General features: G+C 66.5%; 30 protein-coding genes. 16 read left to right on the top strand and 14 right to left on the bottom strand.

The window, feature by feature from the left end; translation table 11 throughout:
• Window positions 1-55: 55 nt before the first annotated feature.
• Both AC3WOS_RS13775 and AC3WOS_RS13770 read right to left on the bottom strand, forming a co-directional pair.
• Complete coding sequence (locus AC3WOS_RS13775; RefSeq protein ID WP_492716567.1) at window positions 56-1,930, bottom strand: glucokinase; 1,875 nt, start codon at window positions 1,928-1,930, stop codon at window positions 56-58.
• 153 nt (window positions 1,931-2,083) lie between these two features.
• The gene (locus AC3WOS_RS13770; RefSeq protein WP_492716566.1) at window positions 2,084-3,721 is read right to left on the bottom strand and encodes an alpha-amylase family glycosyl hydrolase; all 1,638 of its coding nucleotides are present in this window, start codon (window positions 3,719-3,721) and stop codon (window positions 2,084-2,086) included.
• 203 nt (window positions 3,722-3,924) lie between these two features.
• Between AC3WOS_RS13770 and AC3WOS_RS13765 the strand changes: the two genes are divergently transcribed.
• The 8 genes from AC3WOS_RS13765 (at window position 3,925) to AC3WOS_RS13730 (ending at window position 15,243) form a co-directional block, all read left to right on the top strand.
• Window positions 3,925-5,445, top strand: coding sequence for a POT-type proton-dependent oligopeptide transporter (locus AC3WOS_RS13765; protein ID WP_492716565.1), 1,521 nt, complete (start codon window positions 3,925-3,927; stop codon window positions 5,443-5,445).
• Between the two features lie 201 nt (window positions 5,446-5,646).
• Window positions 5,647-6,612 carry an ABC transporter substrate-binding protein gene (locus AC3WOS_RS13760; protein ID WP_492716563.1) on the top strand — a complete coding sequence of 322 codons (966 nt, stop codon included), beginning with the start codon at window positions 5,647-5,649 and terminating at the stop codon, window positions 6,610-6,612.
• Between the two features lie 11 nt (window positions 6,613-6,623).
• The gene (locus AC3WOS_RS13755; RefSeq protein WP_492716562.1) at window positions 6,624-7,445 is read left to right on the top strand and encodes an ABC transporter permease; all 822 of its coding nucleotides are present in this window, start codon (window positions 6,624-6,626) and stop codon (window positions 7,443-7,445) included.
• Between the two features lies 1 nt (window position 7,446).
• Window positions 7,447-8,244, top strand: a complete 798-nt coding sequence (locus tag AC3WOS_RS13750) for an ABC transporter ATP-binding protein (RefSeq protein WP_492716560.1) — start codon at window positions 7,447-7,449, stop codon at window positions 8,242-8,244.
• Between the two features lie 207 nt (window positions 8,245-8,451).
• Window positions 8,452-10,233, top strand: coding sequence for an ATP-binding protein (locus AC3WOS_RS13745; protein WP_492716559.1), 1,782 nt, complete (start codon window positions 8,452-8,454; stop codon window positions 10,231-10,233).
• A 1-nt stretch (window position 10,234) separates the two neighbouring features.
• Window positions 10,235-11,611, top strand: coding sequence for a sigma-54-dependent transcriptional regulator (locus AC3WOS_RS13740; RefSeq protein ID WP_492716557.1), 1,377 nt, complete (start codon window positions 10,235-10,237; stop codon window positions 11,609-11,611).
• 129 nt (window positions 11,612-11,740) lie between these two features.
• Window positions 11,741-14,497 (top strand): pullulanase-type alpha-1,6-glucosidase, encoded by a 2,757-nt coding sequence (pulA, locus tag AC3WOS_RS13735; RefSeq protein ID WP_492716556.1) that lies wholly within the window; start codon window positions 11,741-11,743, stop codon window positions 14,495-14,497.
• Between the two features lie 56 nt (window positions 14,498-14,553).
• The gene (locus AC3WOS_RS13730) at window positions 14,554-15,243 is read left to right on the top strand and encodes a PKD domain-containing protein (RefSeq protein ID WP_492716555.1); all 690 of its coding nucleotides are present in this window, start codon (window positions 14,554-14,556) and stop codon (window positions 15,241-15,243) included.
• A gap of 63 nt (window positions 15,244-15,306) precedes the next feature.
• On the opposite strand, the gene AC3WOS_RS13725 is transcribed toward AC3WOS_RS13730, so the two are convergent.
• The 3 genes from AC3WOS_RS13725 to AC3WOS_RS13715 form a co-directional block, all read right to left on the bottom strand.
• On the bottom strand, window positions 15,307-17,028 hold the full coding sequence (locus AC3WOS_RS13725) for an alpha-amylase family glycosyl hydrolase (protein ID WP_492716554.1): 1,722 nt from the start codon (window positions 17,026-17,028) through the stop codon (window positions 15,307-15,309).
• A gap of 25 nt (window positions 17,029-17,053) precedes the next feature.
• On the bottom strand, window positions 17,054-18,685 hold the full coding sequence (locus tag AC3WOS_RS13720) for an alpha-D-glucose phosphate-specific phosphoglucomutase (protein ID WP_492716553.1): 1,632 nt from the start codon (window positions 18,683-18,685) through the stop codon (window positions 17,054-17,056).
• A gap of 122 nt (window positions 18,686-18,807) precedes the next feature.
• Window positions 18,808-20,160: an MFS transporter gene (locus AC3WOS_RS13715; RefSeq protein WP_492716552.1), complete on the bottom strand. Its 1,353-nt coding sequence runs from the start codon at window positions 20,158-20,160 to the stop codon at window positions 18,808-18,810.
• Window positions 20,161-20,377: 217 nt separating this feature from the next.
• Between AC3WOS_RS13715 and AC3WOS_RS13710 the strand changes: the two genes are divergently transcribed.
• Both AC3WOS_RS13710 and AC3WOS_RS13705 read left to right on the top strand, forming a co-directional pair.
• Window positions 20,378-22,786, top strand: coding sequence for a glycoside hydrolase family 31 protein (locus tag AC3WOS_RS13710; protein WP_492716551.1), 2,409 nt, complete (start codon window positions 20,378-20,380; stop codon window positions 22,784-22,786).
• 110 nt (window positions 22,787-22,896) lie between these two features.
• Window positions 22,897-24,759 (top strand): M2 family metallopeptidase, encoded by a 1,863-nt coding sequence (locus AC3WOS_RS13705; RefSeq protein WP_492716549.1) that lies wholly within the window; start codon window positions 22,897-22,899, stop codon window positions 24,757-24,759.
• 141 nt (window positions 24,760-24,900) lie between these two features.
• Here AC3WOS_RS13705 and AC3WOS_RS13700 read toward each other — a convergent pair whose 3' ends face one another.
• On the bottom strand, window positions 24,901-27,588 hold the full coding sequence (locus AC3WOS_RS13700; protein WP_492716548.1) for a TonB-dependent receptor: 2,688 nt from the start codon (window positions 27,586-27,588) through the stop codon (window positions 24,901-24,903).
• Window positions 27,589-28,276: 688 nt separating this feature from the next.
• Here AC3WOS_RS13700 and AC3WOS_RS13695 point away from each other — a divergent pair.
• Window positions 28,277-30,139: a glycoside hydrolase family 13 protein gene (locus AC3WOS_RS13695; RefSeq protein WP_492716547.1), complete on the top strand. Its 1,863-nt coding sequence runs from the start codon at window positions 28,277-28,279 to the stop codon at window positions 30,137-30,139.
• Window positions 30,140-30,311: 172 nt separating this feature from the next.
• Here the strand turns inward: AC3WOS_RS13695 and AC3WOS_RS13690 are convergent, their stop codons facing one another.
• From AC3WOS_RS13690 to AC3WOS_RS13670, 5 genes are all read right to left on the bottom strand, one after another.
• The gene (locus tag AC3WOS_RS13690) at window positions 30,312-31,946 is read right to left on the bottom strand and encodes a methyl-accepting chemotaxis protein (protein WP_492716546.1); all 1,635 of its coding nucleotides are present in this window, start codon (window positions 31,944-31,946) and stop codon (window positions 30,312-30,314) included.
• A 116-nt stretch (window positions 31,947-32,062) separates the two neighbouring features.
• The gene (locus AC3WOS_RS13685; protein WP_492716545.1) at window positions 32,063-32,584 is read right to left on the bottom strand and encodes a GNAT family N-acetyltransferase; all 522 of its coding nucleotides are present in this window, start codon (window positions 32,582-32,584) and stop codon (window positions 32,063-32,065) included.
• A gap of 4 nt (window positions 32,585-32,588) precedes the next feature.
• Window positions 32,589-33,107, bottom strand: a complete 519-nt coding sequence (locus AC3WOS_RS13680; RefSeq protein WP_492716544.1) for a GNAT family N-acetyltransferase — start codon at window positions 33,105-33,107, stop codon at window positions 32,589-32,591.
• Window positions 33,108-33,152: 45 nt separating this feature from the next.
• Window positions 33,153-34,454, bottom strand: a complete 1,302-nt coding sequence (locus AC3WOS_RS13675; RefSeq protein WP_492716543.1) for an amidohydrolase family protein — start codon at window positions 34,452-34,454, stop codon at window positions 33,153-33,155.
• An 18-nt stretch (window positions 34,455-34,472) separates the two neighbouring features.
• Window positions 34,473-34,721, bottom strand: coding sequence for a DUF2164 domain-containing protein (locus tag AC3WOS_RS13670; protein WP_492716542.1), 249 nt, complete (start codon window positions 34,719-34,721; stop codon window positions 34,473-34,475).
• 205 nt (window positions 34,722-34,926) lie between these two features.
• Between AC3WOS_RS13670 and AC3WOS_RS13665 the strand changes: the two genes are divergently transcribed.
• The 4 genes from AC3WOS_RS13665 (at window position 34,927) to AC3WOS_RS13650 (ending at window position 41,828) form a co-directional block, all read left to right on the top strand.
• On the top strand, window positions 34,927-35,565 hold the full coding sequence (locus AC3WOS_RS13665) for a phasin family protein (RefSeq protein WP_492716541.1): 639 nt from the start codon (window positions 34,927-34,929) through the stop codon (window positions 35,563-35,565).
• 376 nt (window positions 35,566-35,941) lie between these two features.
• Complete coding sequence (locus AC3WOS_RS13660) at window positions 35,942-37,693, top strand: ABC transporter ATP-binding protein (RefSeq protein WP_492716540.1); 1,752 nt, start codon at window positions 35,942-35,944, stop codon at window positions 37,691-37,693.
• Window positions 37,683-39,485: an ABC transporter ATP-binding protein gene (locus tag AC3WOS_RS13655; protein WP_492716539.1), complete on the top strand. Its 1,803-nt coding sequence runs from the start codon at window positions 37,683-37,685 to the stop codon at window positions 39,483-39,485. The genes AC3WOS_RS13660 and AC3WOS_RS13655 overlap by 11 nt, the downstream gene beginning before the upstream one ends.
• A gap of 222 nt (window positions 39,486-39,707) precedes the next feature.
• Window positions 39,708-41,828, top strand: coding sequence for a GGDEF domain-containing protein (locus AC3WOS_RS13650; protein ID WP_492716538.1), 2,121 nt, complete (start codon window positions 39,708-39,710; stop codon window positions 41,826-41,828).
• 136 nt (window positions 41,829-41,964) lie between these two features.
• Here the strand turns inward: AC3WOS_RS13650 and AC3WOS_RS13645 are convergent, their stop codons facing one another.
• Complete coding sequence (locus AC3WOS_RS13645; RefSeq protein WP_492716537.1) at window positions 41,965-42,258, bottom strand: apolipophorin; 294 nt, start codon at window positions 42,256-42,258, stop codon at window positions 41,965-41,967.
• 156 nt (window positions 42,259-42,414) lie between these two features.
• On the opposite strand from AC3WOS_RS13645, the gene AC3WOS_RS13640 reads away from it, so the two are divergent.
• The gene (locus AC3WOS_RS13640; protein ID WP_492716536.1) at window positions 42,415-44,637 is read left to right on the top strand and encodes a molybdopterin-dependent oxidoreductase; all 2,223 of its coding nucleotides are present in this window, start codon (window positions 42,415-42,417) and stop codon (window positions 44,635-44,637) included.
• Here AC3WOS_RS13640 and AC3WOS_RS13635 read toward each other — a convergent pair.
• Window positions 44,634-45,335, bottom strand: coding sequence for a response regulator (locus AC3WOS_RS13635; RefSeq protein ID WP_492716535.1), 702 nt, complete (start codon window positions 45,333-45,335; stop codon window positions 44,634-44,636). The genes AC3WOS_RS13640 and AC3WOS_RS13635 overlap by 4 nt on opposite strands.
• Window positions 45,328-46,412 (bottom strand): ATP-binding protein (locus AC3WOS_RS13630; protein WP_492716534.1); only part of this gene is annotated, 1,085 nt, incomplete at its 5' end. The genes AC3WOS_RS13630 and AC3WOS_RS13635, both read right to left, overlap by 8 nt.

Raw genomic sequence — 46,412 nt, 5'->3', positions numbered from 1 at the left:
CGTTTTTGCTAATTCGCAAATCGGGGTACGTCCCCATTTTTGGGAGGTGGCGGGCTTAGCTGTCGAGGTGGGAGATCAGCAGGCGGCGCGTTTCCGATTCAATGCCTTCGCCTTTGCGCTCGAGCACGAGCTCGGCATTCTGGGCGTCGAGCGAGATGCCGACGGACAGGATGTCGATCAGCAGCAGCTGCAATATGCGCGAGATCATCGACAGGAAGGTGGTGCTGTCTTCACTGTGGTCGACCGCCAGGCACACCGTGGCTTTCTTGGCCAGCGGCGAGTTGCTGGCCGTGATGGCGATGACGTCGGCGCCGGCCGCGCGCGCCGTGTCGACCGCGTCGAGCAGGTCGGGCAGCTTGCCGGAATTGGAAATGGCGATCACCACGTCGCCTGCCTTGAGCAACCCCGCCGCCAGCCCGAACAGGTGCGAGTCGCCGTACGAGGAGGTGGGGATGCGGAAGCGGAAGAACTTGTGCTGGCCGTCCAGCGCCACCACGCGCGAGTTGCCCATGGCGTAGAACTCGACCCGCTTGGCCTTGCTGATCAGGGCAATGGCACGGTCCAGCGAGCGCACGTCGAGCTGGTCGCGGAATTTCAGGATGGCCGACACGGTGTTGTCGATCACCTTGGCGCTCAGGTCGTGCGTGCTGTCGCTGACCCGCACCTGGCTGTGGCGCACGGGAATGGCGCCCGTCAGGCTGCTGGCGAACTTGAGCTTGAAGTCGGCCAGGCCCAGGAAGCCCAGCGAACGGCAGAAGCGGATCACGGTCGGCTGGCTCACTTCGGCCAGGCGGGCGATGTCGGCGATCGGTTCGTTCAGCACCAGGCGCGGCTGCTCCAGCACCAGGCTGGCCACGCGCTGCTCGGCCGGCGTCAGTTCGTGCTGCAGGTGCTGCACGCGCTCCATCAGCGTGTTGGCGCCGCTGCGCCCGCGCAGGTGTTCCGACAGGATCGTGGCCACGCCATAGAACGCGGGATTGGGCGTGGTGATGACGTAGGTCGGGATTTCCGACAGGTAGCTGGTGAAGCGGCCCTTGGCTTCAAAGCGCGAGCGGAACGGCGACGTCTTGAACCACTCGCCCATGCGCGGCACGATGCCGCCGCCGATGAAGACGCCGCCGAACGCGCCCAGCGTGACGGCCAGGTTGGCGCTGGCGCCGCCCAGCATGGCGCAGAAGCATTCCAGCACTTCCAGGCACAGCGGGTCCTTGTCGGTCAGGGCGCCGGACATGATTTCCTGGTTCGTCAGGTCGCGCACCTGGCGCCCGTTGCGCTTGGCGATGGCGCGGTAGATGATTTCCATGCCGGGGCCGGAAATGAGGCGCTCGGTCGACACGTGCGACCAGGTCTGCCACGCATATTGGAGGATAGAATATTCGCGCTCGTCGGCCGGGGCGAAGTTGGTGTGGCCGCCTTCACTGCCCAGGGTGACGAAGCCGTCCACGGTGGGGATCACGCCCGACACGCCCAGGCCGGTGCCCGGTCCCAGCACCCCGATCACGGAGTTGCTGGCCGGCGCGCCGCCGCCCACCTGCATCAGGTCGGCCGGCTTGAGGCCGGGCAGCGACATGGCCAGCGCCGTGAAGTCGTTCACCACCAGCAGCGTGTGCAGGCCCAGCGCGCGGCGCACTTCGTCGGTGGAAAATTCCCAGTCGCGGTTGGTCATGCGCACCTGGTCGCCGCTGACGGGGTTGGCCACGGCCAGCGCCGCATGGGTCAGCGTGATGTCGCGGTGGTCGGCCAGATAGGAGCGCAGCATGGCCACGATGTCGGGGAAGTCGTCGCACTTGAGCACGCTAACGGCGCGAAACTCGCCCGGCGCCGTCTGCAGCGCGAACCGGGCATGGGTGGCGCCGATGTCGGCCAGCAGGCGGGGTCCGTCGGCAAACGCGGTGCGATTGAGTTTATGGTCAACTTCAGCTTGTTTCATCGTCGATTCAATCAGAACATTGAGCGGTGCGTTTTGTTTGGAATATAACGCCCCGGAAGGCGGCAAGCATACCCGAAATATGGCCCATAAAGAAGCAAACCCCGCACAAACGACTCGTGCGGGGCTTGCTGTTTGCCGATGGCCGGCGTCCGCTTACCGGACCAGGCCGAACCAGGCGCCGTAGGCCGGCAGGCTGACCTGGTCGCCCTGCACGGTGCCGGGCAGGCCGTAGCCGCTCATCTGCTCGGCGCCCGCCGCCTGCGGCAGGCTGAAGCTGACCGGCGCGGCGCCGAGGTTGAAGATGGCGACAATGCCGCGCTCGCCTTCCAGGTCGCGCCGCAGCGCCAGCACCGGTTCCGGCGCGTCGAGGAAGGTGATGCCGCCGCGGGTCAGCTGGGGCAGCGCGCGGCGCCACGCGATGATCTTGCGGGCGAAGGACAGCGCCGAGTCGGGATCGTTTTCCTGCACGGCGGCAGCGCGCGCCAGCTGCGGCGCCACCACGGGCAGCCACGGCTTGCCGCTGGTGAAGCCGCCATGCTCGCCGCCGGTCCACGCCATCGGCGTGCGGCAGCCGTCGCGGCCCTTGAATTCCGGCCAGAAGGTGATGCCGTACGGGTCTTGCAGCAGTTCGAACGGCACGTCCGCTTCCGGGAAGGCCAGCTCGTCGCCCTGGTACAGGCAAGGCGTGCCCTTGAGCGAGAGCTGCATGGCCAGGATCATCTTGGCGAAGGCGACGGGCGCGTCCGGGCCGCCCCAGCGCGTGGCCACGCGCTGCACGTCGTGGTTGCCCACCGACCAGGAAGCCCAGCCGCCCTGCACGCGCGCTTCGAACTGCTCGACCTGGTTGCGGATGTAGCGGGCCGTCACGGTCGGCACCAGCAGGTTGAAGCTGTAGGCCATGTGCAGCTTGTCGCCGCCGGCCGTGTATTCGGCCATCACGGCCAGCGAATCGTCGGCCCCCACTTCGCCGATGGCGACGGCGCCATATTCATTGAGCAGGCTGCGCAGCTTTTGCAGGAAGGCCAGGTTTTCCGGGCGGCTCTTGTCGTAGACGTGGGCCTGCATGCCGTACGGGTTGACGTCGGACACGGTGGCCGTGTCGCGGTTGACGGCCGGCGGATTGCTGCGCAGCTCGGTGTCGTGGAAGTGGAAGTTGCAGGCGTCCATGCGGATGCCGTCCACGCCCCGCTCCAGCCAGAAGCGCAGGCTGTCCAGGTGGGCTTGCTGCACTTGCGGGTTGTGGAAGTTCAGGTCGGGCTGGCTGACGAGGAAGTTGTGCATGTAGTACTGGCGGCGACGGCTGTCCCACTGCCAGGCCGAACCGCCGAAGACGGACATCCAGTTGTTCGGTGGATTGCCGTCCGGCAGCGGGTCGGCCCACACATACCAGTCGGCCTTGGGATTGTCGCGGCTGCTGCGGCTTTCCTTGAACCAGGCATGGTCTTCGGCCGAGTGCGACATGACCTGGTCGATCATGATCTTCAGGCCCAGGCTGTGGGCGCGGGCTACCAACTGGTCGAAATCGGCCAGCGTGCCGAACAGGGGATCGACGTCGCAGTAGTCGGACACGTCGTAGCCGAAGTCCTTCATCGGCGACTTGAAAAATGGGGAAATCCAGACGATGTCCACGCCCAGCGATGCGATATAGTCCAGCTTTGCCGTAATGCCGGGCAAATCGCCGACGCCGTCACCATTGGTGTCGAGGAAGCTGCGCGGATAAACCTGGTAGATGATGGCTTCGCGCCACCACTGGCGTTGCTGATCGGAAGGCTGGGAGAGTTGTAGTGTCATGGCAGGGCCCGATGTTGGATTTGTAGACAATATACATCAGCAATATGAATTTTTCAATGTGCAGGCGCTTTTCGCAATACCATGCAAAAGTCAATTAAATCAATAACTTACAAAGTTAAATGAAAATAGAGACCACAATGAATAGTAGTCAAACTACACAAACTACGGCACAAAGTGCCGATTTGGAGCCGGGCAACGGGCCGATGCCGCGGCAAATTCCCTACATCATCGCCAACGAGGGTTGCGAGCGCTTCAGCTTTTACGGCATGCGCAACATCCTCACGCCCTTCCTGATCAGCACCCTGCTGCTGTTCCTGCCGCTGCCCGAACGGGCCGGGGAGGCCAAGCATGTGTTCCACACCTTTGTGATCGGCGTCTATTTCTTCCCCCTGCTGGGCGGCTGGGTGGCCGACCGACTGTTTGGCAAGTACAACACCATCTTCTGGATGAGCCTGGTCTACGTGGCCGGCCACGCTTGCCTCGCCATCTTCGAAGACAATTTGCAGGGCTTTTACCTGGGCCTGTTCCTGATCGCCTTCGGCTCGGGCGGCATCAAGCCGCTGGTGGTGTCGTTCGTGGGCGACCAGTTTGACCAGAGCAACAAGAACCGGGCCAAGGTGGTGTTCGACGCGTTCTACTGGATCATCAACTTCGGCTCCTTCTTCGCCTCGCTGCTGATGCCCATCTTCCTGCGCGATTTCGGCGCCGCCGTGGCGTTCGGCATTCCCGGCCTGCTGATGTTCATCGCCACCGTCGTGTTCTGGATGGGGAACAAGAAATACGTCCACGTGCCGCCGGCGGCGGCCGATCCCCATTCCGTGCTGCGGGTGGCGCGCACGGCGCTGCTGACGCGCCGGCCCGGCCAGTCGCGTCCCGGCCTGACGGTGGCGGGCGTGGGCGTGGCCGGCGCCGTGGCCTCGCTGTGCATGACGCCCCAGTGGGGCTTTGTGATCGCGGCCTGCCTGGCCGTGGTGCTGCTGCTGGCCTTTGGCGGCATGGGCACGGCCATGCAACTGGAACGGGCCCGCGGCGCCCATCCGGACGAGACGATAGAAGGCGTGCGGGCCGTGTTGCGCATCCTGATCGTGTTTTCGCTGGTGACGCCATTCTGGTCGCTGTTCGACCAGAAGGCTTCGACCTGGATCGTGCAGGCCAACGACATGACCAAGCCGGACTGGTTCCTGCCGGCCCAGATGCAGGCGCTCAATCCCATGCTGGTGATGCTGCTGATCCCGTTCAACAACTTGCTGCTGTTCCCCCTGCTGCGCCGCCTGGGCTGGGAGCCGACCACGCTGCGCCGCATGACGGGCGGCATCGCCTTCACGTCGCTGGCCTGGGTGGTGATCGGCGCCATCCAGTTGCAGATGGATGGCGGCACGCCCACTTCCATCGCCTGGCAGATCCTGCCCTACACGCTGCTCACGTTCGGCGAGGTGCTGGTGTCGACCTCGGGACTGGAATTTGCGTACAGCCAGGCGCCGGCCTCCATGAAGGGCACCATCATGAGCTTGTGGTATCTGGCCGTCACCATCGGCAGCCTGTGGGTGCTGATCGTCAATGCGGGCGTCAAGAACGATGGCGTCACGGCACTCATCGCCGCGACCGGCCTCAGTTCGATCGCGTTCCAGATGTTCTTCTTCGCCGCCTTCGCGTTGGCCGCGGCCGCCATTTTCGGGTGGTATGCGCGCAGCTACCGCATGGTGAACCACTACCGCGAGGGCTGACCCACGCCCTTGCCTTGCGCGGAAATCCGCAACCGGCACTGGCGCCGATTGCGTATTTCCGCCCAGGATGCTGACGGCGCGCAAGCACCGCGCCGCCGCGATCCGATATAAATCAATACCTTAGCGTTCGCGATGGGTTCCCCTTGTGGCTGGCACAGAACGTGCACTTGCTTTAGGCACACAACCACAACGGAGACCAGCATGTCCAAGTTACGCCTGATCGCACTCGCCGCCGCCGTCCTTAGCACCGCCGCCCAGGCGGAAGACGTGGTCCGCCTCGGCAACCTCAAGTTCGCCCACTACGGCGCCGTTTCCTACATCAAGGAAATCGCGCCCAAGTGCGGCATCAAAGTGGAAGAACACGTGTTTGCCAAGGGGCCGGACGTGATGCAAGCCATCCTGGCCGGCGAACTGGACGTGGGCGCCACCGCCTCCGAGGCCGCCATTTCGGGCCGCGCCAACGGCGCGCCCATCTACGTCGTCGCCGGTTTCGCCAAGGGCGGCGCACGCCTGGTGGCGCGCCCCGATGCCGGCGTCAAGTCGATCAAGGACTTGAAGGGCAAGAAGGTCGGCGTCACGCGCGGCGGCATCCATGAGGTGCTGCTGGTGGCCGAACTGGCCCAGCACGGCCTGACGGCGTCCGACCAGCCGGGCAAGGACGTGCAGCTGGTCTACCTGGCCTTTGCCGACCTCAACCAGGCGCTGCTGGGCAAGAACCTGGACGCCATCATGCAAAGCGAACCGCAATCGTCGCAGGCCATCAACAAGGGCTACGGGGTGGAAGTGATGAAGCCCTACGACACGCCCATCGGCGCGCCTGTGCGCACCATGGTCATGAGCGAGAAGTTCTACAAGGAGCACCGCGCCGTGGCCGCCAAGTTCATGAACTGCTTCGTGCAGGCGACCAAGCTGTTCATCGACAACAAGGGCGTGGCCGAGAAGTATGTACGCGAAACCATCTTCAAGAACCAGATCACCAAGGACGACTTCGACGACGCCATCAGCAATTCGCCCTACAGCTACGACGTCACCGCCGACCATATCCAGGTCACCACCGACGTCATGGCCAGGACCGGCACCGGCAAGATGCGCAACCCGCCCGTGGCCAAGGACTGGGTCAAGACCGACCTGCTGGAAGCGGCCAAGAAAAGCCTCAACATCCAATAAGGGGAGACATCATGAAACTACAACACTGGCGTGAACTCGCCGCCGGCATCGTGGTGCCGGTCCTCGTCGTCGCCCTGTGGCAGGCCAGCGCCATGCTGGGCTGGGTCAACCCGCAGGTACTGCCGTCGCCGGCGGCCGTGGTGCACAAGTGGTTCGAATACCTGCTGCCGCTGCAGCCTTATGATCGGGCGGCCGGCTCCTGGCTGGCCTGGGCTTTTTCGGGCGAACTGGTGGGCGACACCCTCAGCAGCATGTACCGCGTGGTGGTGGGCTTTGTGGTGGGCGCGGGACTGGCGCTGCCGCTGGGCCTGGTCATGGGATCGAGCAAGCGCATGTATGCCTGGTTCAATCCGCTCATGCAGGTGCTGCGGCCGATTCCGCCCATCGCCTACATTCCGCTGGCCATACTCTGGTTCGGGCTGGGCAACGCGCCGGCCGTGTTCCTGATTGCGCTGGGCGCCTTCTTCCCCGTGCTGATGAACACCATCGCCGGCGTGCGGCAGGTGGACGGCATCTACATCCGGGCCGCGCGCAACCTGGGCGTGGGGCAGCACACCATGTTCGTACGGGTGATGTTGCCGGCGGCCGTGCCCTACATCCTGTCGGGCGTGCGGATCGGCATCGGCACCGCGTTCATCGTCGTCATCGTGTCCGAGATGATCGCCGTGAACAACGGGCTGGGCTTCCGCATCCTCGAGGCGCGCGAGTATTTTTGGTCGGACAAGATTATCGCCGGCATGATCAGCATCGGCCTGCTGGGCCTGCTGATCGACGTCGCCATGAACAAACTGAACAATCATTTGCTGCGCTGGCACCGCGGCCTGGAGAACTAAGATGAGCGCATCCCATATTGCCGTTCGCGGCGTCAACAAAGTATTCCAGGCCGACGGGCGCGACGTGGTCGCGCTCAAGAACATCGAGCTCGATATTCCGCAGGGCCAGTTCGTCTGCCTGCTGGGGCCTTCCGGCTGCGGCAAGTCCACCCTGCTCAACGCCGTGGCCGGCTTTTCGCTGCCCTCGTCGGGCACCATCCACGCGGACGGCAAGCTGGTGACGGGGCCTGGCCCCGAGCGCGGCATGGTGTTCCAGGAATACGCCCTGTTCCCGTGGATGACGGTGGCCAAGAACATCGCCTTCGGGCTGGAGATCAAAGGCATGGGCCAGCGCGAGATCGACGCCAAGGTGCAGGAACTGCTGAAGATGCTGTCGCTGCAGGACTTCGCCCAGCGCTATCCAAAAGACCTGTCGGGCGGCATGCGCCAGCGGGTGGCCATCGCCCGCGTGCTGGCGCTCGATTCGCCCATCATGCTGATGGACGAGCCGTTCGGCGCGCTCGACGCGCTCACGCGGCGCAACCTGCAGGACGAGCTGCTGCGCATCTGGTCCGAGCTGAAGAAGACCATCATCTTCGTCACCCACAGCATTGAGGAAGCGATCTACCTGGCCGACCGCATCGTCGTCATGACGTATCGGCCCGGCACGGTCAAGCGCGACCTGCTGGTGGACCTGCCGCGGCTACGCGACCCGGCCGCCGCCGAGTTCAACGCCCTCAAGCGCGAGCTGGGGCAGCTGGTGATGGAAGAGCAGCAGCGCCACCACAACGACGAAATCCGCCTCGCCGCCGTTGATTGAAGAATGAAAATGGGGACGGACTCCGATTTGCGCCATATCAAACCGGAGTCCGTCCCCAATTTGGATACTGAAAAATGGGGACGTACCCCGATTTGCGCTATATCAAACCGGGGTACGTCCCCATTTTTGGGAATTCCTCCCCACTTTTGAAGCAGGGCATGTGTCCCACGTCTCCTGCCCATCCTTTGTTGCGGTACAGTACCAGGCATGAAGCGCGCGAACCTATCCCTGTTGTTGCTACCGGCCTTGCTCGGCGCCGCCGCCATCGTGGCTGCCGCCTATCTGCTCGGCACCCGCCACGCCCGCGCCGAACTGCAGGACCAGGGCCAGCGCCAGCTGCAGCTGATCGCGCCCGACCTGCAATCGGTCCTGCAAAAATTCGAAACCCTGCCCTTCGTGCTGGGCTTCCAGCCTGACCTGATCCAGGCCCTGGCCCACCCGGACGAGCCGCAAGCCATCGCCCGCCTGAACAGCACCTTGCACACCATCCAGCAGCAGGCCAAGGTCGGCGCCATCTACGTGATGAACCGCGACGGCCTCACGCTGGGCGCCAGCAACTGGGACCAGCCGCGGGGCTTCGTGGGCAAGAATTTCTCCTACCGCCCCTACTTCCACGCCGCCCTGCATGGCCAGGCGGGACGGTTCTACGGCATCGGCACCAGCACCAGCGAAGCGGGCTATTTCATCGCCCAACCCGTGTACCGCGACGGCAGCGCGCGCGGCGCCGTGGCCGGGGTGGTGGCCGTCAAGATCAGCCTGGCCGAATTCGAGCGCACCTGGCGCAGCAGCGCCGACCCCATCGTGCTGGCCGACCGCAGCGGCGTGATCTTCCTCAGCAACCGGCCGGACTGGATCTACCGCAGCCTGCGCCGCCTCGATGCGGCCACCGAACTGGAATTGGCGCGCACCCAGCAATACCTGGGCAAGCCCATCCTGCCCCTGCCCGCCAACATCGTGCAGCCGGTCACGCAGCCCGTCGGCGAACTGGGATGGCAGCTGATGCTGTTCCCCGGCCAGGACCGCGTGCTGCGGGCCGGCGTGCAGTGGGCGCTGGCGGCGGCGCTGCTGCTGGCCTGCGCGGCCGTATCCAGCTGGGCCATCCACCAGCGCCGCCGCCGGCTGGAGGAAGCCCAGGCTTCGCGCGCCGCGCTGCAGCGGGCCGCCCTGGAACTGGAGGACCGCATCGTCGAACGCACGGACCAGCTGCGCCAGACCAACGCCAGCCTGGAAACCAAATACGCCAAACTGCAGGAAACGGAACAGCTGCTGCGCTCGACCCAGAATGAGCTGGTCCAGGCCGGCAAGCTGGCCATGCTGGGCCAGATGGCGGCCGGCGTCACGCATGAACTGAACCAGCCGCTGGCCGCCATCCGCGCCTTTGCCGACAACGCCCGCACCTTCCTGGAACGGGGCATGACGGCGCAGGCCACCAGTAACCTGGGCCACATCGCCGACGCCAGCGCGCGCATGGGCGCCATCATCGGCCAGCTCAAGGGCTTCGCGCGCAAGGATGAAAGCGTGGCCACGGTGGACCTGGCCGCTTCCGTGCGCGCCTCGTCGTTCCTGCTGCAAAGCGAATTCCGCCGGCTCGACGTGGCGCTGGAGGTGTCGGCCGACGATGGCTGCTGCAAGGTGGCCGGCGACGCCGTGCGCATCGAGCAGGTGCTGATCAACTTGCTGCGCAACGCGCTCGACGCCGTGGAGGCGGGGCCGCCAGACGCGCGCCGGGTGGCCGTCGCGCTCGCGCGCGAGGATGCATACGCGCTGGTGAGCATCAGCGACAGCGGCCCTGGCATACCGGAGCAGGTGGCGGCCCACCTGTTCGAACCGTTTTTCACCACCAAGCCGTCCGGCAAGGGACTGGGGCTGGGACTGGCGATTTCGTCGTCCATCGTGCAGGCCATGAACGGCCAGCTCACCGCCCGCAACCTGCCCGGCGGCGGCGCGCGCTTCGAGCTGCGCCTGCCACTGTTGATAGAAGGAGTGTGACGTGAGCGCACCGCAAGCGATCCTGGTTGAAGATGAAGCAGCGCTGCGCCTGGCCACCAGCCAGACGCTGGAACTGGGCGGCTTTACCGTGCAGGCCTGCGCCAGCGCCGAGGAGGCGCAGGCCCTGCTGCGGCCCGACTACGGCGGCGTCATCGTGACGGACGTGCGCCTGCCCGGCCGCAGCGGCCTGGAACTGCTGGAACTGGTGGTGGCGCTGGACGCGGAACTGCCCGTCATCGTCGTCACCGGCCACGGCGATGTCGCCATGGCGGTAGCGGCCATGCGCAGCGGCGCCTACGATTTCATCGAAAAGCCGTTCGCCGCCGAACGCCTGCAGGAAGCCGTACGCCGCGCCCAGGAACGGCGCGCGTTGGTGCTGGAGAACCGCGCCTTGCGCGCGCAGCGTGCCCTGCATCCCGACCTGCCGGACCTGGTGGGCCGCTCCGACGCCATCGAACGCGTAAAGGTCCTGGTGCGCAACGTGGCGCCGGCCGCCGTCGATGTGCTGATCCATGGCCAGACCGGCACCGGCAAGGAAGTGGTGGCACGCCTGCTGCACGCGGCCAGCGGGCGCAAGGGCCAGTTCGTCGCCATCAATTGCGGCGCCCTGCCCGAATCGGTGTTTGAGAGCGAAATCTTCGGCCACGAGGCGGGCGCGTTCACGGGCGCGCAAAAGCGCCGCATCGGCAAGCTCGAATACGCCAACGGCGGCACCGTGTTCCTGGACGAGATCGAGAGCATGCCGATGGCGCTGCAGGTCAAGCTGCTGCGCGTGCTGCAGGAACGACGGCTGGAACGGCTGGGCGGCAACGACAGCATCGCGCTCGACTGCCGCGTGGTGGCCGCCACCAAGACCGACCTGCTGCAGTTGGCGGCCCAGGGCCTGTTCCGCGAAGACCTGTACTACCGCATCGGCGTGGTCACACTGGAGCTGCCCCGCCTGCGCGACCGGCCGGACGACATACCGCTGCTGCTGGCCCACTTCGTGCGGGATGCGGCGGCCCGCTTCCAGCGTCCCGTGCCCGCCTGGAGCGCGCAACAGATGGCGCAGTGGCAGGCCGCGGAATGGCCCGGCAACGTACGCGAACTGCGCAACTTCGCCGAACGGCTGGTGCTGGGCGTGGCGGAGATGCCGCCCAGCGCCGCAGCCATCAGCGCTGCGCCGTGGAGCACGGACAACGCAGGCGGCGCGCCTGACGCGGAAACAACCGCTCCCTCCCTGCCCCAGCAGGTCGACCAGTTCGAGCGCGAGTTGATCGTGCGCGCGCTCGAGGCCACGGACGGTAATGTCGCCCTGGCCGCCGACCATCTGGCCGTGCCGCGCAAGACGCTGTACGACAAGCTCAAGAAATATCAGATCGGCACCGGCAAGAAATAGTCACGATCCCCCACTCGCCGCATTTTCGTATCAAAACTACAGAAATTGGATTACCATATCTGGCAAATTCAAGGGTATGCAGCGAATATTTGTAACTGCACTACCAAAACATGATACGGAGATGAGTTAATGGGCGCACACCAGTACGGCGCGTGGAAACGCGCGGCACAACTTTCGGCGGGCGGCGCGCTTGCCCTGACCTGCCTGGCCGCCGCGGCCGCCGACACGGCCACGCTGGCCAGCTGCAACGGCCCGTTCGCCACCGTGCTGCAGCCGGCCGCCGCGACCGACGCCCGCGCCTACTGGTTCAACCGCCAGCTGCTGCGCTGGCCCGGCGCCGACAGCGATGCCATCTTCAAGCTCTATTACGCCGCCGGCGGCACGCTGACCGCCACCCCGGGCGCCAAGGTCAGCGGCGCCGACGGCGCCATCACGCTGGAACGCCACGACGGCGTCCTGCCCGCCGACCTGGCGCAGCGCTTCAAGTTCGTCGCGGCAGGCGTCACGCTGGCGCTGCCGGCGGCCGACGCTGCCCGCGCCGCCATCCTGCACCAGCAGCAGCTGGTGCTGGTGCAGGAAGGGCCGGACGGCACCGTGCGCGACGCCACCGGCCTGCAGATCGCCGGCGCCCTGGACGACCTGTACGCAGCCGCCGGCCAGGCGCCAGACCTGGGCGTGACCGTCGCTCCGGGCCGCAGCACCTTCAAGCTATGGGCGCCGACGGCACGCCAGGTATCGGTCTGCATTTATCCGAAAGGCAGCGGCGCGGCCAGCACGCTGGTGCCGATGACCTTCGACGCGGCCACCGGCATCTGGTCCGCCACGCGGCCGACCGACCTGTCGGGCCAGTACTACCAGTACGCGGTGGACGTGTTCGCGCCCTCGGCCGGCATGGTGCGCAACCTGGTCACCGATCCCTATTCCGTCAGCCTGACGACGGATTCGAGACGCAGCTACATCGCCGACCTCGATGCGGCCAAGCTGAAACCAGCCGGCTGGGAACGCGACCGCGCGCCAAAAAATGTGGCGGTGCAGCCCGACATGGCTGTCTACGAGCTGCACGTGCGCGACTTTTCCATCAACGACGGCACGGTCAGCGCCGCCCACCGCGGCAAATACGCGGCCTTCACGGAAACGCATTCAAATGGGATGAAACACCTGGCCGCGCTGAGCCGCGCCGGCATGACGGACATCCACCTGCTGCCCGTGTTCGACATCGGCAGCGTGCCGGAACAGGGCTGCGTGACGCCCAAGCCGTCCGGCGCGCCCGACAGCGATGCGCAGCAGGCACTGGTCAAGACCACCCAGCTCACCGACTGCTACAACTGGGGCTACGACCCGTATCACTACAACGCGCCCGAAGGCAGCTACGCCACCGATCCGGCCGACGGCGCGCGCCGCGTGCTCGAATTCCGCCAGATGGTGATGGCGCTGCACAAGACCGGCCTGCGGGTGGGCATGGACGTGGTCTACAACCATACCTACATCGCCGGCCAGAACGAGAAGTCGGTGCTGGACCGCGTGGTGCCGGGCTACTACCACCGCCTGAACGCACAAGGCAAGATCGAGCGCTCCACCTGCTGCGACAACACGGCCACGGAAAACCTGATGATGGCCAAACTGATGATCGATTCCGTGACCCAGTGGGCCGTGCAGTACAAGATCGATTCGTTCCGCTTCGACCTGATGGCGCACCAGCCGCGCGCGGCGATGGAGCAGCTGCAGCGGCGTGCCGATGCGGCCACGGGCCGCCACGTCAATCTGATCGGCGAAGGCTGGAACTTCGGCGAGGTGGCCGACGGCGCACGCTTCGTCCAGGCGTCGCAGCTGTCGCTCAACGGCAGCGGCATCGGCACCTTCAGCGACCGCGGGCGCGACGCCGTACGCGGCGGCGGCGCCGGCGACGCCGGCGAGCAGCTGTTTGCCAGGCAGGGCTACATCAACGGCCTGGTGTACGACTCCAACGCGCTGGCCGGCACGCATGCCGCCGCCGAACTGCTGCACGCCTCGGACATGGTCAAGGCCGGACTGGCCGGCGCCATCCGCAGCTATCCGCTGCCGACGGCCGATGGCACGACCAGGGAACTGCAGGCCATCGACTACGCCGGCCAGCCGGCCGGCTATGCCAGCGAACCGGGCGAAGTGGTCAACTACGTGGAGAACCACGACAACCAGACCATGTACGACAACAACGTGTTCAAGCTGCCGCTGGCCACCAGCACGGCCGACCGCGCGCGCGTGCAGATGCTGGGCGCCGCCATCAACGCCTTCAGCCAGGGCGTGGCCTACTTCCACGCCGGCTACGACATCCTGCGGTCCAAGTCGCTGGACCGCAACAGCTTCGAATCGGGCGACTGGTTCAACCGTCTGGACTGGAGCTATCGCGACAACTACTACGGCGTGGGCCTGCCGCCGGCCGACGACAACGGCAAGGATTACGCCCTGCTCAAGCCCCTGCTGCGCAACGCGGCCCTGAAACCGGCGCCGGCCGACATCGCCTATGCGCGCGACGCCTTCCGCGACCTGCTGGCCATCCGCGCCAGCAGCACGCTGTTCCGCCTGCGCACGGCGGACGACATCAAGCGCCGCCTGCACTTCTACAACACGGGCCCGCAGCAGCAGCCGACCGTGATCGTGGCACACCTGGATGGCGACGGTTATCCGGGCGCGCACTTCAAGTCGCTGACCTATCTGATCAACGTGGACAAGGTGGCGCACACGCTGGCCGTGCCGCAGGAGCGGGGCCGCGCCTACGTGCTGCACCCGGTGCACCTGCGGGCCGGGGCGGCCGACCAGCGCCCCGCCCGCGCGGCGCGCTTTGACGCGGCGACCGGCACATTTGCAGTTCCGCCACGCTGCGCCGTCGTTTTTGTCGAAAATAGATAAAATTGACAAACTTTCATGTTATCTTTTTGGCTTTCCAATTTAGCCAGAAAGTAGACATGATGCGTACGCCCCTGCCGTCCCTGCTGTTGTCGATGGCCTTCTGTTCGACCCTGTTGTCATTGACCGCCTGCGGTGGCGGCGACGCCGGCCCGCCCGCGAACGTGGCTCCCGTCGCCAACGCCGGCACGGGACAGACGGTGGATGCGGGCACGCTCGTCAAACTCAACGGCAGCTACACGGACGCCAACCAGGACCTGGCCAGCTACACGTGGACGCTGACCAAGCCGCCCGGCAGCATGGCCTCGCTGATCAATCCGAAAGTGGCCACGCCCGACTTCATCGCCGACGTCGCCGGCACCTACACGGCCACGCTGACCGTCAACGATGGAGATCTGAGCAGCGCGCCGGCCACCGTCACGTTCACGGCGCAGGTGCCGGTGGCGGCCTTCATCAAATTATGGGATGGCGATGTGTGCAGTACTTCGCGCCGCATCTACGTGGCGGACGGCCACCTGGTCTACACCCAAAGCATATCGAGCACCTGCTCCGACAGCAACAGCACGACCCTGTACGAGAGCACGCCGGCGCGCTTGCTGTGCACCACGGGCGGCATCGCCAGCCTGCCGTGCAGCGAATCGGCCACGCAGGCGCTGATGAGCAGCATCCAGGCCGACATCGTCCATTTCCTGCGCAATGAACCGACCGTGGACCACACGATCAAGCAGGTCTACACCTACGGCCCGTAACAGCAGCACGGACGGCGATGCCGACGGCGCCGGCGGAAAACGCGAACGCCGCCGGCGCGCCGCTTACTGGCCGATCAGCACCACGGCGTTGTGGGCCGGGAAGGTGACCTTGCCCTTGCGGACAACGGCGCTGGTGCCGGAGTAGTAATCCCGGACCCGCGCGCCGTCGGCGAACACGCCATGCACGGCGATGGCGGCCGGCTTGTCGGTCGGCTGCTCCAGCGCCACCACCACCTTGTCGCGCACGCCGTTGCGCTCGAAGGTACGCTTGAACACATAGGGGTGGGCTTGCAGCTGCTGGTGCTCGCCCGCGCCCACGGCCACGTGGGCCTGGCGGAACAGGGCCAGCTTGCTCCAGTGGCTGCGCACGGCGGCCACGCTGTAGCCGTCGCGTTTGGCGTCGGCAGCCAGTTCATCCCAGTTCATGCAGGAACGCAGCCTGGCGTCGCCTACCGCTTCCGGCGGGTCGAGCCGGCGCGCCGTCTCGTCGCCGTAGTAGATCTGGGCCGCGCCGGGCGCCAGCAGCAGCTTGTTGGCGCTTTCGAACGGCTTGATGCGGGCCGGGTCGAACGGCTGGTCGAAGTCGTGCGAGGCCAGGTAGTTGAGCACCGAATAGCCTTTCAGCTCGCCGTGCAGTCTGGCCGCATAGCTGCTGAACAGCGGCTCGTAGTCCTGCTTCGCGTCCCACACCAGGCCGAAGTTGATGATGCTGTCGAAGCCGCCGTCCTGGTAGTAGTTGACCTTGTGGCCGCTGCCCAGGTCGAACAGCTGGCCGTTGGCGATGTTGTAGCCGAACAGTTCGGCCGTCATGAAGAATTTGTCGTCGCCCACCTTGCGGGCCGGGTTGGCGCGCTTCCACTCTTCGTAGGCGAGCGATGCTTCCTTGCCCAGCTCCTTCCAGGCGCTCGCCTCCACGTGCTTGACGGTGTCGGCGCGGAAGCCGTCGAAACCGTACTTGCGCACCCAGTCGGCGTGCCATTTGATCAGGTAGTAGCGCGGCGCACGCGGGTAGCCGGTGCGGGCGAAGAAGGCGTCGAGCTCCGCCATCTCGCGCTCGTAGCGGCCTTCCGCCTTCCACTTGGCCACCAGCGCGGGCGGCACGGCCACGTTGTCGTTGCTCTCGGTACGCACGTCGGGCAGGTTGTCCACCAGCGTGCAGGTGATGGTGGTGGCCGGGTCCTTGTAGGTGCACTTCGGGCCGGTGCGCACCCACTCGGTGGGCCATACGGGATCCTGCTCCGTCACGGGGCCGGTCTGGTTCATCACCACGTCGAGCAGCACGCGGATGCCATGCGCGTGGGCCGTGTCCACCAGCGTGCGCATGTCCTGCTCCGTGCCCAGGTTGGCGTCCACGCTGGTCCAGTCGCGCGCCCAGTAGCCGTGGAAGCCGTAGGACTTGCCCGTGCCTTCGTCGGTGCCGGCGTGGATCTGTTCGACGGGTGGCGTGATCCAGATCGCGTCCACGCCCAGGCTGTCGAAATAACCCTCGTTGATCTTGGCCGTGACACCGGCCAGGTCGCCGCCCATGTAGCCGCGCAGTGGCGCGGCGTCGGCCTGGCGGCCGTAGGCCAGGTCGTTGGCGCGGTTGCCGTTGTTGAAGCGGTCCGTCAGCAGGAAGTAGACGGTGGCGTTCTCCCACAGGAACGGCCTGGCGGCATGGCGCGCGGGGGCGGTGGCCGACGCTTTCGCCGGCGCGGCCGGCGCGGCCGAGGCGGCCGAGGCGGCCGGCACGGCCAGCGCAGCGAACACCAGCGCCAGGGTCATTGCAAGGGGAGTCTGCTTCATACGTACTTTCCTGTCAGGTTGAGAATCAGGTGATCACGCTGGGCGCGCTGCGGCCGGTATAACTGCTGATGCCGGCCACATGTTCGGCGATGGCGATCAGGCCGGCCAGCGCCTGCTGCGTGGGAAGATGGTGCAGGGCCGGGTCGGCCTCATAGCGCTCGAGGTAGACGCGCAGCGTGGCGCCCTCGGTGCCGGTGCCGGACAGGCGCAATACCACGCGCGAGTCGTCCGTCATCACGATGCGCACGCCCTGCTGGCGCGCCACCGCGCCGTCGACCGGATCGGTGTAGCAGAAGTCGTCCGCCAGCGCCACCGTGTAGTCGCCCAGCTGCTGGCCGGGCAGTCCGCCCAGGCGGGCGCGCAAGGCGTCCATCAATTCGGCCGCGGCCGCGCTGTCGATGGCCTCGTAGTCGTGGCGCGAGTAGTAGTTGCGGCCAAAGCGGGCCCAGTGCTCGCCCACCAGCGCCGCCACGGACTTGCCGCTGGCGGCCAGCAGGTTCAGCCAGAACAGCACGGCCCACAGGCCGTCCTTCTCGCGCATGTGGTCCGAGCCGGTGCCGTAACTCTCCTCGCCGCACAGCGTGACCTTGCCGGCATCGAGCAGGTTGCCGAAGTATTTCCAGCCGGTCGGCGTCTCGAAGCACGGCACGCCCAGCGCGGCGGCCACGCGGTCGGCCGCGCGCGAGGTGGGCATGGAGCGGGCCACGCCGCGGATGCCGGCCCGGTAGCCCGGCGCCATGGTGGCGTTGGCGGCCAGCACGGCCAGGCTGTCGGACGGCGTCACCTCGAAGCGGCGGCCGACGATCATGTTGCGGTCGCCATCGCCGTCGGAGGCGGCGCCGAAGTCGGGCGCGTCGTCGCGCGCCATCAGTGCGATCAGGCCGGCGGCATTGACGGGATTGGGGTCGGGATGGTGGCCACCGAAATCCTCCAGCGGCACGGCGTTGATGACGGTGCCGGCCGGCGCGCCCAGCATGCCTTCCAGGATCGCTTGCGCGTAGGGGCCGGTGACGGCGCTCATGGCGTCGAAGCGCACGGTGAAGCCGCGCGCGAACAGGGCGCGGATGGCGGCGAAATCGAACAGCCCTTCCATCAGCTGCGCGTAGTCGGCCACGGGATCGATCACCTCCACCGTCATCTGCTCGACGCGGGTGCTGCCCAGGCGGTCCAGCTCCACGTCGGGCGCGTCGCTGATTCGGTAGCGCTGCAGCGCCACGCTGTGCTGCCACACGGCCTCGGTCAGCGCTTCCGGCGCCGGGCCGCCATTGCCGATGTTGTACTTGATGCCGAAGTCGCCGTCCGGCCCGCCCGGGTTGTGGCTGGCCGACAGGATGATGCCGCCGGCCGCGCCATGCTTGCGGATCACGCAGCTGGCCGCCGGCGTGGACAGGATGCCGCCCCGCCCCACCAGCACGCGCGCGTAGCCGTGCGCGGCGGCCAGGCGCAAGATGGTCTGCACGGCGGCGCGGTTGTGGTAGCGGCCATCGCCGCCCAGCACCAGCGTGCGGCCGCTGCAATCGCCCAGCGTGTCGAACAGGCTTTGCACAAAATTGTCGAGATAGGCGGGCTGCTGGAATACCGTCACTTTCTTCCGCAAGCCCGAAGTGCCCGGCCGTTGGCCGGGGTATGGCGTGGTTGCTACCGTTTGTATCGTCATGTTTGCTCCGCGTGTCAAAGAGAATGCAGCGGGCGGCCGCGGCCGCCCATACACAGCCGTGTTTTTACCTTGTTCGGCAAGAACACGGCGCGCGCATGTGTTGTCACACGGACAATCTTAACTCAGGCGGCGGCCTTGATACCGTCTTCCTTGGCGGCGGCGGCCGCGTTGTCCTTGACGAACAGGGTCAGCACGCCGGCCAGCACCATGCAGGCGCCGCCCAGCATCACCGTATTGATTGTGTGGCCGGCGAAGAAGTGCTTGGTGATGGAACCGAGCAGCAGGCCGCTGCAGATTTGCGGGATGGTGATGAAGAAGTTGAACACGCCCATGTAGTAGCCCATGCGCTTGGCAGGCAGTGCGCCGGCCAGGATGGCGTAGGGCATCGTCAGGATGCTGGCCCACGCGATGCCCACGCCGATCATCGGCACGAACAGCAGGTTCAGGTTATGGATGGTGAAGATGCTGATCAGGCTCGCGCCGCCGATGGTCAGGCAGGTCATGTGCACGATCTTGCGGCTGGTGAGGCGCGCGAACACGGGCAGGATGAAGGCGGCCAGCGCCGACACGCCGCTGTAGACGGCGAACATGATGCCCACGTGGTTGCCCGCCTCCTGGAACGCAGCCGATTGCGCGTCCACCGTGCCGAACACGTTTTCCGCGATGGCCGAGGTGGTGTAGATCCACATCGCGAACAGCGCGATCCAGGCGAAGAACTGCACGAACGCCAGTTGCACCATGGTCTTGGGCATGCGTGCGAAGCCGCCCAGGATTTCAGCCATGGCGTGGCCCAGGCCCTTGCTGCGCGCGCGCTCGGCGCGGAACGCCTCCAGGTTCTCGGGCGGCGCTTCCTTGGCGGTAAACACGGTCCACAGCACCGACAACAGGTAGACGGCGCCACCGATGTAGAACGAGTAGCGCACGGTGTCGGGAATGGCGCCGTTGACGGGCACGTTGCTCACGCCCAGCAGGTCCGAGAAGATGGTGGGCAACAGCGAGGCGATCACGGCACCCCAGCCGATGAAGAAGGTCTGCATGGCGAAACCGGCCGTCTGCTGCGCGGGACTGAGCTTGTCGCCCACGAAGGCGCGGAACGGTTCCATCGACACGTTGATGGCGCCATCCATCAGCCACAGCACGGCGGCGGCCATCCACAGAACGCTGGAATTGGGCATCAGGAACAGAGCGATCGAGGCCAGCGCGGCGCCGACGAGGAAGAACGGACGGCGGCGGCCCCAGAACGGGTGCCAGGTATTGTCGCTCAGGTAGCCGATGATGGGCTGCACCAGCAAGCCGGTGACAGGCGCGGCCAGCCACAGGAAGGCCAGGTCGTCGGGATTGGCGCCCAGCGTGGAAAAGATGCGGCTGGTGTTGGCATTCTGCAGCGCGAAGCCGAACTGGATGCCAAAGAAACCAAAGCTCATGTTCCAGAGCTGCCAGAACGTCAGCCTGGGTTTGTAGGAAGAAGGTTGCATGCCGCGTGTCCCCGTTTATGTCGTCCGGGCTGCGCACCGGATCGATCCATCAAAATACGAATTTGTAGCAAAATAACACGCGCACCTACACGTGTCAATCGAAACAACTTCATAGTAAAATAAAGCAGTTAGCCACTCACAGCGCCGTGGTTTTGTAGTCAAATGTAGTCAAATAACATAAATCAAAACAAGCTCCAACAAGACGAGACCCCACCACATGACAAGCAAGCACTACGCCGGCCTGGCCCTGCTGATCGCCGCCAGCCCCGCCGTCCTGGCCCAGAACCTGGAGCGCCGTTTCGACAGCGCCACCCTGCATGGCAACCAGCTGGAAATCCGTACCAGCGACGGCCAGTACCTGATCAAGCCCTACTCCACCAGCATCGTCGAGACCACCTTCGTGCCCACCGGGCAAAGCGTGGAGCCGGCATCGCACGCGGTGGTGCTGGCGCCGGCCCCGGTGCCGGCCACGCTGAAGAACAAGGGTAACACCTTCGAATATGCGACCGGCGGCATGTCCGTCACCATCACCCGGGCGCCGTTCCAGATCGCCTATGCCTACAAGGGCCGTCCGCTGGTGGCGGAAAAACGCGGCTACGGCAAGACCGGCTACGGCGAGCGCATCGAGTTTGCGCTGGACGCGACGGAAGCCCTGTACGGCGCCGGCGCCCGTTCGGTGGGCATGAACCGGCGCGGCCACCGCTTCACCCTGTTCAACAAGGCGCACTACGGCTACAGCGACCATTCGGAGCTGATGAACTACACCATGCCGCTGGCGCTGTCGTCCAAGCGCTACGCGCTGCACTTCGATAACCCGCAGACGGGCTACCTCGATTTCGACAGCAAGGGCGACAACAGCCTGTCCTACGAAACGGCGGGCGGGCGCAAGACCTACCAGGTGATCGCCGGCGACCGCTGGGAAGACATCATCGGCAGCTACACCAGTTTGACGGGGCGCCAGCCGATGCCGCCGCGCTGGGCCTTCGGCAATTTCGCCATGCGCTTCGGCTATCACAGCGAGACCGAGGCCCGCAAGACGGTGGACCAGTTCATCGCCGACGACATTCCGGTCGACGCCATCGTGTTCGACCTGTACTGGTTCGGCAAGGACATCAAGGGCACCATGGGCAACCTGGCCTTCGACCAGGACAACTTCCCCCACCCGCAGCAGATGATCGCCGACTTCAAGGCCAAGGGTGTCAAGACGGTGCTGATCACCGAGCCATTCATCGTCGATACGTCCTCGCACTGGCAGGAAGCGGTGCAGAAGAAGATCCTGGGCACGGACGCCAACGGCGCGCCGCTGGCCTACGACTTCTATTTCGGCCATACGGGCCTGATCGACATCTTCGGCCAGCCGGGCCGCGACTGGTTCTGGGACATCTACAAGGGCCTGCACGACATGGGCGTGGCCGGCGTGTGGGGCGACCTGGGCGAACCGGAAGTGCATCCCGGTTCGATGCGGCACGCCACGGGCACGGCCCAGCAGGTGCACAACATCTACGGCCACCAGTGGGCCAGGCTGGTGGCCGACGGCTACCGCCACGACTATCCGGCCGAGCGCCCCTTCATCCTGATGCGGGCCGGCTATTCCGGTTCGCAGCGTTTCGGCCTGATCCCGTGGTCGGGCGACGTGGACCGCAGCTGGGGCGGCCTCAAGTCGCAGCCCGAGATCGCGCTGCAGATGGGCATGCAGGGCCTGGGTTATATGCACTCGGACCTGGGCGGCTTTGCCAACGCCAACCTGGACAACGAGCTGTACACGCGCTGGCTGCAGTACGGCGTGTTCCAGCCCGTGTTCCGCCCGCACGCGCAGGAGGAAGTGCCGTCCGAGCCGGTCTACCGCGACGCCCCCACCAAGGCGCTGGCGCGCGACGCCATCCGCCTGCGCTACCGCATGCTGCCGTATAACTACACGCTGGCCTTCGACAACAACCAGCAGGGCCTGCCCCTGATGCGCCCCATGCTGTACGAGGAGCCGGGCAACGAGCAGGCGCGCGCCATCGCCTCCACCTACCTGTGGGGCAAGGACATGCTCGTCACCCCCGTCACCAGCAAGGGCGCCACGCAGCAGCAGGTGTGGTTCCCCGCCCACAACGCGTGGTTCGACTTCTACACGGGCCAGCGCCAGGACGGCGGCGTGAGCAAGGCCGTGGCACTGGCGCCGGACCACATTCCCGTCTACGTGCGGGCCGGCGCCTTCATCCCGCTGGCGCCCGTGGTGCAGACCACGCGCGACTACTCGACCAAAAACATCGAACTGCACTACTACCACGACCACACGGCCCGCAGCGGCCAGGGCAAGCTGTATGACGACGACGGCGAGACGGCGCAAGCCTACGAACAGGGCAAGTATGAACTGCTGCATTTCGCCAGCAAGCTGCAGGGACGGCAGCTGACGCTGTCGCTGTCCTCGGAAACGGGCGCGCACTACCAGCGGCCGCAGCGCAGCATCGCGCTGCAGGTACATAACGTGGGCGCCCGTCCGGATGGCGTGCAGCTGGACGGCCAGCCGGTCCCATTTGCCTGGGACGGCGCCGCGCGCCTGCTGACGGTGCAGCTGCCGGCCGGCGAGCGTGCCGGCAGCACGGTGGCGATCGCACTGGCGGCGGCCGACGCGCGCTGACCAATCCGCAATAGTTAGCAAAACCGCCACCTGCGGCGGCCTGACGTGTATATTAATGGCCTTCGAACCGCCCGGTTCGAAGGCCATTTTTTCATTTCAGGGAGACGCGAGTGTCATCTACCTTCATCAAGGCGCTGCTGGCGATAAGCGCCATCACAGCCGCCAGCGGCAGCGCCTATGCGGCGCCGGCCGGCAAGCCTGCCGTGGCCGAAGCCGAACGCTTCCTGGCCGACGCGGAAGCCCGGCTTAATAAACTGAGCATCGAACAGGCGCGCGGCGCCTGGGTCGGCGAGAACTTCATCACTGACGATACGGAAGCGATCAGCGCCTTCTTTTCCGAGCGCTACCTGACGGCCTCCGGCGAGATCGCGCTGGCGGCGCGCCGCTACAACGGCCTCAAGTTGAAGCCCGAGTCCCAGCGCAAGCTCAAGCTGCTGCAGCTGACGCTGATGTTCTCCGACCCCAAGGAACGCGAAGCCTACACCGCCAGCCAGACCGCCATGACGGCCGCCTACGGCAAGGGCAAGTACTGCCCGAAGAACGCGGACGGCAGCGCCGGCACCTGCATGGCGCTGGGCGAAATGGAAAAAGTGCTGGCCGACAGCCGCGACCCGGCCAGGCTGAAAGAAATCTGGCTGGGCTGGCACGCGCAGTCGCCGTCGTACAAGCAGCGCTACAGCCAGTATGTGGCCCTGTCCAACAAGGGCGCCAGGGAAATGGGCTTTGCCGACACGGGCGCCCTGTGGCGTTCGCAGTACGACATGCCGCCCGAGCAGTTCTCCGCCGAGATGGAACGCCTGTGGCAGCAGGTCAAGCCGCTGTACGAATCGCTGCACACCTACACCCGCCACAAGCTGCGCCAGGCTTACGGCCCGGACGTGGTGCCGGCCACCGGCCCGATCCCGGCCCACCTGTTCGGCAATATGTGGAGCCAGACCTGGGACAACATCTACCCCCTGCTCAAGCCGGCCGGCGAAGCGGGCAGCTATGACCTGAGCCACGTGCTGGCCGAGCGCAAGACCAGCGCCAGGGACATGACGGCCTATGCGGAACGCTTCTACACCTCGCTGGGCATGCAGAAGCTGCCGGCCAGCTTCTGGGAACGTTCGCTGCTGACCAAGCCGCGCGACCGCGAAGTGGTGTGCCACGCCTCCGCCTGGCCGATGGACGACAAGGACGATGTACGCGTCAAGATGTGCATCACGCCCACGGCCGAGGACTTCAGCACCATCCACCATGAGCTGGGCCACGTCTACTACTACCTGGCCTACGGCAAGCAGCCCTACCTGTTCCGCACCGGCGCCAACGACGGCTTCCATGAAGCCATCGGCGACACGGTGGCCCTGTCCGTCACGCCGGACTACCTGAAGACCATAGGCCTGATGCCCAAGGATGCCGCGGCCGACGCCGACATCGGCCAGCTGCTGCGGCGCGCGCTGGAAAAGGTGGCCTTCCTGCCGTTCGGCTACTCGGTCGACAAGTGGCGCTGGGATGTCTACTCGGGCAAGACCAAGCCGGCCGACTACGACAAGCACTGGTGGGAGCTGCGCGAGCAGTACATGGGCATGTCGCGCCCGGCCGCCGTCAGCGCGGACGGCTTCGACGCCGGCGCCAAGTACCACGTGGCGGCCGACGTGCCGTACGCGCGCTACTTCCTGGCCGACATGCTGCAGTTCCAGTTCCACCGCGCGCTGTGCCGCGAAGCCGGCTACACCGGTCCGCTGCACCGCTGCTCCGTGTACGGCAACCCCAAGGCCGGCGCCAGGCTGCAGCAGATGCTGGCCATGGGCGCCAGCAAGCCGTGGCCGGAAGCGCTGAAAGCCATTTCCGGCGAAGAGAAGATCGACGGCGGCGCGCTGCTCGACTACTTCGCGCCGCTCAAGACCTGGCTCGATGCGCAGAACCGCCAGTTCGCGGCGGCCGAAGCGGCCGGATCGGCGGCCGGATCGGCGCCCGGCGCACTGGCCAGGTAAGCGCACGCACCGGCGCGGCGCAACGTCCCAGCGGACGGCGGCGCCAGCGCAAAGCGTGCGCCCTGCCGGGCGCACATAAAAAAAACCTCGTCCCTTGCAGGACGAGGTTTTTTCATTGCTCCGCTGTCGCGGCCTGTAGGCTTAGAACTTGTAGTTCGCGCCCACCAGGATGGTGCGGCCATACTTCTGGTATTCCAGCTGCTGGCTACGGGTGCCGGTGTAGGTCTCGTAAGCCGAGTTGGTCAGGTTGTTCACCTGCAGCAGCAGACCCAGGCCCTTCATGCTGCCTTCGTTGAAGGTGTAGCCGACCTGGAAGTCGACCACGTTTTCGCCGACCACATAACGCAGCGTGCGCGAGTTGGCAAAGTTGCTGATCTCACCCACGAAGTCCGAACGCTTGCGCTGGCTGACACGGGTTTCGAAGCCGTTCTTCTCGTAGTAAGCGGTCAGGTTGGTGACGCGCTTGGACAGGCCTGGCAGCGGAATGTTGCTGCCGATGCTGCTGCTCGGATCATCGATCTTGATGTCGCTGGTGCTGAAGGTGGCGCTAGCCTGCACACCGAAACCGTCCAGCGACTTGGTCACGAGATTCAGCGGCAGCGAGCCGGACAGCTCCAGACCTTTCATCGTGCCGCCCTGGCCGTTGTACGGCGCCGAGAACGGGCCGATGGCGGTGTTGAGCGAACCCAGCGCGCCGGTGTTGTACACGTAGCCAGCTGGAATGAACGACGAGAAGTCGTAATCCTTGGTCTGGGTGTAGATGTAGCTGGTCAGCTTCTTGTAGAAACCGGCGACGGCATAGTAAGCCTTCTTGTCGAAGTATTTCTCATACGAGATATCGATGGCATTGGCGCGCCATGGGTCCAGCTTGGCGTTGCCGCCATTGGCGGTCAGTCGGAACAGGGTCTTGTCGTAGTCCATCTGGAACGCCGAGCTCAACTGGTCCACGCGAGGACGGGCCAGTTGCTTGGCCACGGCCAGACGCACGGTCTGCTGGTTGTCGAAGCCGAACGCCAGGTTCAGGCTAGGCAGCACGTCGGTGTAGGTCTTGCCCTCGTCGACCGGCTTGATCTGGGTGGTGCCGCTCGAATTGTCCACGTAGCGCGATTGCGACGACTGGTTGGTGCGCTGCACTTGCACGCCCACGTTACCACGCACGCTCACGTCACCGAGCTCAGCTTCGATGTTGGCCTTGACGAAGCTGGTGGTCACTTTTTCCTGCACGTCCCAGGCCTTGGTCACCAGGTAGGACAGGTTGTCGACCGGATTGAACGCCATGCCGTAATTCACGACACCAGGCACGTTCCAGGCCGGGATGGTACCGACGCCAGCGAAGCCCAGGTCCACCGGCGCGTATTGCAGGTTGGACGGCACAGTGAACTGATCGCCAGCCAGCGTAATCGGGCCTTCAGGCTGACGACGCTTCTTGGTGCGGTCGGCGTAGTTGACGCCCACGTCCACGCCGGAGAACAGCTTTTCCATCATGCCCGGCACTGGCAGGCTGGCCACCAGCTTGAAGCCTTTCAGCTCGTCTTCCACGTGCGGCACCTTGCCGTAGCCCGAGCCGTAGATGGTGTTGCGCACGTACAGCTGGGTAGGATCGCTGTAGTTCAGGCCGGTCGTGATGGTCGGGAAACCGCCGCTGGCATATTTCAGGCCCAGGCTGTCGAGGAACTGGGTGCCTGGCAGCGGGTTGTGCTGCAGGTTGTTTTCCAGGCTCAGTTCATCGCGCTTGGCACGCGAGTAGTTCACGTCGGCGAACAGCGACCAATCCTGGAACTTGATGGTGTTGCTCCAGCCGGCTGCATGGATCTGGTCCTTGCGCTTGTTGTACATGCCGCGCACCAGCGGGAACACGCCAGTGGCCGTGCCGCCGGCCAGGCTGTTGCCGTTGAATACGGGATTGACGTAGTTCAGACCAGGGGTGTAACCGCCGTTGTAGTTGCCGAGGTTGACTTCCAGCTGGTTGTTGGTCTGCTCGCTCTTGAACTCGGAGGCGTAGACGTCAAAGATGCTGGTCCACTGCTTGTTCGGACGGTATTGCAGCACGCCCATGAAGCCGTCGCGCTTGTTGGTGCCGCTGGTGGCCACGGCCTTGATGCCGTCGGTGATATAGGTGCCGTTCGGAATGCCAGGACGCGAATCCGTCTTCCATGGTTCGTACATGCCCGTCTCGTGGTCGAGGATGGGCGATTCCAGGTGGGCGAAGCCGAGCGCGATACCGATCGTGCGGTTGGCGAACTGGTCGATGTAGCTGGCGCTGAAGCGGTTGCCGTTGGCCGAGGCGCCGGCGATGCTGCCCAGCGAGTTGTGTTCGCCGCGCGCATTCAGCGCCACGGTACGGCCACCGAACGACAGCGGACGCACGGTTTGCATGTCGATGGTGCCCGACAGGCCCTGGCCGACCAGGCCCGCGTCCGGCGTCTTGTAGACGGTCACGCCAGCCATCAGCTCGGATGGGTACTGGTCGAATTCGACGCTGCGGTTGTCGCCGGTGCTCACTTGCTCGCGGCCGTTCAGCAGCGTGGTGGAGAAGTCGGGCGACAGGCCGCGCACGCTGATCACCTGGGCACGGCCGGCCACGCGCTGGGCGGCCAGGCCGGGCAGGCGCGAGATCGATTCGGCGATGCTGACGTCAGGCAGCTTGCCGATGTCTTCCGCCGAAATGGCTTCCACGATGGAGGTAGCGTCTTTCTTGACCGAAATCGCATCCTCGATGCCGCGGCGGATGCCGGCCACGGTCACGGTCGCCATCGGTGCGGCGTCGGCGGCCGGGGCCGCAGGGGCGGTTTGCGCATAGGCCGGATTGGCCAAGGCGGCTACAAACACGGCGCAGCCAGCCGCTACCGGACTCAGTTGAAACTTTGCGCCATTGCGCTTGTTTACGAAAATACTCATTGTAAATGTCCCCTCACTCACGACACCAAACATTATTCCCGCCAACCTCAACCAAGCCGCTTACGCAGGCCGCTTCAACTTTACGGGATCCAGGAAATGCAACGTTCTCTGACGTTCCAGAAAGAATTTTGTACTAAAACTAGATCCAGTGTCAATTAAAGTTCAGTCCAGCTACGCGGATAATGGGCGGAAAAGCCAGGCTCTCCCTACGGTGGAGCGCCATATGTCGTATTTCAGCTACACGACAGGCCAGAGCAAGGTGTAGTGGAACTACATCAAACTACACCTGGCAGCCTATAGACGGACCACGGATAAGCAGTTCTGTTGATCGAACAGACAACATTACCGCGCGCGCCACCCCGCCCCGGTGGCGGCGAACAGCGGCATGATCGCCGCTGACGCACGCGCAAGCCATGATAATCGGGTTGCAATGTATTTATACTAGATTTTATCGGCAACCTGATCCACCGAGATGCCCCCCGCCAGCCGGTAGCAACGCCACCGTTTTCATAGTATTCTTCGGGACAACAGGGGGTCTGCGACGGCCCGGCCGCAATGGCTTCATCGGCGGCAAGACAATATGTAGTACTACTACTTTTCGCCATTTTGGAGATCGCGCATGAAACAACTCGCCGCCGCGCTGCTGGCCGCCCTGCTGGGACCGGCCAACGCCGCCCAGGTCCAGGATTACCGCATCGAGCATCTGGAACCCATGTCGTGGTGGACCGGCATGCACAACCGGCCGCTGCAACTGATGGTGCACGGCCAGCGGATCGCCGAACTGGAGCCGGCCCTGCACTACCCCGGCGTGCGCATCACCAACGTGGCGCGCGGCGCCAACCCCAACTATCTGTTCATCGACCTCGACCTGGCGCCCGACACCCCACCCGGCACCGTGCATCTGCTGTTCCAGCGCGGCGGCAAGACGGCGCTCAACTACCCTTACCCGCTGCAGGCGCGCGCGTCCGGCTCGGCCAACCGCATAGGCTTCAGTGGCGCGGACACGATTTATGAAGTGATGCCGGACCGCTTTGCCAACGGCAACCCGGCCAACGACAACGCCGCCGGTATGACGGAGCGCGCCGACCGCCAGGACGGTTCCGGCCGCCACGGGGGTGACCTGGCCGGCATGGCGGCCCACCTGGACTATGTGGCCGCCATGGGCTACACCATGCTGTGGCCGACGCCGCTGCTGGAAACAAATATGCAGCGCGGCTCCTACCACGGCTACGCCACCACCAACCACTACCGCATCGACCCGCGCTACGGCAGCAACGACGATTACCGCGCCTTCGTGGCCCAGGCGCGCGCGCGCGGCATCGGCGTGATCCAGGACGTGGTGCTCAACCACATCGGCGACCGCCACTGGTGGATGCAAGACCTGCCCAGCCCCGACTGGATCACGCACCAGGGCAAGTTCGTGCCCACCCAGCACCACCGGGTGGCCGTGCAGGACCCGTACGCCGCCCAGGCTGACAAGCGCGACTTCACGCAAGGCTGGTTCGTCGACACCATGCCGGACCTGAACCAGGCCAATCCCCACCTGGCCACCTACCTGATGCAAAACAGCATCTGGTGGATCGAATACGCGGGCCTGGCCGGGCTGCGGGTGGACACCTACAGCTACTCGGACAGCGCCTTCCTGAGCGCCTGGTCGGCCCGCATCATGAGCGAATATCCGCGCCTGAACCTGGTGGGCGAGGAATGGAGCCCGCACATCCCCATCGTGGCCCGCTGGCAGGAAGGCAAGCACAACTTCGACGGCTATGTGTCGCACATGCCGGGCATGATGGACTTCCCCCTGAACGACGCGCTGCGCCGCGCGCTGGCTTCGGACGATACGGACGGCGCCCAGTACAGCCTGACGAGCCTGTATGAAACCCTGTCCCAGGACTATCTGTACGCCAATCCCGGCAAGATGGTGCTGTTCGAAGGCAACCACGACCTGGCCCGCATCTACAGCGACTTGCACGAGGATGATGCCCTGTTCCGCATGGCCATGGCCTATGTGCTGACGGCGCCCCGCATCCCCCAGTTCTACGCCGGCACGGAAGTGCTGATGACGAGCACCACGGGCCGCCGCGACGACGCCTCCTACCGGCGCGACTTCCCCGGCGGCTGGGCCGGCGACGCCGCCAACGCCTTCACGGGTGTGGGCCTGACGCCCAAACAATTGGCGGCCCAGTCCTTCCTGAAGAAGCTACTCAATTGGCGCAAGGGCCAGCCGGTAATCCATCACGGCAAGACCATGCAGTTCGGCCCAGAGCAGAATACCTACGTGTTCTTCCGCTACGACGGCGACAGCAAAGTGATGGTGGCTTTCAACAAGAATCACAGCGACACGGCGCTGGCCACGGCCCGCTTCCAGGAAATGCTGGCCGGCGTGCATGGCGGCGACGACGTCATCAGCGGCCGGCATTACGCGCTGGGCGAGACACTGACCTTGCCGGCGCGCTCGGTGCTGGTGCTCGAGCTGCATTGAACGTGTCGCCACGACCGGCCGCACGCCCGGCGCACTGACGCACGCGCGGCGCATCCCCGCACGGCCCGCTGACGCTTGGCCCGCTGACGCACGCCCCGCTAACGCGCCACCGCCGGCAGCCGGTACCCGCGGGCAGCCGACACCCGCTGGCCGCCGGTGGCCGCCGGCGCCGTCAGGCCCGGCTCAACGCCCGCACCGCCGACGCCGCCAGCGGTGCCGGACGTGGCGCCGCTGCCCCGTCGTGCAACTTGAAGATGCTGACGGCCTCGTTCAGGCTGGCCGCCTGCTGCTGCAAGGCATCGGCCGCCGCCGCGGCCTGTTCCACCAGGGCCGCGTTCTGCTGGGTCACATTATCCATCTGGCTGATGGCCGTGCTGACCTGTTCGATGCCGTCGCGCTGCTCGGCGCTGGCGGTGGCGATCTCGCCTATCATGGCCGTCACGCGCTGCACGCTGGCCACCACCTCCTCCATCGTCAGGCCGGCCTGGCCCACCAGCCGGCTGCCGGCCTCGACCCGCCCTACCGAGTCGCCGATCAACTCCTTGATCTCCTTGGCCGCCGCCGCGCTGCGCTGGGCCAGGTTGCGCACTTCCGCCGCTACCACGGCAAAACCGCGGCCCTGCTCGCCGGCCCGGGCCGCTTCCACGGCCGCGTTCAGGGCCAGGATGTTGGTCTGGAAGGCGATGCCGTCGATCACGCCGATGATGTCGACGATCTTGCGCGACGACTCGTTGATCGAGCCCATGGTCTGCACCATCTGCTCCACGGCCACCCCGCCCCGCTGGGCCACGCTGGAGGCGGCGTCGGCCAGCCGGCTGGCCTCGCTCGCATTGTCGTTGTTCTGCTTGACCGTGGTGCTCAGCTGGACCATCGAAGCGGCCGTCTGCTGCAGCGAACTGGCCTGCTGCTCCGTGCGGCCCGACAAGTCCTGGTTGCCGCTGGCGATGTCCACCGTGGCCTGGTGGATGGTTTCCGTACCCTGGCGTACCTGGCCGACGATGCGCGCCAGGTTGTCCTGCATGGCCTTGAGGGCCCGCAGCAAATCGCCGATCTCGTCCAGGCTGTTGGCCCGCAGCTCGCTGCGCAAGTCGCCCGCCGCCACCGTCTGGGCCATGCCCACGGCCGCGCCCAGCGGCACGGTGATGCTGCGGATCAGCCAGCGCACGGTGACCAGGCCCACCGCCAGCGTCACCGCCAGCGTGACCAGCATGACGGTGACGGCGCTGCGGTACTCGCGCGCATTGTCCTGCGCCATTTCCGTCGTCAGGCGGCGCGATGCGGCGGCGATGAAGGCGACGATGTCGTTGATCCTGGCCGTCGGCACCCGGTCTATGCCCTTGACCAGCTTGTCGACCACGTGGGCGCTGTCGGGATTGGCCACGTCGTACTGCTTGAGCGCTTCCAGGTATTTGCCTTGCAGCTCGGTGTGGGTGCGGATGGCCTCGTCCACCAGCGGGGTATGCAGCTGCAGCCGGTCCATGACGGTTTTCAGTTTGCCCAGCTCGACGCGGGTCGCCTCGCTGCTCTTGACGAAGGCCTTGGTGTATTTGTCGAAGGCGGCCGGGTCGTTGCCGCGCAACAGCGTATCCTTCCACTCCTGCACCTGGATCTTGAACTGCACCTGGGCGCTGCGGGCCGTGTCGATGGCCTCGCTGAGCGTATCGGAGCGGGCCATGGCGGCGGCGCTGCGGGCGTTGCTGTGGTCCAGGGCGCGCCAGCCGCCGCCGGCCACCAGCAGCAGCGCGGCGAAGAAGAAGCCGCCCAGCATGCCCAGCCGCAGACCGATTTTCAGATTCGCGAGTTTCATGATGCCCCCTACAGCTTCAACCGTGCGGAATAGGCAATGTCCCATGACGAGGCCGGTACATTGCGGCTTGCATGTGTACTGATTACATCATGCGCTTCCATACGGAAAAATCAAGCTCAGCCGGGGGCGCTGAAGTCAAGCTGGTACACATTGGTGGGCAAACCGTTGGGCGGCAGTTCCGCGTAGTACTGGAACTGCAAGCCCAGCTTGCGCAGCAGACCGTTCGAGGCCGCGTTGTCCGGGCCCGTGATGGCCATCAGGCGGGGCAGGCGCAAGCTGTCGCGCCCGTAGGCCAGCACGGCGGCGGCGGCCTCGTAGGCGTAGCCCTGGCCCCAGTAGGCCGGCCGCAGGGCATAGCCGATGTCGACGCCGGGCAGGCTGTCGCGCTTGATGAGACCGCATAGTCCCAGCGGCGCGCCATCGTCCTTGCGCTCGACCAGGTAGAGCGAATGGCCCAGGCGGCGCTGCATGTCGCATGGGCCGTCCGCGATGGCGGCGCGGGCCGCCTCGACGGTGTAGACGTGCTTGTCGCCGATGTGCTGCAGCCAGGACGGTTCGTTGACCAGCGCCAGGTAGAACGGCGCGTCGTCCGCGGTCAGCGTGCGCAGTTGCAAGCGGGACGTCTCCAGTACGATCATGCGCTCATTCCGGCCAGTGGGCACGGTCGTTGAGCAGCTGGTACATCACATACACGTCCACATAGCCCAGCTGCGGATGGCGGTAGGCGCCGGCCAGCGTGCCGGCCACCTGGAAGCCCAGCCGCTTCCACAGCAGCACGGCGGCCACGTTGGAACTGATCACGTAATCGAGCTGGACGGCAAGGTAGCCGGCCTGGCGGGCCTGGCGCAGGCAGTCGGCGCCCAGCAGCTTGCCCACGCCTATGCCCTGGGCGGCGGGGCTGACGACGAAGAAGGCGTTGGCCACATGGGCGCCCCGCCCCGGCTGGGCCGGCAGCAGGCGGTACATGCCCAGCAGCCGCTCGCCGTTCAGGATAGCCACGTGGCTTTCCACCCCGGGGCCGAACCAATAGGCCAGGCAAGCCTCGCGGCTGGTGTCGTCGGGGAAATACAACGTATCGCCACTGGCGATCAATTCTTCCTGCACCGCCCACATGGCGTCAAAATCGGCCGGGGTGGCGGGACGTATCGCGATTTCTTTCAAGACAGCTCCAACAGGTTGCCCAGCAGGTTTTTTGATAGCCGATTGTCATGTATTATCCGCGCCAAGTCCAGCGCGCGGGCGCAATCGGAAACTGGTCTGTTCCGGCCGCCCCGGCAAGGCCAGCGTGGCCACGGCACGCGGCGTGGTGCTGATGACCTTGCCGCGCCGCATCACCAGGCGCCGGGCCGCGCGCAGCCGGATCGCTTCCACCGGGCTGGCCGCGTCCAGCAGCACCAGGTCGGCGTGGCAACCGGGCTCCAGGCCGTAGCCCTGCAAGCCCAGGATGCGGGCCGGCGCGGCCGTGACGGCGTCGAAACAGGCCCGCATGGCGGCCTGGCCCGTCATCTGGGCCACGTGCAGGCCCATGTGGGCCACTTCCAGCATATCGCCTGAACCGAGGCTGTACCACGGGTCCATCACGCAATCGTGGCCGAACGCGACCTCGATGCCGGCCGCCAGCAGTTCCGGCACCCGGGTCATGCCGCGCCGCTTGGGGTAGCTGTCGTGGCGGCCCTGCAGCGTGATGTTGATGAGCGGATTGGCCACGACCGCCACGCCTGCCTCGCGGATCAGGGGCAGCAGCTTGCTCACATAATAGTTGTCCATCGAATGCATGGAAGTCAGGTGCGAGCCCGTCACCCGGCCGTGCAGGCCCAGCCGGTTGCTCTCGTAGGCCAGCGTTTCGATGTGGCGCGACAGGGGGTCGTCCGATTCGTCGCAGTGCATGTCCACCCGCAAGCCCTTGCCGGCGGCAAATTCGCACAGGATGCGCACCGATTCGGCGCCCTCGGCCATGGTGCGCTCGAAGTGGGGAATGCCGCCCACCACGTCCACCCCCATGCCGATGGCGCGCTGAAGGTTGGCCAGCGCCGTGGGGCTGCGCAGCAAGCCATCCTGGGGGAAGGCCACCAGCTGCAAGTCCAGGTAGGGCGCCACCTGGCGCTTGACGTCGAGCAGCGCTTCCACGGCCAGCAGGCGGTCGTCGCAGATGTCCACGTGGCTGCGGATGGCCAGCAAACCCTTGGCCACGGCCCAGTCGCAGTACTGCAGGGCGCGGGCCACGAGGGCGTCCTGGGTCAGCTGGGGTTTCAGTTCGCCCCATAGCGCGATGCCTTCCAGCAAGGTGCCGGAGTCGTTCACGCGCGGCAAACCGTAGCTGAGGGTGGCGTCCATGTGGAAATGGGCGTCCACGAAGGGCGGGGTGACGAGGTCGCCGCCGGCGTCGATCTCCTGCCGCCCCGTGAGCGCCAGGGCGGGGCCCACGGCGGCGATGCGGCCGTCGGCGATGGCGATATCGATCTGCTGCCGGCCGTCCGGCAGGCTGGCGTTGCGTATGACTACATCCATGGGCGGCTCCCGGCCAGCTTACTTCTTCCAGTAGGAAAATTCGGTCTCGTAACAGACCGTCTCGATGTCGGCAATGCGCTCCTGCAGCGCGCTTTGCGCGTCCAGGATGGCCTGATTGTAGACAGAGGGGCCGATTTCACGCAAACAATAATCGAGCAGCAGCCGCGCTTTCAGCTCGCCCACCTCCTCGTCCATGTTTTCCGCGCAGTAGCGCTGGATGGAGGCCAGCAGGCGCTGCTCCACGTCCTTGTTCAGTTTGATCGTCATGATGTTTCACCCAGAAAAGATTATTGTTGCAGCGCATTAATTTAGTGGTCGGCGGCCGCCTGTTGTATCCCATGGATGGAGGAAAAAATAACTTTCCAAGCCATGCAATCGCCGCTAGAATGCATTTATTGCAGCGCATCATAAATTCAGGGCCATGGCCGGCCCGGTGCGCTTGGCCAGCATTTTAATCGTCTCAGGAGAAACCATGTTTTCGATCCCCGAACAGTTTTCCGCAGCTACGAAATCGCAGATTGAAGCGCAGTTGAACATCATCAACAACCTGGCCAGCAAGGCCGTGGAAAGCGCTGAAAAAGTCATCGCCCTCAACATCAGCACCACCAAGGCGTCGGTGGAAAAGTCGTCGTCGGCCGCCCGGCAGTTACTGGAAGCCAAAGATCCCCGTGAATTCTTCACCGTGAGCACGGGCCAGTCGAACTACCTGGACAACCTGCTGGCCTACAGCCGCCAGCTGTTCAATATTGCCACGTCCGCCCAGGCCGAGCTGATCCAGAGCGCCAAGGAACAGATCAAGGACGTGCCGCAGGCGCTGTCGCTGGTCGCCCCGGTCCAGCCGGTGGCCGTGCCCAAGGCGGCGGTCAAGGTGGAGCCGGAAGCGAAGGTGGAAGTGAAGGTGGAAGCGCCCAAGGTGGAAGTGCCGGCCGAGCCGGTAGCAGCGGTGGAAGTACAAGCCAAGCCGGCCGTCGTGGCCGAAGCACCGGAACCGGTCAAGGCCGAAGTGGCCGCCGAGGCCGCGCCTGCCGTCACGGAAGCCAAGCCAGCGGTCAAAGCCGTCGCCTCGCCCACCCCGCCGGCCGCCAAGGTCAGCGCCAAGCCCAAGAAATAAGTCCCAGGCAGGGCATCACGAACAAGCGGGCTGCGGCCCGCTTTTTTTTTCGTTCCCGCCCGTCCGCCCCAAAAAAAGGGGACGTCAAAAAAATGGGGACGTAACACGGTTTTCGCGAAAAATGGGGACGTACCCCATTTTTCCCTTTTTTCCGTTGCGGCCCGCGGACGCCCTCCGCACACGCGAAAATGGGGTACGTCCCCATTTCTCCCCCTTTATTTCCGAAAATGGGGTACGTCCCCATTTTTTTCCCATTTTTTCTGGTCGCTTGCCGGGGATGTCCTCCGCGCACGGGCAAGCCGGGCTTGTTGTATCCTAGCGCACTACATGCCGGCAGCTTCGCTCGCCGGCTTGCCCCTGCAAGGACAACCTTAAAATGAATTTATTCGGGCTGATCGGCCACTTCGTGCGCCAGCATTTCCGCGCCTATGCGGCCGCCGGCGCCATGCTGGCCGGCGTGGCCGCGCTCGGCGTGATGGTGCCGCGCAGGGTCGGCGCCATGATCGATGGCCTGGCCGCCCACCGCCTCGCGGGCAACGCGCTGCTGCTGGAAATCGGCACCCTGCTGCTGATCGGCATCGCGATCTACTTCCTGCGCGTGGGCTGGCGCCAGACCTTGTTCGCGGCCGCCTACCAGCTCGGTGTGTCGCTGCGCACCCGGCTCTATGACCGGCTGTCGCAGCAAGGCCCCGCCTTCTACCAGCAACAGCGCACGGGCGACCTGATGGCACTGGCCACCAACGATATCGATGCGATCGAAATGGCGGCCGGCGAGGCCATGCTGGCCGGCTTCGACGGTTCGCTGACGCTGGTGATGGTGCTGGGCATCATGCTGCTGGGCGTGGACTGGCGCCTGGCCGCCGTCGCCCTGCTGCCGTTTCCCTTGATGGGACTGGCGTTCTGGCGTATTTCCAGCCACATCCACAAGGCGTCGACCGATGCCCTGCGCTGCTTCAGCGCCCTGAACGACCATGTGCAGGAGACGCTGGCCGGCGTGCGCACGCTGCGCGCGCTGGGACTGGAACAGCGCAGCGCCACCCAGTTCGCGACGCTGACGGAACACGCGGCCAGCGCCAGCCTGCGCGCGCAAGTGTGGGAGGCGGCCTATGAACCGGCCGTGGGCCTGACCCTGACCACGGCCAGCGCCCTCACCCTGGGCCTGGGCGGCTATCTCGTCTGGCAGCAGCAGCTGACCATAGGCGCCCTGACCAGCTTCACCATGTACCTGGGCCAGCTGATCTGGCCCATGTTCGCGGCCGGCTGGGTGCTGTCGCTGATCGAACGGGGCCGCGCCGCCTGGGCCAGGCTGCAACCGCTGCTCGACGCGCCGCTGGCCATCGACGACCACGGCACGCTGACGGCCGTGGCGCCCGGTGCGCTGGCCCTGCACGACGTGGGCTACGCCTATCCGGGCCAAGCCACGCCGGCCCTGTCCCACATTTCGCTGACGCTGGCGCCGGGCCAGACCATGGGCCTGGTGGGCCCTACCGGCTGCGGCAAGTCGACCTTGCTGCGGGTGCTGCTGCGCCAGCTCACGCCGCAGACGGGCAGCGTGAGCTGGTCCGGCCACGCACTCGACGCCTACCGTCTGCATGCGCTGCGCGCGGCCATCAGCTGGGTGCCGCAGGAATCGTTCCTGTTCTCGGCCACCATCGCCGACAACATCGCGCTGGCCCGCCCCGGCGCCAGCCGCGCCGACGTGGAGCGGGCCGCCACGCTGGCCGCCATCCACGACGACATCATGCTGTTCCCCGACGGTTACGCGACCCCGGTGGGCGAGCGCGGTATCACGCTGTCGGGCGGCCAGCGCCAGCGCGTGGCCATCGCCCGCGCCCTGCTGGCCGATAACGACTTGCTGCTGCTGGACGACGCCCTGTCGGCCGTGGACACGGGCACGGAAGCGCACATCCTGCAGCACCTGGAACAGCTGCGCCAGGCCCGCCCCGGCCGCAGCGCCATCATCGCCAGCCACCGCCTGAGCGCCGTCGCCAGCGCCGATGTGATCGTCGTGCTGCGCGACGGCCGCGTCACCGAAACGGGCAGCCACGACCAGCTGCTGGCCCTGGACGGCTGGTACGCCAGCCAGTGGCGCTACCAACAACTGGAGGCCAGCCTCGATGCACTCTGATCACGACCTGCAGCCGCACGACGCGCGCCGCCAGACCTTGCAGGCGGTGGCGCTGCTGCGCCAGGCCGCCCATCCGGACCGGCGCCACCTGGGCTGGGCCGTCCTGTGGCTGGTGCTGGCGGCCCTGCTGGAATTGCTGGGCCCCATCATGGGCAAGGCCCTGATCGACCAGCACCTGCTGCCGCACCGCCTCGACTGGCCGCGCATGGCGGCCCTGTTGGCCGGCGTGCTGCTGACGGGCTGGGTGGCCAGCGGCCTGCGCTACCTGCAGCTGGTGCGCCTGTCCGGCCTGGCCATGCGTTCCGTGCAGCGCTTGCGCGAGCAGGTCTACGGCCACGTGCTGCGCCTGCCCATGGCCTTCTTCGACCGCGCCATCACGGGCCAGCTGGTGTCGCGCGTGACCAACGACACGGAAGCGGTCAAGACGCTGTACGTGCAGGTGCTGTTCGTCATGCTCGACAGCTCCATCGTGCTGGTCGGCACCGTGTGCGCCATGGCCTGGCTGGACTGGCACCTGATGAGCATCGTGCTGGCCCTGCTGCCGGCCGTGCTGGCCATCGTCTGGCTGTACCAGCGCTGGAGCGCGCCGGCCGTCACGCGCGCGCGCGCCCTGCGCAGCGACATCAACGGCCAGATGGCCGAGTCGATCGGCGGCATGAGCGTGCTCCAGGCCAGCAACGCCGAGGCGCGCTTCGGCGCCCGCTTCCTGGCCACCAACCGCCGCCACTACGACGCCCGCATGGCCGAACTGCGGGCCAACGCCTGGCTGCTGCGGCCGGCGCTGGACCTGCTCAACATCGTGCTGCTGGGCTCCGTCATCTTCGCCTTCGGCCAGCGCCAGATGACGGCCACCGAAGTGGGCGTGCTGTACGCCTTCATCAGCTACATCGCGCGCGTGATCGAGCCGCTGATCCAGATCACCATGCAATTCAGCCAGCTGCAGCAGTCGGTGGTGGCCAGCGCCCGCGTGGCCTCCCTGCTCGACGAGGCGGGCGCGCCCGAGCACGCGCCACAGCGTAGCGCCGGCAAGGGCGGCGCCGTCCGCCTGCACGACGCCAACGCGCCCGCCGTGGCGCTGCGCCATATCGAATTTGCCTACGTGCCGGGCCAGCCCGTGCTGCACGACCTGTCGCTCGACATCGCCCAGGGCGATTTCATCGGCATCGTCGGCCACACCGGCAGCGGCAAGTCCACCCTGCTGTCGCTGCTGCTGCGCTACTATCCGGTGCAGCAGGGCGCCATCACCATCCTGGGCGCGCCGCTGGAAGCGATCGCCAACGCCCAGTTCCGGGCCGAAGTGGGGCTGGTGCCGCAGGACCCGTTCCTGCTGGCCGCCTCGGCGCGCGAGAACATCGCCATGGGCCGCGACTTGAGCGAGGAGCAGATCGTGACGGCGGCCCGCGCGGCCCACGCGCACGAGTTCATCATGGCGCTCGAACACGGCTACGACACGGCGCTGGGCGAAGGCGGCTCGCGCCTGTCGGTGGGCCAGAAGCAGCTGATCGCCATCGCCCGCGCGCTGGCCGGCCAGCCCCGCATCCTGCTGCTGGACGAGGCCACTTCCCACATCGACAGCCAGACGGAGCAGATCGTGCAGACGGCCCTCAACGAATTGCGCGGCCGGGTCACCATCATCGCCATCGCGCACCGGCTGTCGACCATCCGCGAGGCCGACCGCATCGTCGTGCTCAACCATGGCCGCATCGCCGAATCGGGTCCGCACGACCAGCTGATGCAAGTCGATGGCGGCCTGTACCAGCGCCTGTATCTGCTCCAGCAATTGGCGGCCTGAGGCGGCATTTGATCTGAATCAAACCATTTATCTTCGTTTAAGATTGCCTCAAAATACACTAAAGCTGTACCAAAACACCAACTTCCTTAGCAAAACGGCCATGCAAAATGTGCGGATTCGCACAAAAATGCGGCGCGGCTTGAACTTTCTGGACTGCAACAAGAATATAATTGTCTAGACACATTGCGCACCGATGGCGCATGGCAGGCGGGAGGTGACGCGTTGGCTGGATGGATCGAGATTTCGGTAAGCGGCGCCCGGCGCCTGCTGCTTGCGACTGCCCTGCTGGCGCCTGCGCTGGCCTGTGCCCAGGCGCCGCTGGACGCCCGCATCGCCGAGATCCGCGAGCAGAGCCGCTTCGTGCCCGACAAGGCACTGGCCCAGCTGCTCAAGCTGCAGACAGAAGCCGACAGCGCGCCGCCGGCCACCCGCGCCGAAATCCTGTCCCAGATCAGCCTGGCCCATATGCGGCTGGGCCAGAACGACGCCGCCGTGGCCCAGGCCGACGCCGTCATCGCCTACGGCAAGAGCCTGCACAACAATGCCATCCTGGCCAACGGCCTGCTGTCGAAAGCCTATGTGAAGTTCGCCCAGGCCGACGTCAAGCTGGCCCACCAGCTGGCCTTCGAAGCAGAAGCGACGGCCTTGCGCAGCAACGACCTGCCGCTGCGGGTGCAGGCCATCATCACGGCCGGCCAGGCCTACGCCGAACAGGGCGATTTTCCCACCGCGCTGGTCCGGATGCAGGCCGCCGTCGACCTGGCGCGCCAGATCAGCGACCAGCTGCCGCTGGCCTCCGCGCTCAATTCACTGGCCGTGCTCTACACGCAGATGCGCGAAACGGACAAGGGCTTCGCCGTGCTCGACGAACTGCTGCGCGTGACGCGCGAGCTGAAGTCGGCCGGCCGCATGGCCATGGCCAAGAACACGGAATACGGCCTGGCGATCGACGCCCACCAGCCCGAGCGCGCCCTGCGCGCACTGCAGGACGGCCTGGCCCTGGAGCGCCAGCTGGGCGCCCGCAGCATGATCGCCAATTCGCTGGTGAACCTGTCGGACAACTACCTCAAGCTGCACGACTATGCGCGCGCCCTGCGTTATGGCAGCGAATCGCTGCAGGCCGCGCAGGAAGCCGGTTCGGCGCCGATCGAGGCCACGGCCCGCGTCAACATCGGCGAGGCCTATATGGGCATGGGCCGCATCGCCGACGGCAAGAAGAGCTTCGAGGCCGGCCTGGCGTTCTACGAAAAGGCCAACAGCAAGCCCGACATGCAGGCCCTGTTGATGGAATACGGCCAGGCGCTGGAACGGGCCGGCGACCTGCGCGGCGCCGTGGCAGCCTACCACCGCGAGCGCGCCCTCTCCAACGAACTGTTTGAAAAGCAGCGCCAGCAAACCGTGCTGGAACTGCAGGAGAAATACGAGACGGAGAAAAAGCAGCGCCAGATCGAGCTGCTGAGCCGCGAGAACCAGGTCAAGGGCACCGAGATCGACAACCGCCGCCTGCAGCAGCGCGTGTGGTGGCTGCTGGCCCTCGTGTTCGCGCTGGCCTCGATGGTGGTCGGCCTGTTGTACCGCAAGGTGCGCCATGCCAATGCCCAGCTGGAGGTGAAGAACCTGGAACTGAAGGCGCAAAGCGCGCTCGATCCCCTCACCTCGCTCTACAACCGGCGCCACTTCCAGGACTACATGCGGGGCCACGCGCCACCGGAACGGCGCGAGGCGCCCGTGCGCAGCAGCCATGGCGACGACATCGTGGGCGCCCTGTTCCTGATGGACGTGGACCACTTCAAGCACGTCAACGACACCTATGGCCACGCGGCCGGCGACGCCGTGCTCAAGATGATCGCCGAACACCTGCGCATCGCGCTGCGCGAGACGGACATGATCGTGCGCTGGGGCGGCGAGGAGTTCCTGGCCTTCCTGCCGGCCATTCCGCGCCACGGCGTGGAGGAAGTGGCGCGCCGCATCCTCGAGAGCATCTCGGCGCAGACCGTGGCGTACCAGGAGCACCACATCCAGGTCAACGTGTCGGTCGGCTTTGCGCCATTCCCGCTGTTCCCGGACGAGCGGGCGCTGTCATGGGAACGCGCCGTCAACCTGGTGGACATGGCGCTCTACCTGGCCAAGGCCCACGGCCGCAACCGCGCCTACGGCGTGCGCGGCTTCGCCAATTTCAGCGAGACGTCGATGGAAGCGATCGAACAGGACCTGGAGCGGGCCTGGCGCGCCGGCTTCGTCGACCTGAGCGTGGTGCTGGGCCCGGCCGTGGACGGCCCGCCGCCGGCCGGATCGGAAGCGAGCAACGTGGTGCACCTCAAGCAGGCCAAGAACGGCTGCTAGCGACGCGCGGACGGCGCGGCGCGTCATGCCGGCGGGGCTGCCGGCGGGGCGGCCGTGGGCTGGCCGGTGCGGCCTGCGCCAGCGCCGCCGCAGTGGGCGGGCCCGGAGCGCCATGCGCCCGGACCCGGCAAGGTCCTTACTTGGCGTCCTTGTCGCGCGCCTCACGGGCCTTTTCCTGGATCTTCTCGCCCGCCTCCTCGATCTTCTTGCCGGCCACCTCGGTCGCCTTGTTCAGCTCCTCGCCGGCCTGGCTGGCGGCCTTGTTGATCTTCTCGCCCGTATCCTTGGCCGCTTCCTGCGCCTGCTGGGTCGCCTGATCGAGCTTGCGGCCCATCTGCTCGGCCGGTCCCGGTTCTTCCTTCTTCTGGCAGCCCGCCAGTACCACGCCCAGCGCCAGCAGCGCCACCAGTTGTTTCGCCATCGTTGCCATGGTTTTCTCCTGTCTAAAAAAAGGTTACACAATGATGGGCCACAGCATACACCAGCCGTTGCCGCACGTCCGCGCGCACAATTCAATGACTGATTGACAGCAGCCACCCGAATCCCGACAATAGCACGAGCGTTCACTTCCAGACCAGGCCACGCCATGACCGAGCACCACGCCGTCGTCCACCGCATCTGCCCCCTGTGCGAGGCCAGTTGCGGCCTTGCGATCGAACTCGATGGCCAACGGGTCGCCCGCATCCGCGGCGACCAGGCCGACGTGTTCAGCGCCGGCTTCCTCTGTCCCAAGGCCGTCAGCCTGAAGGACCTGCACGAGGACGGCGACCGGCTGCGCACCCCGCTCGTCAAGCGCGACGGCCGCTTCGTGGCCGTCAGCTGGGACGAGGCCTGGGCCGAAATCGAACGGCGCCTGCCGCCCATCATCGCCGCCCATGGCGCCGACGCCGTGGCCACGGTGCTGGGCAATCCGGTGGCGCACAAAATGAGTTTGATGCTGTACGTCCCCCGCCTGGCGCGCGCCCTCGGCACGCGCAACATGTATTCCGCCTCCAGCGTGGACCAGGTGCCCAAGATGCTGTCGGTCGGCCTCATGTTCGGCAACTGGATGAGCGTGCCGGTGCCCGACATCGAGCGCTGCGACTACCTGCTGGTACTGGGCGCCAATCCCATGGTATCGAACGGCAGCATGTGGACCGTGCCCGACTACCGCGGCAAGGCCAAGGCGCTGCGCGCGCGCGGCGGCAAGATCGTCGTCATCGATCCGCGCCGCAGCGAGACGGCGCAGGCGGCCGACGCCCACCACTTCATCCGCCCCGGCGGCGACGTGTTCCTGCTGCTTGGCCTGGCCCACACCCTGTTCGACGAAGACCTGGTGCGCCTGGGCCGGCTGGCGCCGCACGTGGCCGGCCTCGACGCGCTGCGGGCGGCCGTGCAACCGTATGCGCCGGAACGGCTGGCGGCGCGCTGCGGCGTGCCGGCCGACGTCATGCGCACGCTGGCGCGCGAGCTGGCCGGCGCGCGGCGCGGCGCCATCTACGGCCGCATCGGCACCTGCACCCAGCAATACGGCACGCTCGCTTCGTGGCTGATCGACGCCATCAACGTGCTGACCGGCCACCTGGACGCCGAAGGCGGCGCCATGTTCCCCAAGGCGGCCGCCTTCGCCGCCAACACGCGCGGCAAGCCGGGCGCGGGGCGCGGCGTGGTCATGGGCCGCTACCGCAGCCGCGTGGCCGGCGCGCCGGAAGTGATGGGCGAATTGCCCGTGACCTGCCTGGCCGAGGAAATCGACACGCCCGGCCCCGGCCAGGTGCGGGCCCTGATCGCCATCGCCGGCAATCCCGTGCTGTCGGCGCCCAACGGCGCGCGGCTGGCGGCGGCGCTCGACGGGCTGGACTTCATGGTCAGCATGGACATCTACCTCAACGAAACGTCGCGCCATGCGGACGTGATCCTGCCCGGTGTGTCGCCGCTGGAGGACGCCCACTACGACGTCAGCTTCGGCCAGCTGTCGCACCGCAACCACGCGCGCTACAGCCCGCCCGTGCTGGCCCGCGCCGGCGGCCAGCCGGACGAATGGGAAAGCCTGCTGCGCCTGGCCGCCATCGCCCGCGGCATGGGGCGCCACGCCGACCTCGACGCGCTCGACGCGGCGCTGCTGGAAGAGGAGCTGCAGAAATCGGCCGGTCCGGCCACGCCCCACATCATGGCGGCGCTGGCGCCCCGGCGCGGCGCGGAGCGCATGCTGGACCTGGCCTTGCGCAGCGGCCCGTACGGCGACCAGTTCGGCGCGCAGCCGGACGGCCTGACCCTGGCCAAGGTGCAGGCCGCGCCGTCGGGCATCGACCTGGGGCCCATGCAGCCGCGCATCCCGGAAGTGCTGCGCACGCCCTCGGGCAAGATCGAGCTGGCGCCGGCACCGCTGCTGGCCGACCTGGCGCGGGTGGCAGCGGCGCTGGCCGCGCCGGACGATGCGCCGGAACTGGTCATCATCGGCCGCCGCCAGCTGCGCTCCAACAACAGCTGGATGCACAACCTGCCCGTGCTGGCCAAGGGGCCGTATCGCTGCACGGTGCTGGTGCACCCGGCCGACGCGGCCCGGCTGGGCCTCGCCGACGGCGGCCAGGCCCGGATCCGCAACGGCGCGCGCATGGTGCAGGCGCAGGTGGAACTGAGCGAAGAGATGATGCCGGGTGTGGTCAGCCTGCCGCACGGCTGGGGCCACGACCTGCCCGGCACGCAGCTGGGCGTGGCGGCCGAGCGGCCTGGCGCCAACCTGAACGCGCTGCTGGACGAGCAGCTGCGCGATCCGCTGTCGGGCAACGCCGTGCTGTCGGGCGTGGCCGTCGAGATGCGCCCCTGTTAAGGTGACGGCGGCGGCAGTTCGAAGCGGTAGCCCACGCCGTACACGGACTGCAGGCAGTCCGCTTCGGGCAGGCGGGCCGCCAGCTTGCGGCGGATGTTCTTGATGTGGGAGTCGACGGTGCGGTCGTTGATGTCGCGCTGGTCTTCGTGCGCGCAGTCGAGCAGCTGCTGGCGCGAATAGACCCGGCCCGGATTGGCGATCAGTTCGGCCAGCAGGCGGTACTCCACCGGCGTGAGCGCCAGCGCCGCGCCGCCATGCACGATGCACATGCGTTCGCGGTCGACCTGGAACAGGGGCGCGGCCACGCCGGCCGCCGGCTGCAGCAGGCCGCCGGCGCGGCGCAGCTGGGCGCGCACCCGGGCCACCACTTCGCGCGGGCTGAACGGCTTGCACACGTAATCGTCAGCGCCCGACTCCAGCCCCAGCAGGCGGTCGATCTCGTCCACCCGCGCCGTCAGCATGATGATGGGCAGCTGCGAAAAGGCGCGCACGGCGCGGCACACGCCGATGCCGTCCAGGCCGGGCAGCATCAGGTCCAGCACCATCAGGTCGGGCGACTGCGCGCGCACGGCGTCCACCGCGGCCAGGCCGTCCGCCACGCGCGTCACGCGCAGGCCGGCGGCGACGAAGTAATCGGCCAGCAGCGCGGCGATCTTCACGTCGTCTTCCACGACCAGGATGTGGGCCTTGTTATCCATGCGCTTTGCGGTTGGTCTGGGGTTGAACGGGCCGCGCCAGCGGCAGCCGCACCTGCATTCTCACGCCGCCCAGCGGCGAAGGCAAGGCCTCGATGCTGCCGCCGTGCGCCTCCACCATCGCCTTGCAGATCGCCAGCCCCAGGCCGCTGCCGCCGCGCCCGCGCGCGTCGTCGGCCCGGTACAGGCGTTCGAACAGCCGCGCCAGCAGGCCGGCCGGCACGCCGGGGGCGCTGTCGTCCACCGTCAGTTCCGCGCAGGGGCCGTTGCCCGTCAGCGTGACGGCGATGCGGCCGCCGCTGTCCGTGTAGCGCACGCTGTTTTCCAGCAGGTTGACGCACACCTGCGTCAGGCGGCCGCTGTCGCCCGTCAGCAGCAACGGCGCTTCCGGCAGCGTGGCCGTCAGCGCCAGCCCGGCCTGCTGCGCGCGCAGGCGGTAGCGTTCCAGCAGTGGCCGCAGCAGCGCCGCCAGGTCCAGCTGCTGCCAGTGGTATTGCAGGTCGCCCGCGTCGGCCAGGGTGAGCTGGTGCAGGTCGTCCACCAGCTTGTTCAGCCGCAGCACTTCGGCGTGCAGCGAATCGAGCGCGCTGGCGTCGGCCTGGCGTATGCCGTCGAGCAGGGCTTCGATCTCGCCCCGGATCACCGTCAGCGGCGTGCGCAGTTCGTGCGAGATGTCGGCCAGCATGCGGCGGCGCTGCTGCTCGTTCTCCTCCAGCGCCTGCGCCATGGCGTTCACGTGCAGCGCCAGCTCGGCCAGCTCGTCGCGCGACAGCAGCGGCGCGCGCGCCGCGAACTCGCCGCGCGCCAGCTTTTCCGTCACGCTGCGCAGGGCCGCCACGGGCCGCAGCAGGTGGCGCGCCAGCCAGATGGCGGCCAGGATGGCCATGCCGATCAGGGCGCACGAGAGCAGCAATATGGTTTGCAGCTGGCCACGCAGGAAGGTGGCGGCGCTGGCGTCGCTGCCGCCGGCCTGGCGCAGCGGCATCAGCCGCATGCGGCCCACCACCTGGCCGTCCACCTTGATGTCGCGCTCTATCCCGGGCGGGAAATCGGGTGGGCCGATCAGGGACTGGCCCTGCG

Source organism: Rugamonas sp. FW305-51 (genome assembly GCF_058786935.1).
The sequence above is the reverse complement of the archived record's forward strand: the minus strand, read 5'-3'. Positions and strand labels throughout refer to the sequence as shown.

Bases quoted from the DNA above. Each gene is read 5' to 3' on its own strand.
- AC3WOS_RS13775 (WP_492716567.1), bottom strand. From the start codon at position 1,930: ATGAAACAAGCTGAAGTTGACCATAAACTCAATCGCACCGCGTTTGCC.
- AC3WOS_RS13770 (WP_492716566.1), bottom strand. From the start codon at position 3,721: ATGACACTACAACTCTCCCAGCCTTCCGATCAGCAACGCCAGTGGTGG.
- AC3WOS_RS13765 (WP_492716565.1), top strand. From the start codon at position 3,925: ATGCCGCGGCAAATTCCCTACATCATCGCCAACGAGGGTTGCGAGCGC.
- AC3WOS_RS13760 (WP_492716563.1), top strand. From the start codon at position 5,647: ATGTCCAAGTTACGCCTGATCGCACTCGCCGCCGCCGTCCTTAGCACC.
- AC3WOS_RS13755 (WP_492716562.1), top strand. From the start codon at position 6,624: ATGAAACTACAACACTGGCGTGAACTCGCCGCCGGCATCGTGGTGCCG.
- AC3WOS_RS13750 (WP_492716560.1), top strand. From the start codon at position 7,447: ATGAGCGCATCCCATATTGCCGTTCGCGGCGTCAACAAAGTATTCCAG.
- AC3WOS_RS13745 (WP_492716559.1), top strand. From the start codon at position 8,452: ATGAAGCGCGCGAACCTATCCCTGTTGTTGCTACCGGCCTTGCTCGGC.
- pulA (WP_492716556.1), top strand. From the start codon at position 11,741: ATGGGCGCACACCAGTACGGCGCGTGGAAACGCGCGGCACAACTTTCG.
- AC3WOS_RS13730 (WP_492716555.1), top strand. From the start codon at position 14,554: ATGATGCGTACGCCCCTGCCGTCCCTGCTGTTGTCGATGGCCTTCTGT.
- AC3WOS_RS13725 (WP_492716554.1), bottom strand. From the start codon at position 17,028: ATGAAGCAGACTCCCCTTGCAATGACCCTGGCGCTGGTGTTCGCTGCG.
- AC3WOS_RS13720 (WP_492716553.1), bottom strand. From the start codon at position 18,685: ATGACGATACAAACGGTAGCAACCACGCCATACCCCGGCCAACGGCCG.
- AC3WOS_RS13715 (WP_492716552.1), bottom strand. From the start codon at position 20,160: ATGCAACCTTCTTCCTACAAACCCAGGCTGACGTTCTGGCAGCTCTGG.
- AC3WOS_RS13710 (WP_492716551.1), top strand. From the start codon at position 20,378: ATGACAAGCAAGCACTACGCCGGCCTGGCCCTGCTGATCGCCGCCAGC.
- AC3WOS_RS13695 (WP_492716547.1), top strand. From the start codon at position 28,277: ATGAAACAACTCGCCGCCGCGCTGCTGGCCGCCCTGCTGGGACCGGCC.
- AC3WOS_RS13690 (WP_492716546.1), bottom strand. From the start codon at position 31,946: ATGAAACTCGCGAATCTGAAAATCGGTCTGCGGCTGGGCATGCTGGGC.
- AC3WOS_RS13685 (WP_492716545.1), bottom strand. From the start codon at position 32,584: ATGATCGTACTGGAGACGTCCCGCTTGCAACTGCGCACGCTGACCGCG.
- AC3WOS_RS13675 (WP_492716543.1), bottom strand. From the start codon at position 34,454: ATGGATGTAGTCATACGCAACGCCAGCCTGCCGGACGGCCGGCAGCAG.
- AC3WOS_RS13670 (WP_492716542.1), bottom strand. From the start codon at position 34,721: ATGACGATCAAACTGAACAAGGACGTGGAGCAGCGCCTGCTGGCCTCC.
- AC3WOS_RS13665 (WP_492716541.1), top strand. From the start codon at position 34,927: ATGTTTTCGATCCCCGAACAGTTTTCCGCAGCTACGAAATCGCAGATT.
- AC3WOS_RS13660 (WP_492716540.1), top strand. From the start codon at position 35,942: ATGAATTTATTCGGGCTGATCGGCCACTTCGTGCGCCAGCATTTCCGC.
- AC3WOS_RS13655 (WP_492716539.1), top strand. From the start codon at position 37,683: ATGCACTCTGATCACGACCTGCAGCCGCACGACGCGCGCCGCCAGACC.
- AC3WOS_RS13645 (WP_492716537.1), bottom strand. From the start codon at position 42,258: ATGGCAACGATGGCGAAACAACTGGTGGCGCTGCTGGCGCTGGGCGTG.
- AC3WOS_RS13640 (WP_492716536.1), top strand. From the start codon at position 42,415: ATGACCGAGCACCACGCCGTCGTCCACCGCATCTGCCCCCTGTGCGAG.
- AC3WOS_RS13635 (WP_492716535.1), bottom strand. From the start codon at position 45,335: ATGGATAACAAGGCCCACATCCTGGTCGTGGAAGACGACGTGAAGATC.